The following is a 42,536-nucleotide window of genomic DNA, read 5'->3' on the forward strand; positions in this document are numbered from 1 at the left end:
GAGGACAAACCGGCGCTGGCCAGGTACAACCTCAAGGATTGCGAGCTGGTCACCCGAATTTTCGCCCACACCCAACTGCTGACCTTTTTACTGGAACGGGCCAGTGTCACCGGGTTGCCGGTGGATCGCATGGGCGGCTCAGTGGCGGCGTTCACCCACCTCTACATGCCGTTGATGCACCGCCAGGGCTTCGTCGCGCCAAACCTCGGCGGGCGCCCGCCGCAAGCCAGCCCCGGCGGGTTTGTCATGGACTCGCAACCGGGCCTGTACGAGTCGGTGCTGGTGTTCGACTACAAAAGCCTTTACCCCTCGATCATCCGCACGTTCCTCATCGACCCGGTGGGCTTGATCGAAGGGCTCAAGCATCCCGAGGACAGCGAGTCGGTGCCCGGTTTCCGGGGGGCACGTTTTTCCAGAACCCGGCATTGCCTGCCCGCCATCGTGGCCCGGGTCGCCGAAGGCCGGGAAACCGCCAAGCGCGAGCACAACGCGCCGCTGTCCCAGGCACTGAAGATCATCATGAACGCCTTCTACGGGGTGCTCGGTTCCAGCGGTTGCCGGTTTTTTGATACACGCCTGGCGTCGTCCATCACCCTGCGCGGGCACGAGATCATGCTGCGCACCCGTCAGTTGATCGAAGACCAGGGCCATACGGTGATTTACGGTGATACCGATTCCACCTTCGTCTGGCTGCGCCGCGCCCACGGCCAACAGGAAGCGGCACAGATCGGCGAAGCGCTGGTGGATCACGTCAACCAGTGGTGGCGCGAGCATGTGCGGCAGGCATATGGCCTGGAGAGCGCGCTCGAACTGCAGTTCGAAACCCACTACAAGCGGTTCCTGATGCCGACCATTCGCGGAGCGGAGGAGGGCAGCAAGAAGCGTTATGCGGGGTTGGTGACGCGCGCCGATGGCACGGACGAGATGGTCTACAAAGGCCTGGAAACCGTGCGCACCGACTGGTCGCCGCTGGCCCGCCAGTTCCAGCAGGAGCTGTACCTGCGCATCTTCAATCGCAAACCCTATCAGGATTACGTGCGCGACTATGTGCGCAAGACCCTGGCCGGAGGGTTCGATGAGCGCTTGATCTACCGCAAGCGCCTGCGCCGCACCCTCGATGATTATCAACGTAACGTGCCGCCGCATGTGCGGGCAGCGCGTATCGCCGATGACTACAACGACCGGCAGGGGCGTCCACGCCAGTACCAGAACGGTGGCTGGATCAGTTACGTGATTACCGTCGCCGGCCCTGAACCACTGGAAATCCGCAGCGCGCCCATCGATTACGAGCATTACGTCAGCAAGCAATTGCAGCCTGTGGCCGACGCGATCCTGCCGTTCGTCGACGACGATTTTTCAACCCTGATTGGTGGGCAACTGGGCCTGTTTTGAGTCCATCAGCGACAACGTCCAGTCATCCAGAATGCCGTGGAAGTATTGATTCAGGGCTTGATGGAACAGGCTGTCATCAGGTGCGACCTGGGCGAACAGCGTCATCGACGAATGAAATTTCAGGTCATCGGGATGGCCGAAGATATCCCTCACCGAGCGCTGCTGGATGTTCAGCACCTCTTGGGTGCACGTGCGCAGCCGCGCGCCCAGCAATGGGTGCTCGAGATAGGCTCGGGCTTCTTCGCGCGAACCGATCGCGAAGCGTTTGGACATGTCGCTGCCACCCAGCCCGGCAAACTGCGGAAAGATGAACCACATCCAGTGGCTACGCTTGCGGCCGGCATTCAATTCGGCCTGAGCCCGGTCGAACACCGGGTCCTGCGCCTGAATGAAGCGCTGCAGGTTAAAGGTGTCCAGCCGATCGGTGCTTCTCATGCGCAAGTCCTCTGACAGACTGCGATGGCTCAGACCATGGCCAACCGCTGTTTGCGTTGTGGCGCTCGAAACGCTTGGTCCAGCGCCTTCAGATCCCCAGGTTCAAGCACTAACTGCGCCGCGCGTGCGTTGAGTCGCACATGCTCGGGCCTTACCGCCTTGGGGATGGCAATCACCCCGTCCTGGCGCAAAAGCCATGCCAGCGCCACCTGGGCAGGCGTGGCATCGTGACGGGCGGCCACTTGCCGGAGGGTGGTGTTGCCCAGCATGTTCCCGCCCTGGCCAATGGGGCAGTAGGCCATGACCGGCATCCTGCGCTGCTGACACCAGGGCAGTAAATCAAATTCTATGCCGCGCTCTTCCAGGTTATAGAGCACTTGATTGGTGGCGCAGGCCGGCGCGGCCAGTTCCTGCAAATCATCGACGTCGAAGTTGGACACGCCCCAGCGACCGATCTTGCCCGCCGCGCGCAGTTTCTCGAAGGCCTCGACCGTTTCCTCCAGAGGGTACTGGCCGCGCCAATGCAGCAGGTACAGATCGATATGGTCGGTGTTCAGGCGCCGCAGACTGCGTTCGCAGGCCTGGGGAATGCCTTGGCGGCTGGCGTTGTGCGGGTAGACCTTGCTGACCAGACACACCTCGTCGCGCCGGCCGGCGATGGCTTCGCCCACCACTTTCTCGGCGCCACCCTCGGCGTACATTTCAGCGGTGTCGATCAGGGTCATGCCCAACTCGATCCCCAGGCGCAACGCCGCGACCTCCTCGTTGTGCCGGGAGTGGTCCTCGCCCATTTTCCAGGTGCCCTGACCGATGACCGGTACGTTGACGCCGGCCAATTCGAGAGTACGCATGCAAATCTCCTGTAAACACTCAAGCCATATTGCTATTGGCACTCAGCATAGCTTTCGGGTTCCGCGCTTAGATCAAAAGATCGCAACTTGCCGGTGATCGATTGGTGACGGCATGACTGCACTTTTGCGAAATCAACGGCTCTACTTTTGGGCAGCCTGCGGCGATCCCCTCTGCCGGCCCATGCCCAAGTTCAAGAACCCATGGCTCGAGCGTTACCTTTCAGTATCACCTCAATCCGCCGCCATTGCCTGATGCTGGTTGGCCTGTCGACGTTCCTTGTCAGCGGATGCAGCCACCAGGACGGCAACGACCTCTTGACTCAATTGCGCGAAGGCAAACCCCAGGAATTTCTGCAAACCAGTGTTGACCGCATGGCCACCCTGACCATGCGCGACAACCTCGACAGCCTCTATCTGCTGATGAGCAAGCTGTACCTGCGCAACCCCGACGAGCTGAAAAAATCCGGCTTCCTTGACGCACGCATCGCCGGCAAGCAAGTGCGCATGGCCATCGAACAGCAGCAGCCGCTGCCAACGCTTGGCGGTAAAAAGGACCTCGCGGCGCTACGGTTTGCCATGAGTCCGGAATTTCTGGGCGACCGTGTCGGTGCGTTCATCTATGCCGTCGGCAGCATGCTGGTCACCGCCCACGGCAATCGCCTGGAGTTCTACATGACGGACGCGATCAACCCGACGTTCGTCAGCAACGCTGCACGCAACATCGAGATTGCGACCTGGATCCTGAGTCAGCGGCAAAACAAAAACGGCGAACCCATGCTGTTTTCCAACGAAATCTCGGAAGAGGGCAGCAACCTGAGTTTTGCCGTGGAGTTCGGCAAAATAGTCGCGCGCCTGGATCTGTTGACGCAGATGCTGGACGAGCGCTACCGGCGCATCGGCCTCAATTACGCCCAGAGCCTGTTGTTCCTGAATTTCCTGCCGGTGCAATAGAACGGCATTGACTCTCCAACAAGGGTGATAGTGCATATAGGGAATAAAGATAGATCGCATCGATATAAGTGGTTATAAGAAAAATCGCTATGCTGCGGGCCAGATTTCCCTTGCAGTCTTTGTGGACGTATCGATGGATTTAGTGAATATCGGGTTGGTCGTAGCCGGGCTGGTCGTCGGCTTCATCGTCGGCATGACCGGCGTGGGCGGCGGGTCGTTGATGACGCCCATTTTGCTGTGGTTCGGCATCAACCCGGCAACGGCGGTGGGCACCGACTTGCTGTACGCGGCCATCACCAAATCCAGCGGCGTGCTGGTTCACAAAAAGAACGACAACATTGACTGGGCCATCACCGGCTGGTTGACGCTGGGCAGTGTGCCGGCAGTGGCGTTGACCCTGTGGTTCCTCAGCAGTCTGCACAGCGCCCCCGAGGCGATGAACGCCATCATCAAGCAGGCGTTGGGTTTTGTCCTGTTCGCCACGGCGCTGGCGATCCTGTTCAAGAAGCGCCTGCTCGATTTCGCCCACAAGCGTGCCGGCGGCAACTACAACCCCAGCGGTACTCGGTTGAATGTCCTGACGGTCGTTACCGGCCTGGTGCTCGGCACCATGGTCGCGCTGACCTCCATCGGCGCTGGCGCGCTGGGCACCGTGGCGCTGTTCATTCTCTATCCGTTGCTGCCGACCCGCCGCCTGGTCGGCACGGAAATCGCTCACGCCGTGCCACTGACCCTGGTCGCCGGTCTTGGCCATGCGAGCATGGGCAACATGGACTGGCATGTACTGGGTTACTTGCTGGTGGGTTCGCTGCCGGGGATTTACCTGGGCAGCCATTTGACTGGTCGCATCTCCGATGAAGTGCTGCGTCCTTGCCTGGCGACGATGCTGGTGCTGATCGGTTACAAACTGGTGTTCTAAAATGCCGCACCGACAAAAAGCCCCTGATGGTCAGGGGCTTTTTCGTTTCTACTGAATAGCTGGTTTTCGTAAAGGAAGCTTCCTTCCGGCTTTAAAGACGCTTCCTACATTCATCTGTTTTTTGCCTTGCTAGTGTGCCCGCCAGTTTTCGCGAGCACGAACCAGGGACGGTTTGGACATCGCGCTCTTTTCCTCCTTTGCTTAAGGATAAGCGTATGTTCCGGTCGGCCAATGCAGCGCATTTCGTGTTGCAGATTCCTGCTATCCGTCACGACTTCAAGGTGCTGGCCTTCAAGGGCACTGAAGCCATCAGCACGCTTTACAGCCTCCACATTGAACTGGTCAGCGAGTACCCGGACTTCGATCTGGAAAGCTTGCTCGGCCAACCCGCGTTTCTGCAATTCGGCCTTGATGGCGAAGGCATACATGGGCATATCGAAGATGTGCTGATGGGCGAGTCGGGTAAACGCCTGACTCGCTATCACCTGACCCTGGTACCGGCGCTGCACTATTTGCAGTTCAGCCACGACCAGCGGATTTTTCAGGGCATGAACGTGCCGCAGATCATCACCCAGGTGCTCAAGGGCCATGGCATTCAGGCCGATGCCTTTACCTTCCATGTCAGCACCAGCGCGCCGCGCGAGTATTGCACTCAATACGGGGAGGACAATTTTACGTTCCTCCAGCGCCTGTGCGCCGAGGACGGCATCGCCTGGCATCACCAGCACTCGGCGGACGGTCATTTGCTGGTGTTCACCGATGATCAGGTGTTCCTGCCCAAACTCGGGGCCACGTCTTATCAGCAGGACTGCGGCATGGTGGCCGAGCATCCGGTGGTCAGCCGCTTCAGCGTGCGTACCGGCACGCGCACCAGTACCGTCACCCGGCGTGACTACGACCTGAAACGCCCGAGCCTGTTGCTCGAAAGCCGTTTCAGCGCCGAATCCACCCCGGAACTGGAGGATTATCGTTACCCGTTGTTGCTGGGGAACGAAAAGCGCGGCGACCACCTTGCCCGTCAGGCGCTGGAGCGGCATCGCAGTGACTATGAATTGGGCGAGGGTGAGAGCGATCAGCCACACCTGCGTTGCGGCCATCTGTTCGACCTGACGGACCACCCCCGGAAAAAGTGCAACGACTTGTGGCTGTTGCTCAGTGTTTCCCATGATGGCCGACAACCCAATGTGCTCGAGGAGGCAGTCACCCCTGACGTCAAGGCCGCCGACGGTTTCACCCAAGGCTATCGCAACACGTTCCGCGTGATCCCCGCGCAGGTGGTTTTCCGTCCACCGCTGCCGCCGCGCCGCCCTCCATTGGTCAGCCAGACGGCGCGAGTGACCGGGCCTGAACACGAAGAAATCTACTGCGATGAGTTCGGCCGGGTGAAGTGCGAGTTCCCGTGGGATCGTGCCGAACTCAACAGCGAACGCAGCAGCTGCTGGATCCGCGTTTCATCGAGTTGGGCCGGGGAAAACTTCGGTTCGGTGACCCTGCCGCGCATCGGCATGGAAGTCGTGGTGACTTTTCTGGAGGGCGATCCGGATCAACCGCTGATCACCGGCTGCGTGGCCAACAAGGTCATGCCCGCGCCTTATCCCTTGCCCGAGCACAAGACTCGAACCGTGCTGCGCAGCCACAGTTCGCCGCACACCGGTGGGTACAACGAACTGATGATCGAAGACCGCGCCGGTCAGGAAAAAATCTACCTGCGGGCCGAGCGTGATGTCGAACAACTGATCCTCAATGACAGCCACAGCCTGATCCGCCGCAACCGCGTCGAGCAGGTTGACGCCAACAGCACCAGCCTGATCAAGGCGGATGAACGGCACACCACCGACGGGATGCGCAGCACCGTCATCGGCACCCACGACCTGCTCAACGTCGGCAGCAACAGCAGTACCACGGTTGAAGGCACCTGGGTGATCCAGGCCGGTCCACAGGCGCGAGTCACCGCCAGCCAAGTGGTGATCGATGCCGAGGCGAGCCTGACGCTGTCGGCCGGCGGCCATCACCTCGTGATCCATTCGGGCGGGATCTTCAGCAGTGTGGCCATTGTCGAGGGCGGTGTGCCGATGGCGGGTGTGGCGGCGCAGGCCGCGCTGTCGGCCGCTGCCGAAGATGTGGTTGTTGAACCAATTCCGATGGAAGCCCTGCTCAAACAAGCCATCGTTTTTCGCGAGGCCGATACCGGCATTTGCCCTATATGCGATGCCGCCCGGAGGGCTGAGGCATGAACCCGGATAACTCGCACAAAGGGCTACTCCTGCTCGACGGAGGCCGTTATGCGGACGCGATGAGTTGGCTGCACGAGCACTACGGCGCGGACAATCCCCAGTCGCTGTTCAACGGCACCGCTTACGCGCCGATTAGCGCCACCGGGACTTTTTTGCTTAACGCTTCACTCGGCAGTGCAGCGCATAACGCATGGTGGAGCGGTGCCGATCTGCAGCATGGCGTGTGGCTCGCTTCGCAAAAAAACGCCCAGCAATTGCTTCCGATGCTGCGACGCCGGATACGGATTTTTGATGAGCAGCGACAGGAATTCTGGTTGCGTCTGGCGGATGGCCCGGCATTGACCCGGGCCTGGCTGGCAGGTGCGCAATGGCCGAAAGGTTTTTGGTGCGGCGTCGAAAGCGTCTGGTTACGACACGGCAACGGGGCTGTCTGCGCTTGGGAAAACCGGCATCCGGAACACGATTTGGCGCCACAGCCCAAAGGGCTGGTCGCGCAAATAACCCTGTCTGAGTCACTGCTGCTGGCGCTCAGTCTGCCAGCCCATCCGGAGACAAACCGATGAGCGCCCGCGACAATAACCGCTTTGGCACTTGCCCGCTGCTCGCTGCCGTTCTGCCCCTGCGTTACGCCGTTGGCCCGACAATGGCTGTTACTACGGATGCTTATGGTTTGCCTGTGCTGAATGGGCAGTTCCCCGAGCTTGGGCCGCGCCATCCCGACCTGACGGAACATCCCCTCAACTACACCTCTCGTTTGCTGCGTGACGGCTGGCTCTACGTCTGGGAAAGCAGGCCATCCCGACTGGTGGAGTATCAAGTCGAAAATGCTTTGCTCACGCAAACCCCGCGCGCGGGCAAAGTCATCGACACCCGGGTCAAACCGCATTTGCTGCTTCGGGCCGGTGACCCTGCCGGGCTGGTGTGGTCCCCCGTGCGTTGGAGCGAGCCGCAATACGTCGCAGCCAGGACCGATGCCGCCGTGCGTCAGCGCATCATGCGCAGTGTTGTCCCAGGCGTGGCACCGTTCAGCGGTCCGGTCGAAACCGTCGCCCGGCAAATTGGCGAGTACGCCGATGCCACACGCTACGGTTGGAGCGCCCAACCCGAAACGGAGCACGCACCTGATTGGCTGAAAATGCAACGGCAGATGAACGCGTGCGAACAACAGACCTTCGCGATGATTGATGATGCGTGGGGCGTGCTGCTCGACCTCGCCGCGCTGATCCGTGCCCGCAAGACCTCGTTCGACAGCCATCAGGAGCATCACGCCGACGATTGGGCGCTGGCCGGTGTTCTCAAGTCCCTGAGCGAAAGCGACCATCAGTTGCATGCACAACTGCCTTCCATCACCCGCTACGACGAACTCCAGCGAACATGGAAGGATCAAGAGGCGCAGAACGAGCGATACACCGCCGACATGCGGCGCCTGGCTCAATTTTGGGTGGCGTGGTTCAACACTCAGCGAGTGAGCGGCCCGTCGACTATGGACACGGCTTGCGGCCATTTCGACATTACCCAGGGGATTGCCCGTGAAGCCTTGGAGCTGCATTTCGCCGCGGCCTGCCTGGGGCCGGCGAATACCAGTATCGGGGCTGAGGCCATCACCCTAAGCCTGCAAGGCGACAGCGCCGGCAAGCCATGGCTGCTTTGGGCGTTGCTCGGGCTAACGTCACGATTGGGCATTGGCGAAATCAAATACCTTGTGGATTTCAGCGATCTGGCGCGCGACAACAAGGCAGCGGTGCAAGAGGGCGCCGACAGACTGGCCAGGGCCTTTGCTCATGCTGATGGGCTGAACAAAGCCGCCGACAAACTCAAGCAGCACAATCCGGCAGCCAGTATTGAAGCACTGTTCCTGGCCGTCGCCCCCGTCGCCGCTCTGCAACTGCACCAGACGGACAATGCCACCGGCAACGCCGGTCCACTCTACATGGCGGCGGCGCTGGCCCGCAGCGATCAGCGCATCCAGACATTGAGCGTCACGTCGCGCCAACTGGGTGAGTGGTACAGCGATCTGATGGGCACTCGCCAGACCCCGCCCGCTCATTTGAACGTCGCCTCGCTGGCCAGCGGCGTGGCTGCGGGTATCCCGTTCATGCATCTGGTGCCGGTCAGTACAAGACTACCGCCGCTGCCGGTGAATCTCGCAGCGGGAACGGATCTGAGCAGTGTGTTTGATTTGAAAGGGGCGCTGAGTAAGGCGCCGATCAAGGTTTTGGTGACGTTGGTGGCGGGGGGGAATTTTGTTTGGGCGGCGGGGCAGTTAGTTGAGAGCGGAACAACCGATAAGTGGTTGGGAACATTTGGTGCAGCGTTTGGTGTTGCTGCCGCAGGTACAGCGGTTCTTCAGCGGGTAGCAGAAGTCGATTGGGCTTCAGCTGTTCGACAAAGTCGCAATACCTCAATTTCATCGCGCCTGCTTTTAGCAAAAGCCTTAGGGCGTGCAGCCGCTGCTGCAGGGTTGCAGATTGCTGTGCTCTCCATAGACGTCATGTTCTATGGAATGGAAGCCTTTGAGTCGTACCAGAAAGGAGATTTCAATTCCATGGTTACGAATCTGGCAATCGTCGGCGCCGAAGTGTCCAGCGTTGTGCTCTATGTAAAGCTCTTTCGGGCTTACCGTGCCGCTCAGGTGGCTGTATTGCTAGGCGAGGCGTCGGCCATTGCGGCGGGGATGAATGTTGCACCGCATATAGCCATAAAAATACTGGGCTTCACCGTTGTAATTGTCACGGGCGTCATTGGCCGGCTCTACACAGCAGACTCACCCTTGGAGCAGTGGGTAAAACGCGGTCGTTTCGGCATCCGCCCGGACGATACCTGGTCGAGCAGCTACACCCTGTCCATGGATAGGCTCTACCCCATTCTTTTCCCCATCAGTTTTGAAGCTTGGCGATTATCGGAAATGCACCCGTATCAGGGCCAAGTCACTTCCACCTATCTGATGCTGAAACTGCCCGGGGAAGATGTATCGCTGACCGAGGAGATGATTCACTTCAAGGGCATTGAAGTCTGGGGCGATACCATTGGCTACCATCCCGACAAGATCAAAAAGGTCGAATGGACAGGCAAAGACTTTGCTCGACATAGCGGAAGCCGCATTCCCGTTTCAAAAGGCATTACCCCTTATCGCCGTGTGTACCACGAAGATGGAGTACGAGACTTGAGGCGTATCGAGGGTGAGTTGATCTATTCCCCACAAGAAGGTCTGACGCTGCCAGCAGTTACTATCGTTGAACGAGCATGGATATGAACAATCTGGAGCAACCAGGAAGCATTAATCCATCCACTGTGATTTTGGAAGCCGGAAAGCCCTCGGGCGAGCAGCCAATGGAGCTGTTTATTACCGATGAGCACACCGAGCATTATTTGACGCTGCAATCAGGAGGTGATTCGGGTCGGGGGTTATGGACTGGAATATTAGGGGGAGTGGGTGGAGTCGCCGGTATAGGTCTGGCCGTATTGCTGATGCTTATCGGGAAATGGGAGGGAGTACCTACTGGTCTGATTATGTCAGCGGCATTTTTCCTTGTTCCCTTCCTGTGGGAAACATTACGGCCCTTACCTCTCCCCATCCTGTTCAACCGCCGTACCCGCGAAGTGTATTTCGATCACGACGGCGAACTGTTCCACACCCCATGGGATGGCATCTCAGCTGTAGCCAACGAATTTCAACTCGTCGGCACTCATATCGGTGGCATGCAAAGCGCTTCGCTGGAAATTCGGGTGTGGAAATTCGAAGAACCGCAAACAGCGCTGATGGTCAGCCTCGGTGCACCCTTTGGTAAAAGCCTGGAGATGCAAAAAGGCTTTTGGGAGTACATCCGCTCGTATATGAACAACGGCCCATATTTCGATGAGCAGGGAAATCACAGTGAGTCGGATGCTTTTGTAAAAAGCCAGTTGGACGTTCGTTTCAAAATGAGCGACAGCTTCAAACAAACGTTGGCGCAGTTGAAACAAGCAAAAAAAGACGCTGGAGGGAGAAATTATCTAACCGGTAGTGATGTAGCAAAATTGATATTCGAGCCAATGCTTTACCCCCAAGACCGAATTCAAGAGTTCACCTACAGCGTTGCCAAACGCCGCTCCCGCAACCGGTGGCCCAAAGTCGTCTCTGAGCGCCTGAAAGCCGAAGGCCCTGTCACACGCCTGGTCGACCTGGAACAAATGCAAGGGTTTGGCGTAGCGAGCACCAGTTGAGTCATTCCCAAGCAAAAGGGCTGACGCTACCAGCAGTCGTCCCCATGGAGCGAGCGTGGAAATGAGCAAATTGGAGCAACCCCGAAGCAGTGTTTCATCCACCGTTATCCTCGAAGCCAGTAAGCCCTCGGGCGAGCAGCCAATGGAGCTGTTTATTACCGATGAGCACACGGAACATTATTTGGCGCTGCAATCAGGAGGTGATTCGGGTCGGGGGTTATGGACTGGAATATTAGGGGGAGTGGGTGGAGTCGCCGGTATAGGTCTGGCCGTATTGCTGATGCTTATCGGGAAATGGGAGGGAGTACCTACTGGTCTGATTATGTCAGCGGCATTTTTCCTTTTTCCCTTCCTGTGGGAAACATTACGGCCCTTACCTCTCCCCATCCTGTTCAACCGCCGTACCCGCGAAGTGTATTTCGATCATGACGGCGAACTGTTCCACACCCCATGGGATGGCATCTCAGCTGTAGCCAACGAATTTCAACTCGTCGGCACCCATATCGGTGGCATGCAAAACGCTTCGCTGGAAATTCGGGTGTGGAAATTCGAAGAGCCGCAAACAGCGCTGATGGTCAGCCTCGGTGCACCCTTTGGTAAAAGCCTGGAAATGCAAAAAGGCTTTTGGGAGTACATCCGCTCGTATATGAACAACGGCCCATATTTCGATGAGCAGGGAAATCACAGTGAGTCGGATGCTTTTGTAAAAAGCCAGCTGGACGTGAAGCCCAATATGAGCGGCTGGTTCAAGGACACCCTCGATGGCATCAAAAAGACCAGGGACGAAAATGCTGGAAAAAACTACTTGGGTGGCACTGATGTAGTGATGGCTATGTGTACATTTCTTCTTTACCCCTGTTTTCGAATCCAGGAACTCACCTATAGCGTTGCCAAACGCCGCTCCCGCAACCGGTGGCCCAAAGTCGTCTCTGAGCGCCTGAAAGCCGAAGGCCCTGTCACACGCCTGGTCGACCTGGAACAAATGCAAGGGTTTGGCGTAGCGAGCGCCAGTTGATTCATTCCCAAAGAGAAGGGCTGACGCTGCCAGCAGCCACAGTCATGGAAAGAGCATGGATATGAACAGACCAGAACAACTCCGAAACAGTGCTTCATCCACCGTTATCCTCGAAGCCGGTAAGCCCACGGGTGAGCAGCCAATGGAGCTGTTTATTACTGATGAGCACACCGAACATTACTTGGCGCTGCAATCAGGAGGTGATTCATATCGAGGGTTGTGGACTGGGATATTAGGTGGAATGGCTGGCTGCGGATCTCTGGGGTTAACTTTAATGCTCGCGATGCAAGGAATCTTTGACTACATAATGTTGGTTCTTGCACTTTCTTTTTTTCTAGTGCCCTTCCTTTGGGAAACACTCTGTCCATTACGCCTACCTATTCTGTTCAACCGCCGCACCCGCGAAGTGTATTTCGATCACGACGGCGAACTGTTCCACACCCCATGGGATGGCATCTCAGCTGTAGCCAACGAATTTCAACTCGTCGGCACCCATATCGGTGGCATGCAAAACGCTTCGCTGGAAATTCGGGTGTGGAAATTCGAAGAGCCGCAAACAGCGCTGATGGTCAGCCTCGGTGCACCCTTTGGTAAAAGCCTGGAGATGCAAAAAGGCTTTTGGGAGTACATCCGCTCCTATATGAACAATGGCCCTTATTTCGACGAGCAGGGTAATCACAGTGAGTCGGATGCTTTTGTAAAAAGCCAGTTGGACGTGAAGCCCAATATGAGCGGCTGGTTCAAGGACACCCTCGATGGCATCAAAAAAACCAGGGACGAAAATGCTAGAAAAAACTACTTGGGTGGCACTGATGTAGTGATGGCTGTGTGTACGTTTCTTCTTTACCCCTGTTTTCGAATCCAGGAATTCACCTACAGCGTTGCCAAACGCCGCTCCAGAAATCTCTGGCCCAAACTTGTCACTGATCGACTGAAAGCCAACGGATGTACCACGCGCCTGGTCGACCTGGAACAAATGCAAGGGTTTGGCGTAGCGAGCGCCAGTTGATTCATTCCCAAGAGGAAGGGTTGATGCTGCCTCGTTGTCATTGATTCATCAGCGCCCAACTGTCGTGTTCGGTTCTTTCCATGACCACCCGTTAAATCGAGAAGACTGCAGTCCGACGCGCCTCGATACGTTCTGGCTTCAGGACTGCTGGCCGGGGGAGCCTGAAGAGGAATGAGTTTAGCCCGGCCTGTTGCGCTTCGACCGCCCTGACCTAAGCTTTGGACAAGGCGAACAACATTTGCGGAGCGTCACCCGGAACGATCGCCGCGATGCGCAATCATTAGAGCGTGGATATCAAAAGGAGATGCGCATGCTCATCAGGTCACTGACCCTGGCTACCCTGCTGGCAGTTGCCGGTCCCTTGTTCGCCGCTGATGGCGACTCACCGCTGGACATGGACAAGGGCAGGTCCCGGCCACTGATTGTCATCGCTCCCAGTACGGTCGACCCGACGTGGGTGAGCCTGAAAAAGTCGCTGGAAGAGCCGGATAACAAAAAGGGGTTCACCGAGCGAAACCTGGTGTTGTACACGGTGCTCAATCTGATGGGCCAACGTGATGGCAAAGACCTGGGGCCACAAGACACGGCAGCGTTGATTCGGTCACTCAAACTGGGTGCCGGGGCCAAGACCAAGGTGATTCTGGTGGGCAAGGACGGCGAAAAGAAGCTTGAACAGTCCGGGCCCGTCGAGCTGAAAGAAGTCTTTGCTGCTGTCGATCAGTTGCCGGCGGCCGAGAAGGAAACGCCAGCACCCACGGTAGCGCCGGCAGCCGAACCGGAGCCGACCGCCAAGGGCGCAAAAGGCACAAAATCCGGTAAGCCGGCCAAACCAGCCAAGCCCGCCAAGCCGCCAGAAATGCCGGATGATTGACTTTCCCCCACTCGGTGGCGAGTGAGCAGGCCCCCTCGCCACAGGTAAGCTATGTGGGGATTACTGGCTCATCGCACTCAATATTTGGTGAGCGATCTTGACCCGTTCCGCGATCGGGTAGTTTTTGTTGGCCAGGATCACGATGCCAATGTCTTTCGACGGCACAAACAGGGCATAGGCGCCGAAGCCACCGGTCGACCCGGTTTTGTTCAGCAGCAGGTTTTCCTGCTGCGGTTGAGGCGGGTTGAGCCACTGGACCTTGTGCGCCTCCATGGCCATCTGCGACGAGTTGCCGGCCAGCAATTGATCCAGGGTGACCGGGTACTGATAGAGCTCCCATCCCAGGCCCTGGGTCATCTCGCCGACGCGGTAGTAGGCGGTGTGGGTGAGGGCGATTGCCTGTTGCAATGGCTTTTCCAGCGAGGCGGGATGCAGGTTCGCTTGCACATAGCCGATCAAGTCCGAGGCGCTGGTTTTCACCCCGTAAGCCTCGGAGTCCAACGCGCCAGGCCCCACGCGTACGGGTTTGTCGTCCTTGTTGTAGCCCTGGGCGTAAAGGCTCATTTGTGCCTGGGGCACGTTGAGGTAGGTGTGCTTGAGGCCGAGTTTGGGCAGCAGCGTGTTGTCCATCAGTTCATCGAATGGCTGGCCCATGCTTTGGGCCGCGAGGTAGCCGAATAAACCGAGGCTCGGATTCGAATACAGCCGGTGGGTGCCAGCGGCGTAGGTCGGTTGCCATTGTTTGAAATAGCCGAGCATCTTGTCCGCCGAGTCCGCTGCGTCGGGGAATTGCAGGGGCAGACCGCCTGCGGTGTAGGTGCCCAGTTGCAGCACGCTAATGTGATCGAACGCACTGCCGCGCAATGCGGGCCACACCTGGCTGGCCTTGTCGGACAGCGACAACTTGCCGCTGGCCTGGGCGTAGGCGGCGAGGGTGGCGGTGAAGGTTTTGCTCAGGGAGCCGATTTCGAACAGGGTGTTTTCAGTGACCGGTTGCGCGCTTTCTTTCGATGCTACCCCGTAGTTGAAGTAGTGCGGCTTGCCGTTGACGGTCACCGCCACAGCCATTCCGGGAATGCCCTGGGCTTGCATGACCGGGCGCACCGCGGCATTCACCAACGTCGCCATTTGATCCTGTGCGAGGCATTGGCCAGCCGCGAGCGCCGCCACGCAAACCGCGAAAGCTTTCAGTCTGTCCATGTGGGTGTCGTCCGTCATCGATTCAGTTGCGCGTCATGTTAGGGGGTTAATTGCTCCGTTCCGAATGGTTTTTGGGCCCTGCCGACCATAGGCGGCAGGGCGGGTCGTTGGAGGGCATGCACCCGCTAAATCAACGCATCAGGCACGGCCGCTTGTTATCGAATGTCCACCCTGGAATCAGAAACTGCATCGCCACGCTGTCATCCCGCGCACCCAGCCCCATGCCCTTGTAGAGTTCATGGGCCTTGGCCACCTGATCCATATCCAGCTCGATGCCCAGCCCCGGTTTCTGCGGCACCTGCACGCAGCCCTCGACGATTTGCAGTGGGGCTTTGGTCAGGCGCTGGCCGTCCTGCCAGATCCAGTGGGTGTCGATCGCCGTGATTTCACCCGGTGCGGCCGCCGCGACATGGGTGAACATTGCCAGGGAAATATCGAAGTGGTTGTTGGAGTGCGAGCCCCAGGTCAGGCCCCATTCATGGCACATCTGGGCCACGCGAACCGAGCCTTGCAGGGTCCAGAAATGCGGGTCCGCCAACGGGATGTCCACCGATTGCAACTGGATCGCGTGGCCCATTTCCCGCCAATCGGTGGCAATCATGTTGGTCGCGGTCTTCAGGCCCGTGGCGCGGCGGAACTCAGCCATGACTTCGCGTCCCGAGTAGCCGTTTTCCGCGCCGCAGGGGTCTTCGGCATAAGCCAGTACCCGGTGCTGGTCGCGGCACAATCGAATGGCCTCTTTGAGGGACCAGGCACCATTCGGATCGAGGGTGATGCGTGCGTCAGGGAAGCGTTCTGCCAGGGCCGTCACCGCTTCGATTTCGGCATCGCCGCTGAGCACGCCGCCCTTGAGCTTGAAATCCTTGAAGCCGTACTTCGAATGAGCTGCTTCGGCCAGGCGCACCACGGCGTCGGTGGTCATGGCTTTTTCGTGACGCACCCGGAACCAGTCATTGTCGGCATCCGGCTCGCTACGGTAGGCAAGATCGGTTTGCTGGCGGTCGCCGACATAAAACAGATAGCCGAGCATTTTCACTTCATCACGCTGCTGGCCTTCGCCGAGCAGGGCGGCGACGGGTACGTCCAGATGCTGACCGAGCAGATCGAGCAGCGCCGCCTCCAGCCCCGTGACGGCGTGGATGGTAATGCGCAGGTCGAAGGTCTGCAGGCCACGACCGCCGGCGTCGCGGTCGGCGAAGGTCTGGCGAACTTGATTGAGCATCTTCTGGTAGGTGCCGATCGGGCTGCCGACCACCAGGCTGCGGGCGTCTTCGAGGGTCTGGCGAATGCGCTCGCCACCCGGTACTTCGCCGACGCCGGTGTGGCCGGCGTTGTCCTTGAGGATGACGATGTTGCGGGTAAAAAACGGCCCGTGGGCGCCGCTCAGGTTGAGCAGCATGCCATCGTGGCCAGCCACCGGAACAACTTGCATGCTGGTGATGATCGGGGCTTTGGCGGTTTCTTGTTGGGTCATGTTCTTATCCTTTTAAGCCGTGTTCTTGAAAAGTCATCAGGCGTGGTGGGGCGCCGGTTTGGCCGTTGTGGTGATGGAAACGGCCTTGGGTGTGTTGCGTGCGGCAAAGACGATGATCGCGGCGATGATCGAAGTCGCGGCCAGGCCGTACAGGCCGCCCTGAATGGAGCCGGTGCGTTCTTCCAGCAGGCCGAAGGTAGTGGGCGCAACGAACCCGCCGAGGTTGCCCACCGAGTTGATCAACGCGATGACGCCAGCGGCGATACGGGCATCCAGATAGGCCTGGGGGATCGGCCAGAACAGCGATGACGCCGATTTGAAACCCAGTGCGGCGAAGCAGATTGCGACAAAGGCGAAGACCGGCCCGCCGGTGGTGGACATGAACATCCCGGCGGCGGCGATCAACAGCGCGGCGGCGACCCATGCTTGCTGGTGTTTCCATTTGGCCGACAGCGAGGCAAAGGCGTACATGCCGACAATCGACAGCAGCCACGGAATCGAGTTGAACATCCCGACCTGGACGTCGCTCAAGTCGCCCATTTTTTTGATGATGCTCGGCAGCCAGAAAGTGGCGGCGTAGATGGTCAGCTGGATAAAGAAGTAGATCAGGCAGAACAGGATGATCTGGCGGTCCTTGAGCAATTTGCCCAGTGACGGCTTGATCGGCGTCGCGGCTTCTCGGGCCAGTTGCTCATCATCGATGGCCTGGACCAGTGCGTCCTGCTCTTCGCGACTCAGCCATTTCGCGTCGTGGGGCCTGGAATCAAGCCAGAACCAGACAAATACGCACAGCCCGACCGAAAACATTCCTTCAATGAAATACATCCACTGCCAGCCGTGCATTCCGAAGCCGGTGATTTGCAGGAGCAAACCGGACAGCGGGCCGGAAATCAGCGACGCAACGGCCGAGCCACTGAGGAAAATGGCGATGGCCTTGCCGCGTTCCACACCGGGCAACCAGCGAGTGAAGTAGTAGATCACGCCAGGGAAAAACCCGGCTTCGGCCACACCCAACAGAAAACGCAGGACGTAGAAGTGGGTTTCGTTCTGGATGAAGGCCATGCCTGCGGCGACCAGGCCCCAGGTCAGCATGATGCGGGTCAGCCAGAGGCGAGCGCCGACTTTCTGCAGAAGGATGTTGGAGGGCACCTCGAACAGTGCGTAGCCGATGAAGAACAGACCGGCGCCCAGGCCGTAGGCGGCAGCGCCGATGCCCAGGTCGTGTTCCATGTGGGCACGGACGAAGCCGATGTTCACGCGGTCAATGTAATTGACGATGAACATGATCACGAACAGCGGCAAGACGTGACGTTTGACTTTCGAGATGGCGGACTTCAGCACCGAATCGGCGCCATCGTCCATGGCTGATATGGATGTTTTCACTGCGTTTTCTCCCACTCGTTATTTTTATGCGGGGTGCGGCTGGATGCTGCGTTGTTGATAGACATCATACAACTGCATTTTTTCATGCTGCAATAGGTTTTTCCGAATAAAGCGGCGCTATAACGCCTATTTTTATTCCTTGGTGGGTGGTTTTTGGCGAATTGATTGGAGGATTTTCGACGTGTTGTTGAGTGTTGTCATACAAGTAAGGCGGTGTTTTTTGAGTTTTAGGGTGAGGGCAGTGCTACGATTGCGCTAGTTCTGCTTTTGGATGATCGCCATGCAAGAAGATCTCGATGCACCTGCCCGCAAGCGCAGCCACAACCTGGCCCATGACCTGGTGGCCAAGCTGACCCAGAGCATCCTGCTCGGTCAGATGTTGCCTGGCGCAAAGCTGCCGTCGGAGAACACGATTGTTCAGGAGCACGGTGTCAGTCGTACCGTGGTGCGGGAGGCGATTTCGAAGTTGCAGGCATCCGGCCTGGTGGAGACCCGGCACGGCATCGGCACCTTTGTGCTGGAGCGTGCGCCCGAACAGGGCCTGCGACTGAATGTCGATACGGCGCTGGGGGTGCGCAGCATTCTGGAATTGCGCATGGGCCTGGAAACCCAGGCCGCCGCACTGGCTGCCACTCGGCGTAGCGATCAACAGTTGGCGCAAATGCGCGAGGCGCTCGACGACTATCAGCGTCTGCTGGCCAACAATGACAGCTGTGTCGAAGCGGATCGGCGCTTCCACCTGCTGATCGCCGAAGCCACGGGCAATGTGTGCTTCACCGAGATCATGCAGCATTTGGGTAACGCCATGATTCCGCGAACCCGGGTCAACGCCGCCGAGCGCGGTGCAGTGGACCTGAGCAAACTCGGCGAACTGGCCAACCTCGAGCATGAGGCAATTCTCAACGCCATCAAGCGCCAGGACCCGGATGCGGCGCGGGCAGCGATGTGGCTGCATTTGACCAACAGTCGCGACCGGTTTTCTGCCAGTTGATTTCTCAAATCGCTGATCAAGCGCGAGCCGCCTGAACCATCGGCCTGCGCTCCAGATTCAACGCCAGCACACTGATCAACACCACAACCGCTCCAACCCCGACCATCAACGTCGGCCTTTCACCCAGCGCAAACGACGCAATGGCCATTGCCATCGGCGGTACCAGATACAGCGTCATCGTCGCCCGACTCAAATCCACATGTGCCAGCACATAGGCCCAGGCCAGATACGCCAAGGCACTGGGGAATATCCCCAGGGCAAGCACCGCCAGCTGCACGCGCAGCGGCGCCAGGGCGACCTGCTCCACAAGGCCGGGCAGAAAAACCAGTAACAGTAACGTCCCGGACCAGACCGTGTAACAGACCAGGGTCAACCCGTCATAACGCCCGGTGTGATGCTTTTGCAGGGCGAAATACAGACTCCAGGACAGCGCCGCCAGCAGGATCAGCAAGCCGTGGGCGTCGATGCTGCCCAGGCCATGATCGCCCGCCACCACAATCACCACGCCGAGCAGGCCCAATAAAACGCAGCCCCAGCGCCAGAGACTGACCCGGTCCTTGAACGCGAAGCGCGCGAGCAAGGTGCTGAACAACGGCGTGGTTTGTGCCAGCACACTGGAAGCGCCGGCGCTGACGCCTTGCTGGCCGAAGTTGATCGCCACGTGATGCAGGCTGACCGCAAAGAAACCCAGCCCGAACAGCAATGGAACATCGCGCAACCCGGGCAGGCGAATGCCCCTGCACAACGCAACCACGACCATGAACACCGATGCCAGCAGGAAACGCAAAAGCGCCAGATGCACGGGGTCGTAGCCGAGCAGGCCGATATGGATGCCGGTCGGGGAATACCCCCAGCAGGTCACGACAAACGCCATGGCCAGGATGATCTTCAAGGGCGAAACGGGGGCGTGTGTGAGCGGCTTCATGGTCGTGCACCGGTAGGCAGGTGCTCTGAGTATCTGAACCTGAACCATTCGCCACAACTGACTTATAATGCGTTAACCGTTCACTTTAGGTGATGTATGGAGCTGGCACAGATTCGCATGTTCAAGACCGTTGCCGAACTGGGCAGCATCGCCCGTGCGGCAGAAGTGCTGCATTGCGTGCCGTCGAACATCACGGCGCGGATCAAGTCGCTGGAGGCGGAGTTGGGTGTCGCGTTGTTTTTGCGCGAGGGTCGCGGGCTGCGCATCAGTCCGTCGGGGCAGACCTTTCTGGCCTACGCCTCGAAAATCCTGGCGCTGACCGCAGAGGCGAAACGGGCGGTGGACCCCGCGGCCGAGCCTTCCGGGCCGTTGCGCATCGGCGCCATCGAGTCCTCGGCCACCGGTCGCTTGCCGCGACTGCTGGCCAAATTCCACAAGCGCTTCCCGCAAGTGGCGCTGGAACTGACCACAGGCACCTGGGGCCAGTTGCTGGATGACACCCTCAATCATCGGCTTGACGGTGCGATCGTCGCGGTGGATGTCGAGCGTTCGCACCTCAAGCGCACGCCGATGTACCGCGAAGACCTGTTGCTGATTGCCTCGACATCGCTGGGGCCGGTGCGTGACATGGCGGATCTGCATGACAAGACCGTCTTCATGTGGCCCCAGGGTTGTCCGTATCGGGCGGCGCTGGAACATTGGTTGTTGCGCCAGGGGCAGGCGTTGCCGATTGTCAGCCTGGCCAGTTACGGCGCGATTGTCGGGTGCGTCAGCGCCGGGGCCGGCGTGGCGCTGGTGCCCAAAGGCGTGTTCGATCAATACGCCAAGGGCGCGGGGTGCGTGGGTTACGAGTTTCCCGAGCTGACGGCGATCGAGAACTTGTTCTACTGGCATGAAAACGCCGGGGTGCACCCGGCGCGAGAGGCGTTCGTGGCAATGTTGCGCGAGGAATTTGCTTAAGCGAACTGGTAGCCGTGAACGCGGATTGATCAGCTCGTGCGCACATCCCGCATCAACAACCCGAAACTCAAATCCACCGCATCCGGAATCGGCAGGTACACCGTATGCCCATCCCCCGGCGCGACCTCGATCGCTTCACCCCGGATGTTGTGCAATTGATGCAGATCGAAGTGGAAGTTGCCCTTGGGCGTCATCAACTCCATGTGATCGCCCAGGCCAAACCGATTCTTCACCTTCACTTCCGCTAACCGCTCACGTCGCTCGCCGGTCAGTTCACCGACGAACTGTTGCTGCTCCGACACCGAGCTGCCGTTCTGGTAGTTCTGGTACTCGTCATGCACATGCCGACGCAGAAAGCCTTCGGTGTAGCCGCGCTGAGCAAGGGATTCGAGGTCGGTCATCAGGCTGCGGTCGAAATCGCGGCCGGCCACGGCATCATCGATGGCCCGTCGGTAGACCTGGGTGGTCCGCGCACAATAGAAATGCGATTTGGTCCGGCCTTCGATTTTCAATGAGTGCACACCCATCTGCGTCAGGCGCTCGACATGCTGTACGGCGCGCAGGTCCTTGGCATTCATGATGTAAGTGCCATGCTCGTCTTCGAAGGCCGGCATCAGTTCGTCGGGGCGATTGGCCTCTTGCAGCAGGAACACCTGCTCGGTGGGGGCGCCGAGACCCAGGGTCGGTTCCGGCTGAAACTGCTGGACGATCTCGCCCAGCGTGTTTTCGGTGGCCTCCTGCGCCGAGTACTTCCAGCGGCAGGCGTTGGTGCAGCTGCCCTGGTTGGCGTCGCGCTTGTTCAGGTAGCCCGACAGCAGGCAGCGGCCCGAATAGGCCATGCACAGCGCACCGTGCACGAATACCTCCAGTTCCATGGCGGGAACCTGTTGGCGGATTTCGGCGATTTCTTCCAGAGACAGTTCCCGCGAGAGGATGATCCGGCTCAAGCCCTGCTGTTGCCAGAACTCGACACTGGCCCAGTTCACTGTATTGGCTTGTACCGAGAGGTGAATCGGCATCTGTGGGAAGTGCCGGCGCACCAGCATGATCAGGCCGGGGTCGGACATGATCAACGCGTCCGGCGCCATGGCGATCACGGGTTCCAGATCCTTGAGGAACGTCTTGAGCTTGGCGTTGTGCGGCGCGATGTTCACCACCACGTAAAAGCGCTTGCCCTGGGCCTGCGCTTCACGAATGCCGAGGGCCAGGTTGGCGTGATCGAATTCGTTATTGCGCACGCGCAAGCTGTAGCGTGGCTGGCCCGCGTACACGGCATCGGCGCCGTAGGCGAAGGCATAACGCATGTTTTTCAACGTGCCGGCGGGGGCGAGCAGTTCCGGAGCAATCTGGTTCATGGTGGGATCGATCGCAAAAGCCGCCGAGCGTATACGCCTCGCTCCGAGGGTTTATTGATCTGGATCTATGCTTGATGAAAAAACGATGGCACTCGCGCGAGCCATGGTGGCCTAAGCATCAGGGCGCAACATTGCGTTCCGGCGGACTGACATGGATCGGACATGAACGAAGAGACATTACAAGACAAGTCACTGACGGTGTTGCTGGGGTTGGTGAGCATCGCCTTCATCTGGATTCTGTTGCCGTTCTACGGCGCGGTGTTCTGGGCAGTGATCCTCGGCATCCTGTTTGCGCCATTGCAGCGTCGGTTGCAATTGAAGTTCGGCTGGCAGCGCAACGTCACGTCGTTGCTGACGCTGAGCGTTTGTCTGGTGATCGCGATCCTGCCGGTGATCATCCTTGGTGCCTTGCTGGTTCAGGAGGGGGCGGCGCTCTACAACAGAATCGAAAGCGGCGAGTTGGACATTGCAGGCTATGTGACGCACTTCAAACACAGCCTGCCGCCGTACTTTCAGCACTTGCTCGATCGGTTCGGGGTCGGCGAGCTGAACGGCCTGCGGGAGAAAATCATCAAGAGTGCGGTGACGGGCAATGAGTTTGTCGCCACGCAGGTCTTCAGTTTTGGTCAGGGCACTTTCGATTTTGTGGTGAGTTTTTTCATCATGCTCTACTTGCTGTTCTTCTTTCTGCGGGACGGTGCCGAACTGGCGCGCAAGGTTCGCTCCGCCGTACCGCTGCAGGAACACCAGAAACGTCGTCTGCAACTCAAATTCAACCGTGTGGTGCGGGCCACGGTGAAAGGCAATCTGCTGGTGGCGATCACACAAGGTGCATTGGGTGGTTTGATTTTCTGGTTTCTGGACATCCCGAGCGCGTTGCTCTGGGCCGTGTTGATGGCGTTTCTGTCCCTGTTGCCAGCGGTGGGGGCGGGTATTGTCTGGGCGCCGGTGGCGGCATTTTTCCTGTTCACCGGGGCGATCTGGCAGGGCGTGGTACTGGGGGTGTTCGGGGTTTTTGTGATCGGACTGGTGGACAACGTGCTGCGACCGATCCTGGTGGGCAAGGATACCAAGATGCCGGACTATCTGATTCTGATCTCGACCCTGGGCGGCCTGGCGATTTTCGGCCTCAACGGTTTTGTGATCGGTCCACTGATTGCCGCGCTGTTCATGTCGAGCTGGGCGATCTTCATCGAAACCAAACCGCGGGTTCAGCTGCCTTAAGCGCTGAAATTGCCCGTCTGGCCAGTGCCGATACGCTCAGACAATGCCTGGGCGGCCGGCAGCGAAGTGAGCGGGCCGCTGATCTGTTCGCCGTCCTGTACCAGGTACCAGCAGGCGAGCAGTCCCAGCTCCCTGAGAGGGGCGGGAACGGCGCTGCCGATAACGGACATAATCTGAACCTGAGACATCATCAGTACCTCCATCGATCTATGGAGATACCTTACGGGGCGGGCGCTTTTGCGGACAATCACCGTTTTCGATAGTGGTCATTGACGCCAGTGGGTGCAAATGACCGTTTGTCGGTCACCGCACCCATCAATGTTCCTGCTGGCCGGCCGGCGATAGCGTTTTTGAACGCGTCATCGCCAGCAAGCGGGTCCCTGCGGACTGTGTCAGTAGTGACCGTAACGCGGGCCATAGTAGCCATGCGGAGGGCCATAGTAACCACGCGGAGGGCCGTAATAACCACGGGGAGGCCCGTAGTAGACCGGTGCCGGACGGTAGTAGATCGGTTGCTGCACATAGACCGGAGCCGGCTGGTAGTAAACCGGTGGCGGTGGTGCGGCATACACCGGTGCGGGTTGGGCGTAGACCGGCTGTGCATAAACCGGTTGCGGCTCGACATACACCGGCCGGTTGGCGTTGATCAGGGCCGAGCCGACAATGGCCGTACCGACGATTGCTCCAAATACCGCCGCGTCATTACCACCACCATGGGCTTGCGCCTGTCCTGCGATAGCGAGCGCGCCGATCAGCAAGGCTACTGTGGGGATTTTACGGATCATGATAATTCCTCGGTTCTTCGCCCCGGCGCTTGCGTCTGCAATAGACCCAAGGATCGTCGCGGGGATACTTCTAAGACAGCGTTTTTTTGAAAATCAGCACAGCCGTTAGGTAAATTTTGTGTAAGGTCTGTGCCGGCTTGCTTACGGTCGCCCGATGCCGGACGCAGGCCCTGGAATATGATTGATCAGAACGCCCCGGACTGACTAAGCCCATCCATCTGAAAGTGCACTGGAAGGATATTCACATGCAGATGAACCCCAACAGAGACACCCAGCTGTGCATGTCCCTCTCCGGACGCCCCGGCAACTTTGGCCTGCGATTTCACAACCATCTGTATGAACAACTGGGGCTGAATTTCTACTACAAAGCCTTCAGCAGTCACGACTTGCCGGGCGCTGTCGGCGGTATTCGTGCCTTGGGCATTCGCGGCTGTGGCGTGTCGATGCCGTTCAAGGAAGCCTGCATTGCGCTGGTCGATGAGTTGGACGCGTCCGCCGCCGCCATTCAATCGATCAACACCATCGTCAATACCGACGGTCATCTCAAGGCCTATAACACCGATTACATGGCGGTTGCCCAACTGCTGGAAACCCACGCAGTGCCCAAGGACACCACCTTTGCCCTGCGCGGCAGCGGCGGAATGGCCAAGGCGGTGGCCAGTGCCTTGCGCGATGGCGGTTACACAAACGGCCTGATCGTGGCCCGCAACGAGCGCGCCGGCCGTGCCCTGGCTGAGTCCCTGGGTTATCCGTGGCAAGCGGAACTGGGGGAGAGGCGGCCGCAAATGCTGATCAATGTCACGCCGGTCGGTATGGATGGCGGCCCGGAGGCCGGGCAGTTGGCGTACGATACCGAGGTCATTGCGGCTGCTGATATCGTCTTCGATGTGGTGGCGATTCCCTCGGAAACGCCGCTGATCGTGCGTGGTCGTGCCGAGGGCAAACAAGTGATCACCGGACTGGAGGTGATCGCGCTCCAGGCGTTGGAGCAATTCGTCCTTTATACCGGTGTGCGCCCGACGGATGAGCAATTTCAGCAAGCGGTGGCGTTTGCGCGCAGTTGAAGGTCTTTTGCCTGCCTTAAAACCAGATCAAGGAGGTATCCATGCATCCCCCCATTCTCAACCTGAATCAGGTCGAACTCGAGCCCTTGCCCGAAGCCTTGGCGCCCACCGGTGAAACCGCCGGCCGCTATCGGCAACGCATGGCCCGCGTGGGTCAGCAACTGGGAGCTCAAAAGCTCGGTTATCGCCTGTACGTGCTGGAACCGGGGATGCGTGGCAGTCCGTTTCACAGTCATCGGGTCAATGAGGAGATGTTTTACGTCGTGGCCGGGGAGGGGGAGATCCGCCTTGGCGCCGAACGTTTCCCCATTCGCGCTGGCGACGTGATCGCCTGTCCGCCGGGCGGTCCTGAAGCGGCGCACCAGATCATCAATACCAGCCTTGCAGAATTGCGTTACCTGGCGGTCAGCACCCAGCAATCACCGGAAATTTGCGAATATCCGGACTCCGGCAAGTATGCGGTGATGGATGACTTCAAGGTCGATGCCCAGGGTAATGCTTCGGGGTTTGTCGCGGTTGCCCGGCAGGCGGATGGGGTGGATTACTGGGACGGGGAGTGAACGACTCCTGGATCAAGTCGGCAAAGGTGAATTTGTCGCGAGGGAGCAAGCTCCCTCGCCACAGGGTGTTTGTTCAAGTTATCAATGACGCTCACTCAAGGCGTGCCAAACGCTCTTCCAGTGCCGCAATCCGCGCCTCGAGCTCTTCGATCCGCTCAACCGAAACAGCGCTGCCACCACCACGTTCGACCGGGTTCTGCCGCGCCGCGAGAGTCGCGTCGATGTCCGCCGGGTCGCCCAAGGCATGCATATACCGGTCTTCCCGCTGTCCGGCCTGGCGCGGAATCAGCAGGGCCAGGCCACGGGCAATCAAGCGTTCAAGCTGATGCACCACCTGCTCGGTATCTTCGAAGTCATGCATGCGGCCGCTGCGGGTCAGCAGCTCATTGACCGTTTGCGGGCCGCGCAGGAACAACAGTCCCGCCAGCACCACCTGAGCCGGCACCAGTTCCAGTGCCTTGTCGACCCTGTGCTCCCAGCGATCCGCACGGCTGCCCATCACCAGTTTGGTGAAGCCGCGTGCCTCAAGGGCGCGCAAGCTTTGACCGACCTGGCCCTGGGTCAGGTTCATCACCGGTTCACGGCTGGTCTTCTGGTTGCAGGCGATCATCAACGCATTGAGGGTAAGCGGGTAGGTTTCCGGGCTGGTGGCCTGTTTTTCGATCAGAGAGCCCAGAATACGGATTTCCGTACTGTTGAGTCGCGGCTCGTCATGGGTCGTCTCTTGCTCGGTGATCATGGTTCTGCGTCCTTACCCGGTTCAGGTTTTCACTTGCGTGGATGCACTTTAGATTGGTGTGCGTCAATGGCAATAGTATTTGCGAACTATCTGGGCTATTTAATGAGGCTTTAACGCAATACTAACGATTTTTTTACAATTGGATGGGCACCGTATGCGGGGCCATGGACAGGATGTCCTTGAAGTGGGAGATTTACACGTTTCTTGCATCGACAATGTCACCGGCCTTAAGCAATGGAAGATGGAGCAAGGCATGAAGTTGATGTTGGTATCAGCCAAACAAGATGTGCTCAATAGCACACGATTCGCATGACTATTTTGATTACCGGCGCTGCCGGATTCATTGGGTTTCACACCGCCCGGCGTCTATGTCTGGACGGCCATGAAGTGGTTGGCATCGACAACCTCAATGACTATTACGACGTCACGCTCAAGCGCGCACGACTCAAGGAACTGGAGTGCTTGCCGGGCTTTCGTTTCGAGAAAATGGACATTGTCGACAAGCCGGCGTTGATGGCGTTGTTTCGCGATCATCCGTTTACCGAAGTGGTGCATCTGGCCGCCCAGGCGGGTGTGCGCTACTCCCTGGACAATCCCGACGTCTATGCGCAATCGAATCTGGTGGGTTTCCTCAATGTGCTGGAAGCCTGCCGACACCACAATCCCGCGCATTTGATCTACGCTTCCAGCAGCTCGGTGTACGGCAGTAACAGCAAAATGCCGTTCAGTGTCGAGGACGCGGTCGATCATCCCATTTCCTTGTATGCCGCGACCAAGCGTGCCAATGAGCTGCTCGCCGAGAGCTATTGCCATCTATACGGATTGAAGGCCAGTGGGCTGCGTTTCTTTACGGTTTACGGACCGTGGGGGCGGCCGGACATGGCGCTGTTCAAGTTTACCGAGGCGATGCTCAAAGGCCGGCCGATCGATATCTACAATCAGGGCCAGATGGCACGGGACTTCACGTACATCGACGACATCGTCGAAAGCGTCGCCCGATTGCGCACACGACCACCGGTATCGACCGGGGCGGGAGAAGGCGTCAACCGGTTGTTCAATATCGGTCGCGGCCAGCCAGTGGCGCTGCTGGAGTTCATTGACTGCCTGGAAGCGGCGCTGGGGATGCAGGCGCAACGTAACTATCTACCGCTGCAGGCTGGCGATGTGGTCAAGACCTGGGCCGACGTGTCGGCCCTGGCAGAGTGGGTCGATTTCAGTCCGCAGGTGCCGGTTGGCACTGGCGTCGGGGAGTTTGTGAAGTGGTATCGCCAGTTCTATCAGTTATGAACCATTCTCCTGTGAAAATAAAAGAGCAAGGCAAAAGAGCGCCTCTATGAGCAATGACATTTTTGTATCGGTACTGATCCCTGCGAAGAACGAAGCGAACAATCTCAAGCCCTTGCTTGAAGAAGTCCGCGTGGCGCTGGCGGATGAGTCTTATGAAATCATCGTCGTCGACGATGGCAGTACCGATGCCACCTTGCACGAACTGCAGCAGGCCAAAAACAATGGTCTGAGCCAGTTACGCATCCTGCATCATGATCGCTCGCTGGGCCAAAGCACGTCGCTGTACCACGCGGCACAGGCGGCTCGCGGGCAGTGGCTGGCCACGCTCGATGGCGACGGGCAGAACGACCCGGCAGACATCCCGGGCATGTTGGCACTGGTGCGTAACCCGCGTGGCAGTGGCGACTTGCAGCTGGTGGCGGGGCACCGGGTCAACCGCCGCGACACCGCGAGCAAGCGCTGGGCCTCGCGTTTCGCCAATGGCCTGCGCAGCCGCCTGCTCAAGGACGCCACGCCCGACACTGGCTGTGGCTTGAAACTGATTCAACGCGCGGCGTTTTTGCGCCTGCCGTACTTCGATCATATGCATCGGTACATTCCAGCGCTGATCCAGCGCCACAATGGCCGAATGGTCGTCCATCCCGTCAACCACCGGCACCGCACCGCCGGCGTATCCAAGTACGGCAATATCGACCGCGCCCTTGTCGGCATTCTCGACCTCTTCGGGGTGTGGTGGTTGATCAAGCGTACTCGCCTGAATACTCAGGCTCGGGAGGTTCAGGAATGAACCTTTCCCGCGAATCCTTGTGGTTGGTGGTCGGCTTTGCCGGCCAGCTCGCGTTCACCGGCCGTTTCGTCCTGCAGTGGCTGTACAGCGAATACAAAAAACGCAGCGTGATCCCGACCAGCTTCTGGTACCTGAGTATCGTCGGCAGTGCCCTGCTGCTGATGTATGCCATTTACCGGCAGGACCCGGTGTTCATTGCCGGCCAGGCTTTTGGCTTTATTGTTTATCTGCGCAACCTGCAACTGATTGCAAAAAGCAAAAACCTCAAGGAGTAAGTCATGCGCAGATCGTTGTCGCCCAGGGTCGAATGCCTGGGGTTGATGTTGCTCGCCCTGCTTTTGGTCGGTGCCGGTCTGGGCCTGCGTCAAGTGCAGAACGTCGATGAAGAACGTTTCCTCGGCGTGGCCCTGGAAATGCTGCACAACGGTTCTTGGCTGATTCCCCATCGCGCCGGGGAGATCTATGGCGATAAACCACCGATCTTCATGTGGACGGTGGCGTTCTTCGCCTGGCTGACCGGCAAACCCAACCTTGCCCTGTTCATACCCGGGCTTTTTTCCGCGGTGACCGTCACGGCGATGGTCTATGACCTCGGGCGACGGCTGTGGAACCAGCGCATCGGACGCATTGCCGCGCTGTTGTACCTGGCGACCTACCAGACTTACAGCATCCTGCGTACCGGGCAGATCGACAGCTTTCTGATTCTGTTCACTTCCCTGGGCCTGTACGGCCTGGCCCGTCATCTGTTGCTGGGGCCGGCATGGCGCTGGTTCTACGTAGGCTGTGCGGGCATGGGCATCGGCGTGATCACCAAAGGCGTGGGCTTTCTGCCGGCGCTGATGCTGATCCCTTATGCCTATGCGGTACGCAAGGATTGGTCGGGCGTGGTGGCCATGCCGGGCCAGGCGCGCAAATGGTGGCTCGGGTTGCTGGTAATGCTGGCAGCGATTGCGGTCTGGCTGTTACCCCTGACCTTGTCCATCGTATTCAATGGTTCCGCTGACGAGGTGGCCTATGCCCGGGAAATCCTCCTGCGCCAGACCGCCGGACGCTACGCCGCTTCGTGGGACCACCGGGAACCGTTCTGGTACTTCTTCACCAATGTCATTCCGCAATACTGGCTGCCTTTGGTTCTGGCCTTGCCATGGCTGGTGCCGGCCTGGCGCCGTCAGCTGCAAAAGCGTGACGGTCGGGTGCTGGTGCTGCTCGGTTGGGTCACGCTGGTGGTGCTGTTCTTTTGCATCAGTGCCGGCAAACGCAAGTTGTACATCTACCCGGCGCTACCGGGACTGGTACTGGCGGCGGCGCCGCTGATTCCCTGGCTGCTGCAACGCTGGTTCAAGCAGCGCCCGCGCCTGCGCCGGGCATTTCCGGCCCTGGTGGCAGGCTGGTTCGTGTTGTGGTTCGCCCGTGGGTTTATCGAGCCGATCACGGACGGCGCCAATCCACACGTCGCCATCATGGAGCAAGCCGCTTCAATGACTCACGGTGCTGACCTGGTACTGGTCAACTGGCGCGAGGGACATTGGTTGTACGCCCGTCAGCCGATCGTGCATTTCGGTATGGCCGAGTCGACGGTCGAGCAGGCTGCACAATGGCTGCGCGATCACCCCAACGCTTATGCATTGGTCCCGGACGAGTTGCTCGGCCAGTGCTTCGCCCCTGAGGCTGCCCATGAACTGGGCGAAACGTCCCGTGCCGAGTGGTCGATCGTCGGCGCCGATGCCGATAACGGCAAATGCCATCCGGAGCAGCCTGGGCATGTCTATCGTTTCACTTGGGACTGAGAAAAATAATAATGAGCAAGGCAAGGAAAGCGGGACTGTTGGTTGTCGTTGTCGCGTTGGCACTGGTTATCACTACAGGAGTGCGTTATGCCTGGTTTTCGCAGTTGTACGGACACTGGCACAACCAGTGGTACGGCAATCAGGCACCCGACAAAAATATCTGGCTGCCTGACTATAAGGCGGTGATCCAGGCCAAACCTGTGGAGGGTGTCACCAATTTGTCCGGCGTCGCTTACGATTACGATCGTGATCGCCTGCTGGGAATCACCAATGGCGCGCCCATGGAAATCGTGGTGTTGAGCCGCGACGGCGACTTGCTCGGGCGCTACCCGCTGATCGGCTTCGAAGACACCGAAGGCATCGCTTACATCGGCGGTGGACGGGTGGTGATCGCCGATGAAAGATTGCAGCAACTGGACATTGTCACCTTGCCCGACACCCCTGCGCCGATCCATGTCGAGCAAGCACGATTTGTTGCCATCGGCGTCAACCTGAGCCCGCACAACAAAGGGTTTGAAGGTGTGACGTACGACCGCGCCAATGATCGTGTCTTCGCCATCAAGGAGCGTGATCCGCGGCAGCTGTATTCGGTGACAGGCATGCTCGCTTCAATGGGCGGCCCTCTACAGATCCGCATCAAGGACCTGACGTCCTGGGTCAACCGCAGTGTCTTCAGTCGAGACCTCTCCGAGGGCTACTTCGATCCGAAGAGCGGGCACCTTTTGTTGCTCAGTGATGAGTCCGCCAATATCACCGAGCTGGACGGCGAGGGGAACTTCGTCAGCATTCTCTCCCTGCGCAGCCAGGCGGGCGATCTTAAGCATTCGGTGCCGCAAGCCGAGGGTATGACAATGGACGCCGATGGCGACCTCTACGTCGTCAGCGAGCCTAACCTTTTCTATCGCTTCAGCAAGACCAAAAACGCTCAAGTAACTGCTGCGGAGTAACCTAGATGGGGTTGAGCCTGTCGCGTTTGTCGAACCGCAACATCGCCTTGCTTGCGGCCATAGCCATTGCGCTGCTGTTTTTCTGGGGCCTGGGCAGCGTACCGTTTTTGAGTGTCAACGAAGCTCGGCGCGCGGTCACCGTCCGCGAAATGCGCGAAGCGGGGAGTTGGTTGCTGCCTTATATGAACGGCGATCTGTACCTGTCCAAGCCGCCGTTTTTCTATTGGGTCGGTCTCGTTTCGACCGCCATGGTGGGCAGCTTGTCCGAGTGGAGCATGCGCCTGCCTTCGGCGCTGGCCGCGACCTTGTGCTGTGTCGGCACTTATCTGTACGGCCTCAGGCAGGCGGGGCGCCAGGCGGGGCTGTTTGCGGTGGTGTTCCTGGCCGCGAACGGGGCATTCAGCCTGTTCGCCCGCCGCTCTGAAATCGAGATGCTGCTGACCCTGCTGTGTTTCGGCGCGCTGCTGGCAGCCTGGCAATTCATATTCCAGCAGGGCCGGGCCGTTTGGAGTCGACTCAGCTACGTTCTCTTAGGCTGCGCGTTGTTGACCAAGGGGCCGGTGTGCCTTCTGTGGGTGACGGCGCCGATTCTGGCTTATGCCTTGATCTATCGCGATGCCCGGGCCAAAGCCTATCTGTGTGACGGTTGGGGCTGGCTCCTTGCAGTGGTTCTGGGCGGTTCCTGGTATCTGGCCGTGTCCATCAATCAGGGTTGGGGTGTCTGGGCGTCGATCATCAGCGAAGACATCGTGAAGAAGATCGACGGGCAAGGCGCCGAAGCCTGGTTCGCCTATCTGTTGTACCTGGCCGGTGACTTCTTCCCGTTCTGGCTGATTGTCTTCGTGCAGCCGCGAAAGTTCTGGGCAATGATCCGTTCGCGCCGCGAGGCGGCCATGTTGCTGTGTTGCAGTCTGCTGCCACTGCTGGTGTTCTCTTTTTTCACCGAAAAACACGGCAAGTATTTGCTGCCGGTTTACCCGTCCATGGCGCTGCTGCTGGCCATGCACTGGACGGCCGTGCTGGACGACGCGAAGGGTCGCTGGCGTGCCTGCCTGGCCACGGTTCCCTACGTGATGCTGGCCGGGTTCGTGGTGTTTTATGCGTTCGTCGAGGCGCGGGTGCTGTCTCACCGCGTCGGTGGCCTTGAGCAGGTCGCCGCGCTGGCGGCAGGGCAACCGGGCCAGAAGGCCTACACAATCGGTGAGCCGGATATCCGCCTGGTCTACTACATGGGCCGACCGGTCGCGCCGCTGACGATTGATCAGTTGCAAGGGGACGACCGACCAGCGGGGCTGCTATTCGTGCCGGAGCCACTGAATCCACAATTGCAAAACCTGGCATCGTGCAAGGTCGGAGAAGTCGATGCGTATCTGAAACCGGGCCGCTCGGCGCTGTTGGTCCGCATGGGCGGCGATTGCCACTGATCGGCAAGGCGAGTTGCCGATCGTAACGCAACAAAAGACAAGCCGCTGAGCGGGCGGTCATGGCTATAATCGGCGCACGTTTCTCTCCGTCATCACACGAGACTGCCATGACCATTTCCCTGTACGACGCTTCCGTTCCTGTTTTCAAACAAATGCTCAACGCTTTGAGTGACGTGCTGAAGAAGGCCGAAGCCCACGCGACTGAAAAGAACATCGACCCGAATGCGTTCCTGCAAGCGCGCCTGTACCCGGACATGTTCCCGCTGGTGCGTCAGGTGCAGATCGCCGTTGACTTCGCCAAGGGCGTTTCTTCGCGTCTGGCCGAAGTTGAAGTTCCGAAATACGAAGACACCGAAACCACCTTCGCCGAACTGCAAGCGTTGCTGACCAAGGTTCTGGCTTACATCGGCGAGATCAAGCCGGAGCAGATCAACGGCAAGGAAGGCATCGAAATCGTCACGCGTCCAGGCACCCCTAAAGAGAAGCGCTTCAGTGGCCAGGCATACCTGCTGAGCTATGGCTTGCCGCAGTTCTTCTTCCACGTGACCACCGCTTACGCCTTGTTGCGTCATAACGGCGTGGAAGTGGGCAAGCGCGACTACATGGGCGCGTTCTAAACCGTCCAGATACAAAAAAGCCCCCGCAGCCTTGGGTTGCGGGGGCTTTTTCATGTGCGCGCATGTACTCGCTACACCACGAACCCCGTGGGAGCGAGCTTGCTCCCACGGGGATTTTTATCAGGCCAAACGCTCGGCTTTCTGCTCTTCACCCAGGCAAGCCGCCGCCGTGAACAGCACATCAGTGGATGAATTCAAAGCCGTCTCCGCCGAGTCCTGCAATACGCCGATGATGAAACCGACCGCTACCACCTGCATCGCGATTTCACTCGGGATGCCGAACAAGCTGCACGCCAGTGGAATCAACAGCAAGGAGCCACCGGCCACGCCCGAGGCGCCACACGCGCAGATCGCCGCGACAACGCTGAGCAGGATGGCGGTCGGGATGTCCACGGCAATGTTCAGGGTATGCACCGCCGCCAGCGCCAGTACGGTAATGGTGATGGCCGCACCGGCCATGTTGATGGTGGCGCCGAGCGGGATCGACACCGAGTAGGTGTCTTCGTGCAGGCCCAGGCGCTTGCTCAATTCCAGGTTGACCGGGATGTTCGCTGCCGAGCTGCGGGTGAAGAAGGCAGTGATGCCGCTTTCACGCAGGCACATAAACACCAGTGGATACGGATTGCGACGCAGTTTCCAGAACACGATGGCGGGGTTCATCACCAGCGCCACGAACAGCATGCAGCCGAGCAACACGGCCAGCAGATGTGCGTACCCGATCAGGGCACCGAAACCGGAGGTGGCCAGGGTCGAGGCCACCAGGCCGAAGATCCCCAGCGGTGCGAAGCGAATCACCACTCGCACGATCACGGTGACGCCATTGGACAGGTCGCCCAGCACTTCGCGGGTGGTGTCGCCGGCGTGGCGAATGGCGATGCCCATGCCGATGGCCCAGGCCAGAATACCGATGAAATTGGCGTTCATCAGTGCGCTGATCGGGTTGTCGACCACGCTCAGCAGCAGGCTTTGCAGGACCTCGCCGATACCACCGGGCGCGGTCACCGCGACGTCATGGGTCGATAGCACCAGGCTGGAGGGGAACATCATGCTCGCCACTACTGCGACCACAGCGGCGGCGAAGGTGCCCAGCAGATACAAGAACAGAATCGGCCGGATATGGGTTTCCTGGCCGTGCTTGTGGTTGGCGATGGACGCCATGACCAGCACGAACACCAGAATCGGCGCGACCGCTTTCAGCGCGCTGACGAAGACCTTGCCGATAAACGCCGTGGACTTTGCCGCTTCCGGCGCGAACAGGGCCAGGGCAATCCCGGCGATCAAGCCGATGATGATTTGCGTGACCAGGCTGGTGCGTTTGAGGTGTTGCCATAGAGAAGGGGATGAAGCGGTCATAAAACGGCATCTCTGATTTTTTGTAAGTGCATGGTTTCGCGGGTTTGCAGCAACAAGCCGGGCAGGCCGCAGGCAGGAAACCGTAAGGAGAAACGCGGGGGTGTAATGTCATTCAACGTGTAGAAACCTTGTGGGAGCTCGCTCCCACAGGTTTTGTCACTTGAATGAACAGCATCGACCACAGGGTGTACGTTTTTCAGGGCGCGGACTTTATCACAGCGCAGGGCCGATCCTTCAGGCCTGTGACGAACTGACGCCCTGGCGTTCAACGCGATTTGCAGGTTCGTGCAACCGCATCCGGAAACACTCTGTTAAGATTCACCATCCTCTTTTTCATGTCTGCCAGTGGGCCTTCGGGCTATCGCTGGTGTTGTCGTTTTTTTGGAGTTTTGCATGCGGTTGTTGCCCATCCTTCTGTTGTCCGCCGCCGGTTTCACGGTGCTGACCACGGAGTTCATCATTGTCGGCCTGCTGCCGGCCATCGCCCGCGACCTCGAGGTCAGCATCCCGCAAGCGGGCTTGCTGGTGACCCTGTTCGCTTTCACCGTGGCCGCCTTCGGGCCATTCCTCACCGCGTATTTCGCCCGGTTCGAGCGCCGCAAGCTGTTCATCAGCGTGCTGATCATGTTCGGCCTGGCCAACACCCTCGCGGCGTTGGCGCCCAATATCTGGGTCATGGCGGTTGCTCGCTTGATTCCGGCGTTGGGCTTACCGGTGTTCTGGGCGCTGGCCAGTGAGACGGCCGTGGACATTGTCGGGCCGGATTACGCCGGACGCGCTATCGCCAAAATCGGCTTCGGCATTGTCTGCGCCACCGTGTTCGGTATTCCGGTGGGCACCCTGATCTCCGATGCATTTGGCTGGCGCAGTGCTTTCGGCATCCTCGCGGTCATCGCGTTTGCCAAGGCGCTGCTGCTGTTTATCTATCTGCCGAAAACCAGTCTGCATCAGCATCAGGTCAGTTTCCGTTCACAGTTTAAGATTCTGCGCAGCCCCGTGATGGTCGGCCACGTACTGCTGTCGATCATTGTGTTCAGCGGCATGTTCACCGCTTACACCTATCTGGCGGACATCCTCGAACGTTTGGCCGGATTCGATGGCACGGTGGTTGGCTGGTGTCTGATGGGCTTTGGCGCGGTCGGGTTGATCGGTAACTCACTGGGGGGGGCGTGCGGTGGATCGGCATCCGCTGATCGCGTCGATGATGTTTTGCGCGTTCATGATTGCCGGGCTGGTGGCGCTGGTGCCGAACATCCATTCGCCTGTCGGTCTGGCGGCGGCGATGGGTATCTGGGGCATCACTCAGGCAGCACTGTTTCTGGTCAGTCATGTGCGTTTGATGAAAGCCGCGCCCGAGGCGCCAGCGTTTGCCGCCTCGCTGAACATCGCCGGGGCCAACCTGGGGATTGGCCTGGGCGCCATGATCGGCGGCCGGGTGATCGACAGCGTCGGCCTGCAAGGCCTGGGGTTTGCGGCTGCCGCTTTTATTATGGCGTCGATCCTGTTGGCGCTTGCCCTGATGACTTTCAAACCCCGCGAAGTCTTCGCCTAAGGCTTCACAGTTCGGTAAACAACTCGCGGCGGGCACCTTCGGTAATGGCGACAATGCCGGGGTGCTTGACCTTGCGCTCCACCGAAATGGCATAGAACGACTCGCTCACCGCGTCGGTCTGGCCAATCACCTCCACGCCGTATTGGCGCCGCACTTCGTCGGCGATCACGCTCGGGCCGATGAAAATCCCGCTACCGGACTGCCCGAAGGCTTGCATCAAGGCGCTGTCGTCGAATTCGCCAACGATACGCGGCTGGATCTGTTGCTCGGCGAACCAGCGTTGCAAGCGACTGCGCACCACGGTTTCCGGTCCGGGGATCAGCAGCGGAGCGCCGTTGAGGCTAAGGGGGAAGTCCCCACCGTAAAGCGCTGCCAGCTCAGCGGTCGCGAAAAAACTGATCCCGCATTCACCGAGTTTCTGGCTGTAGCCCTTGATGTCCAGGTGCGACGGCATCGGGCTGTCGGAGATCACCAGATCCAGACGCTGGATCGCCAAATCGGCGAGCAGGCGTTCCAGCTTGTCCTCGCGACAGCTGATGCGCAGGGGGTCGCTCAATTCCATGGTGGGCGCGATCAGGCGGTAGACGATGGATTTGGGGACCACATCGGCCACACCGACCCGGAACAGAATCTGCTGTTCATTGGGCTGCGCTCGCAGCATCAATTCCAACTCTCCACCCAGCTGAAACATCTGTTCAGCGTAGGGCAGGGTTTGCCGGCCAGCCTCGGTCAGCTCCAGTTGCCGACCGACCCTGCGAAACAACTCGATGCCGTAGGTTTGTTCCAGCAGGGAGATCTGCCCGCTGATGGTCTGGGGCGTCAGGTTCAGTTGCTCGCAGGCGCGCACGATGCTGCCGGTCTTGGCCACGACCCAGAAGTAATGCAGCTGTCGATAGTTGAGCATGGGAACCTACAGTTCGTAAAAACCGAAGTATATACGCTGAAAATACGAATTTTCCTGAAGTGTTCATCTCCCTAGAATGCGTCGCTATCAACGGGCCATCGTCTCGGCGCCGTTTGTTCTATTGAAGGAGGCAACATGAAGCTTAAGACCATGGCATTGCTGATCACGTCTTTACTGGTATTGGCCGGCTGTGACCAGGCCGAAAAAAGTGCCCAGCAACTGATGGGCAAAGCCGCCGAAAGCGCCAAACAGGCCATCGACGACACCCATAAAGCCGCCGAACAAGCGCTGAGCGATGCGACTGGCGGGTTGATCAGCAAAAAAGAATCAACGGAAAAAGACGCGGAAAAAACCGAATCTTCCTCCCAGGAAATCTAAACCGTCTTACAGCGAGTCAGGACTGACCCATGGAATACCTTTTACAACTAGCTGCCAGCCCCACCGCGTGGGTTGCCCTGGCCACCCTGGTGGTGATGGAAATCGTGCTTGGCATCGATAACCTGATCTTTATCTCGATCCTGACCAACAAGCTGCCTGAGCAACATCGACAGAAAGCACGGCGCATCGGTATCGGCATGGCGCTGATTCTGCGACTGGGCTTGCTGAGCACCATTGCGTTCATCGTCCAGTTGACGGCGCCTGTGATTGAAGTGTTTGGCCAGGCCTTCTCCTGGAAAGACATGATCCTGATTGCCGGTGGCCTGTTCCTGTTGTGGAAAGCCACCACCGAGATCCATCACAGCATGGACCCGGCTCCGGAAGATCCGACGTCGGCGACCTCGACCGTGACCCTGGGCTTTGCCGCGGCGATTGGTCAGATTCTGATGCTGGACATGGTGTTCTCCATCGACAGCATCATTACCGCTGTCGGCATGACCGAACATTTGCCGATCATGATCATCGCGGTGGTGGTGTCGGTGCTGGTGATGTTGCTGGCGGCTGATCCCCTGGCCAAGTTCATCAACGACAACCCGACGGTGGTGATGCTGGCCCTGGGCTTCCTGATCATGATCGGCATGACGCTGATCGCCGAAGGCTTCGGCGCCCACGTACCGAAAGGCTACGTCTACGCTGCCATGGCGTTCTCGGCTGCGATCGAGGTGTTGAACATGATGTCCCGCCGCGCCCGGCAGAAGCGGGTCTCCGCGGAAGCTTGATTGGCGCTGAACGAAACGGCCGCCTGCACTCGAAAGAGTCCAGGCGGCCGTTTTTTTGTAGGGCCCCAACGCTTCGGTTAATGGGCAGTGGCGTGGCGCGTGGCCGGTTTTTCGGCTTTCACCAGGGGCGCCGGTTGTGCAGGGTGGTGATGGTGTCGACGAGTAATGCGCAGAACGCCCCATAGCATGGCGGTGGCAACGGCCAGCCAGCCGGAAATCAACATCACGATTGTCATTGTCAGGCTCATCGATGCCTCCTCTTTGCCCTGCGGCGGGCACACACGACTTGCAAGTGACAGTCTAGACGCTGCGGTGTTGCAGGCTATTGACCAAAGGTCGAGCCGGATCAACCAGTTCGCTCTATCGAATGCAATCAACTACCGGTTAAGGCTATACCGCTGTCGCGAGGCATCCTATGATCGACGGCCAAGCCGGGAGTGCGATTGCCTGGCGTCTGAACGAAGAGAGTGATGATGGTGCGGGTAATTTCTCGAATTCTATCGGCGGCACTGATTGTGGGGTGCGTGGCTGGTTTGGCAGGTTGCGCGGGCAGTGTCGCGCCTGAGATCAAGCGTCTGCCGGAGCGCGTCGAACTCGGCGGCCGGTTCTATAAGGGCGTAGCCAATCAAAGCGGGCCGCAAGTGTTGGCGAGCATGCTGTCCCAACAGGGCGTTGTGATTACCCCGGGCTTGCTCGAAAAGCCGTTGCATTTGCCGGGTGCCGAAGCGCAATTGCAACAGAACATGCAAAGCCTCGCCCGTGAATACGGGATGATGGTTTATCCCCTCGACAGCAATCTGCCTGCCTTGCTGACTCAGGTCGCTGCCGGATATCCGGTCATGGTGCGCTTCACTGAGGGTTCTGCGCTGTGGGCCGAGCCGCGTTATGCCATTCTCGCCGGGTACAACCGGCAGAAACAGACGGTGCTGCTGCGCGCCGGCATGAGTCAGAGGACGATGATGAGTTTCAGTTCGTTTGAGTCGTCTTTCAAGGATGCCGGTGGCTGGGCGGTTTTGATTCAGGCGCCGACACAGGTTCCGGCCAGCGTCGATCGGCAGCGCTGGTTAAAGGCTGCGAGTGACCTCGCTCAGGCCGGCCAGGAGCAAGCGGCCGCCAGGGCGAAAAAAGCGTTGGGCGCACAGTAAGCCCGTTCGTCACCCCCATGGCACCACTGCGCATTGCCAGCCTCTGATGATTGAGGCCCGAGTTTCTCGGGCCACGACCAGGAGGCGTTCATGGCTCATTTCAATACTCCCGCCGGTCCGCACTCGTCTGAGCATTCATCCGGCGACGAGTTGGGGTTCGACCCCGACTCTCCGGATCTCGCCGACCCTCAGGTCGATCCCATCGGTCCGGCAAAGGCGCCACGGGATGTAAAGCCGGGCGACAATCCCAAGGCTCCGGCAAAGCCTTACGATCCACTCGGTGATCTGAAACCCTAGGCCCCATTGCCAGGTCTCATTGGAGGTGCGTATGTCTACTGATTCGAGCTTTGACGATAAACGTCCGGAAAACGTCCCGACAACCCCGGAGCAAGATGTGGATCCGGTGATGGATCCGGATAGCCCGATGAGGGATCCTCTGGCTCGGCCAACCGTGGTGTCCACCGAACATCCGAAACCCTGGAGAGACCCGAGTACCGGCGACGGGATTCCGGATGATGACCAGATGCCGCTGCCCAATGATTAAGGCAGAAAGCAAAAGCCCCGAATGATCGGGGCTTTTGCTTTCGACTGTCGTGCAGTTATTTCGACGCTTCAACCACGCCGCTTTGGCGATGCTTGAGGTTTTTTTCGGATTTGTATTGCAGGGCTACAGAGGGTACGTCTGCGCTGTGGCCGGTTTCGACCCAATTGCGGATGCGAGTGGCGTCGGCAAAGTGTGTGTACTTGCCATAGGCATCGAGGATCACCAGTGCTACCGGACGATTAGCCATATGGGTCACCAATACCAGGCAGTGACCCGCTTCGTTGGTGAAACCGGTTTTCGTCAGTTCGATGTTCCAGTTCGGCTTGCCCACCAGATGATCGGTGTTGCGGAAACCCAGGCTGTAGTTGGGTTTGCGGAACGACACGGTTTTTTCCTTGGTGGTGCTCAGTTGTGTCAGCAGCGGGTACTTGTGAGCGGCGACCAGCAGTTTGCTCAGGTCGCGGGCTGTGGACACGTTGCGTGGCGAGAGGCCGGTCGGCTCGACGAAATGGGTATTGGTCATGCCCAGTGCCTTGGCCTTGGCGTTCATGGCGGCGATGAACGCCGCGTAGCCACCCGGATAATGGTGCGCCAGGCTCGCAGCGGCACGGTTTTCCGAAGACATCAAGGCGATCAGCAGCATCTCCCGGCGCGGCATCTCGCTGTTGAGCTTGACCCGGGAGAACACGCCTTTCATTTCCGGCGTGTTGCTGATGTTGATGTTGATGTATTCGTCCATGTTCTGCCGGGCTTCGACCACCACCAGGCCGGTCATCAGTTTGCTCACCGAAGCGATGGGGACAACGACGTCGGGATTGCTGGCGTAAATGACTTTGTTGGACTGCAAGTCGACCAGCAATGCGCTGCCGGAAGCGATCTTCAGGTGTGAGGTGTCTCGAGGCGCGGCGGTGGTTTCGCCAGCGCTGGCGATTGGCGTGATGAAAGTCCCTGTAACTGCAAAAAATAGGCTCAGGATGGAAAGACGGATTTTCACGCTGGCAGACTCATAAAATGTTGATAAGCCGTTTTGTAACGGGCTATTTCGTAAAAAGCGCGACATTCTGGAGTATGGCTGAATAACTGTCGATGGTTGTTCCGGGAAGTGGTTAAAGTCCTTTGAAACATGAAAAAAATGTCATTTTCCGGCAGGTGGTCGGCCTTTATTCGCGGGCAAAAAGAACCCCGCCATGGGCGGGGTTCCTTGAGTTGTTGCCAGCGCCGAAAACGGGACTCAGCTGTGCAGGGTTTCAGCCGCGTACAGTGTGTTTTCCAGCAGGCATGCGCGAGTCATCGGACCGACGCCGCCGGGCACTGGAGTGATCCAGCCGGCGCGGGGCAGGGCGGTTTCGTAAACCACATCGCCGACCAGCTTGCCGTCCTCCTGACGGTTGATGCCGACGTCGATCACGATCGCGCCTTCCTTGATCCATTCACCCTTGACCAGGCCCGGCTTGCCGGCGGCCACCACGACCAGATCCGCGCGACCAATGTGGCCGGCCAGGTCCTTGGTGAAGCGGTGGGTGACGGTCACGGTGCAACCGGCCAGCAACAATTCCATCGCCATCGGGCGACCCACGATGTTTGAAGCGCCGACAATCACGGCATTCATCCCGTACAGATCGGCACCGGTGCTTTCCAGCAAGGTCATGATGCCTTTAGGGGTGCACGGACGCAGCAGCGGTATGCGTTGGGCCAGGCGACCGACGTTATACGGGTGGAAGCCGTCGACGTCTTTATCCGGACGAATGCGCTCCAGCAACTTGGACGCGTCCAGGTGTTCCGGTAGAGGAAGTTGAAGCAGAACACCGTCAATTGCCGGATCGTCATTGAGGCGATCGATCAGATCGGTCAGCGCTTCTTGAGTGGTTTCGGAAGGCAGGTCATAAGCTTGGGAGAGGAAGCCGACCTCTTCACAGTCTTTACGCTTGTGCGAGACATAAACCTGAGAGGCAGGATCGCTGCCGACCAGGATCACCGCGAGTCCGGGCGTGCGCAGGCCTTGCTGGCGACGCTCGTTGACCCGTTGGGCGATCTGCTGGCGCAGGCTGGCGGCGATCGATTTGCCGTCGATTAGTTGTGCAGTCATTGCGCGTGATTAACCATCGAGAGGGGAAAAAAAGAGAGCGCATTCTCGCATGTCATGAGGTGAGGGCAAAGGCGCTTGGTCTGCAAATTCCCCTAACTCCTTTAATTAAATGAATTTTTTTTAAAAAGGATTTGACGACCCTCGGGGGGCTCTATACTATTCGTCGCACTTGTCGGGCACAGCCTAGCACTGGTTAAGAAGGTCGAGCGGAATCTAGGTTTTGCGAGACTGGAAAGCATTTAGTTTGTAGTCCTCCAAGGTTACAGATTAACAAGGCGCCCGTAGCTCAGCTGGATAGAGCATCCGCCTTCTAAGCGGATGGTCGCAGGTTCGAGTCCTGCCGGGTGCGCCATTAGGCAGCTTTGGCACAAGTAGCGCGATATGGTGGGCGTAGCTCAGTTGGTAG

General features: G+C 58.9%; 41 protein-coding genes, 2 tRNA genes and 2 pseudogenes (2 of these 45 cut by a window edge). 30 read left to right on the top strand and 15 right to left on the bottom strand.

All coding sequences use genetic code 11. The annotated features are described in order from the left end of the window. Nucleotides 1-1,392, top strand: partial view of a DNA polymerase II gene (locus AC1Q6D_RS18055; RefSeq protein WP_178083171.1) — the 3' portion only. It extends 969 nt beyond the left edge of the window; only the last 1,392 of its 2,361 coding nucleotides appear in the window; the start codon falls outside the window, past its left edge; its stop codon occupies nt 1,390-1,392. On the opposite strand, the gene AC1Q6D_RS18060 is transcribed toward AC1Q6D_RS18055, so the two are convergent. Together AC1Q6D_RS18060 and AC1Q6D_RS18065 are read right to left on the bottom strand one after the other, a co-directional pair. Further along, entirely contained in the window at nt 1,357-1,827 is a 471-nt protein-coding gene (locus AC1Q6D_RS18060; RefSeq protein ID WP_103406712.1) for a DUF1810 domain-containing protein, read from the bottom strand. The two genes, AC1Q6D_RS18055 and AC1Q6D_RS18060, sit on opposite strands and share 36 nt — an antisense overlap. A 29-nt stretch (nt 1,828-1,856) precedes the next feature. After that, nucleotides 1,857-2,678: an aldo/keto reductase gene (locus AC1Q6D_RS18065; protein WP_103406711.1), complete on the bottom strand. Its 822-nt coding sequence runs from the start codon at nt 2,676-2,678 to the stop codon at nt 1,857-1,859. Nucleotides 2,679-2,879: 201 nt separating this feature from the next. Between AC1Q6D_RS18065 and AC1Q6D_RS18070 the strand changes: the two genes are divergently transcribed. The 9 genes from AC1Q6D_RS18070 (at nt 2,880) to AC1Q6D_RS18110 (ending at nt 13,880) form a co-directional block, all read left to right on the top strand. Next, complete coding sequence (locus AC1Q6D_RS18070; protein WP_103406710.1) at nt 2,880-3,629, top strand: hypothetical protein; 750 nt, start codon at nt 2,880-2,882, stop codon at nt 3,627-3,629. A gap of 133 nt (nt 3,630-3,762) precedes the next feature. Further along, nucleotides 3,763-4,548 carry a sulfite exporter TauE/SafE family protein gene (locus AC1Q6D_RS18075; protein ID WP_047527475.1) on the top strand — a complete coding sequence of 262 codons (786 nt, stop codon included), beginning with the start codon at nt 3,763-3,765 and terminating at the stop codon, nt 4,546-4,548. A 215-nt stretch (nt 4,549-4,763) separates the two neighbouring features. Beyond that, nucleotides 4,764-6,782: a type VI secretion system tip protein TssI/VgrG gene (gene tssI, locus AC1Q6D_RS18080; RefSeq protein WP_207291524.1), complete on the top strand. Its 2,019-nt coding sequence runs from the start codon at nt 4,764-4,766 to the stop codon at nt 6,780-6,782. Then, the gene (locus AC1Q6D_RS18085; protein WP_103406019.1) at nt 6,779-7,345 is read left to right on the top strand and encodes a DUF4123 domain-containing protein; all 567 of its coding nucleotides are present in this window, start codon (nt 6,779-6,781) and stop codon (nt 7,343-7,345) included. Before tssI ends, AC1Q6D_RS18085 begins: the two co-directional genes overlap by 4 nt. Further along, nucleotides 7,342-10,035: a toxin VasX gene (locus tag AC1Q6D_RS18090; protein ID WP_103406018.1), complete on the top strand. Its 2,694-nt coding sequence runs from the start codon at nt 7,342-7,344 to the stop codon at nt 10,033-10,035. The genes AC1Q6D_RS18085 and AC1Q6D_RS18090 overlap by 4 nt, the downstream gene beginning before the upstream one ends. Next, entirely contained in the window at nt 10,032-10,985 is a 954-nt protein-coding gene (locus AC1Q6D_RS18095; protein WP_492618481.1) for a hypothetical protein, read from the top strand. Before AC1Q6D_RS18090 ends, AC1Q6D_RS18095 begins: the two co-directional genes overlap by 4 nt. 61 nt (nt 10,986-11,046) lie before the next feature. Continuing rightward, nucleotides 11,047-12,000 carry a hypothetical protein gene (locus tag AC1Q6D_RS18100; protein WP_492618482.1) on the top strand — a complete coding sequence of 318 codons (954 nt, stop codon included), beginning with the start codon at nt 11,047-11,049 and terminating at the stop codon, nt 11,998-12,000. A gap of 61 nt (nt 12,001-12,061) precedes the next feature. Then, a complete protein-coding gene (locus AC1Q6D_RS18105) occupies nt 12,062-13,009 on the top strand; it encodes a hypothetical protein (RefSeq protein ID WP_256590361.1) in 948 nt (315 codons plus the stop codon). A gap of 310 nt (nt 13,010-13,319) precedes the next feature. Continuing rightward, nucleotides 13,320-13,880, top strand: a complete 561-nt coding sequence (locus AC1Q6D_RS18110; protein WP_103406015.1) for a DUF4174 domain-containing protein — start codon at nt 13,320-13,322, stop codon at nt 13,878-13,880. A 60-nt stretch (nt 13,881-13,940) separates the two neighbouring features. On the opposite strand, the gene ampC is transcribed toward AC1Q6D_RS18110, so the two are convergent. The 3 genes from ampC to AC1Q6D_RS18125 form a co-directional block, all read right to left on the bottom strand. After that, nucleotides 13,941-15,080, bottom strand: coding sequence for a class C beta-lactamase (ampC, locus tag AC1Q6D_RS18115; RefSeq protein ID WP_103406014.1), 1,140 nt, complete (start codon nt 15,078-15,080; stop codon nt 13,941-13,943). A 130-nt stretch (nt 15,081-15,210) separates the two neighbouring features. Beyond that, a complete protein-coding gene (gene gudD / locus AC1Q6D_RS18120; protein ID WP_103406013.1) occupies nt 15,211-16,554 on the bottom strand; it encodes a glucarate dehydratase in 1,344 nt (447 codons plus the stop codon). 36 nt (nt 16,555-16,590) lie between these two features. Continuing rightward, nucleotides 16,591-17,937: an MFS transporter gene (locus AC1Q6D_RS18125; protein WP_103406012.1), complete on the bottom strand. Its 1,347-nt coding sequence runs from the start codon at nt 17,935-17,937 to the stop codon at nt 16,591-16,593. 280 nt (nt 17,938-18,217) lie between these two features. Between AC1Q6D_RS18125 and AC1Q6D_RS18130 the strand changes: the two genes are divergently transcribed. Beyond that, nucleotides 18,218-18,928, top strand: a complete 711-nt coding sequence (locus AC1Q6D_RS18130) for a FadR/GntR family transcriptional regulator (protein ID WP_103406011.1) — start codon at nt 18,218-18,220, stop codon at nt 18,926-18,928. Nucleotides 18,929-18,944: 16 nt separating this feature from the next. Here the strand turns inward: AC1Q6D_RS18130 and AC1Q6D_RS18135 are convergent, their stop codons facing one another. Next, complete coding sequence (locus AC1Q6D_RS18135; protein WP_103406010.1) at nt 18,945-19,853, bottom strand: DMT family transporter; 909 nt, start codon at nt 19,851-19,853, stop codon at nt 18,945-18,947. Between the two features lie 96 nt (nt 19,854-19,949). Here AC1Q6D_RS18135 and AC1Q6D_RS18140 point away from each other — a divergent pair, with 96 nt between their 5' ends. Continuing rightward, the gene (locus AC1Q6D_RS18140; RefSeq protein ID WP_103406009.1) at nt 19,950-20,813 is read left to right on the top strand and encodes a LysR family transcriptional regulator; all 864 of its coding nucleotides are present in this window, start codon (nt 19,950-19,952) and stop codon (nt 20,811-20,813) included. A 29-nt stretch (nt 20,814-20,842) separates the two neighbouring features. On the opposite strand, the gene trhP is transcribed toward AC1Q6D_RS18140, so the two are convergent. Continuing rightward, entirely contained in the window at nt 20,843-22,168 is a 1,326-nt protein-coding gene (gene trhP, locus AC1Q6D_RS18145) for a prephenate-dependent tRNA uridine(34) hydroxylase TrhP (protein ID WP_090468320.1), read from the bottom strand. Nucleotides 22,169-22,330: 162 nt separating this feature from the next. Here trhP and AC1Q6D_RS18150 point away from each other — a divergent pair, with 162 nt between their 5' ends. Further along, nucleotides 22,331-23,392 (top strand): AI-2E family transporter, encoded by a 1,062-nt coding sequence (locus tag AC1Q6D_RS18150; RefSeq protein ID WP_103406008.1) that lies wholly within the window; start codon nt 22,331-22,333, stop codon nt 23,390-23,392. Here AC1Q6D_RS18150 and AC1Q6D_RS18155 read toward each other — a convergent pair. Together AC1Q6D_RS18155 and AC1Q6D_RS18160 are read right to left on the bottom strand one after the other, a co-directional pair. Continuing rightward, the gene (locus tag AC1Q6D_RS18155) at nt 23,389-23,580 is read right to left on the bottom strand and encodes a hypothetical protein (RefSeq protein WP_103406021.1); all 192 of its coding nucleotides are present in this window, start codon (nt 23,578-23,580) and stop codon (nt 23,389-23,391) included. The genes AC1Q6D_RS18150 and AC1Q6D_RS18155 overlap by 4 nt on opposite strands. Nucleotides 23,581-23,784: 204 nt before the next feature. After that, nucleotides 23,785-24,177, bottom strand: a complete 393-nt coding sequence (locus tag AC1Q6D_RS18160; protein ID WP_103406007.1) for a hypothetical protein — start codon at nt 24,175-24,177, stop codon at nt 23,785-23,787. 245 nt (nt 24,178-24,422) lie between these two features. Here AC1Q6D_RS18160 and AC1Q6D_RS18165 point away from each other — a divergent pair, with 245 nt between their 5' ends. Both AC1Q6D_RS18165 and AC1Q6D_RS18170 read left to right on the top strand, forming a co-directional pair. After that, on the top strand, nt 24,423-25,241 hold the full coding sequence (locus AC1Q6D_RS18165) for a shikimate 5-dehydrogenase (RefSeq protein WP_103406006.1): 819 nt from the start codon (nt 24,423-24,425) through the stop codon (nt 25,239-25,241). 41 nt (nt 25,242-25,282) lie between these two features. Continuing rightward, a complete protein-coding gene (locus AC1Q6D_RS18170; RefSeq protein WP_103406005.1) occupies nt 25,283-25,801 on the top strand; it encodes a cupin domain-containing protein in 519 nt (172 codons plus the stop codon). A gap of 91 nt (nt 25,802-25,892) precedes the next feature. On the opposite strand, the gene AC1Q6D_RS18175 is transcribed toward AC1Q6D_RS18170, so the two are convergent. After that, a complete protein-coding gene (locus AC1Q6D_RS18175; protein WP_103406004.1) occupies nt 25,893-26,540 on the bottom strand; it encodes a YceH family protein in 648 nt (215 codons plus the stop codon). 309 nt (nt 26,541-26,849) lie between these two features. Between AC1Q6D_RS18175 and AC1Q6D_RS18180 the strand changes: the two genes are divergently transcribed. The 7 genes from AC1Q6D_RS18180 (at nt 26,850) to AC1Q6D_RS18210 (ending at nt 33,389) form a co-directional block, all read left to right on the top strand. Further along, a complete protein-coding gene (locus tag AC1Q6D_RS18180) occupies nt 26,850-27,827 on the top strand; it encodes an NAD-dependent epimerase/dehydratase family protein (RefSeq protein ID WP_103406003.1) in 978 nt (325 codons plus the stop codon). A 46-nt stretch (nt 27,828-27,873) separates the two neighbouring features. Then, entirely contained in the window at nt 27,874-28,614 is a 741-nt protein-coding gene (locus AC1Q6D_RS18185) for a glycosyltransferase family 2 protein (RefSeq protein ID WP_103406002.1), read from the top strand. After that, the gene (locus tag AC1Q6D_RS18190) at nt 28,611-28,889 is read left to right on the top strand and encodes a lipid-A-disaccharide synthase N-terminal domain-containing protein (RefSeq protein ID WP_103406001.1); all 279 of its coding nucleotides are present in this window, start codon (nt 28,611-28,613) and stop codon (nt 28,887-28,889) included. The genes AC1Q6D_RS18185 and AC1Q6D_RS18190 overlap by 4 nt, the downstream gene beginning before the upstream one ends. Before the next feature lie 3 nt (nt 28,890-28,892). Continuing rightward, the gene (locus AC1Q6D_RS18195; protein WP_103406000.1) at nt 28,893-30,401 is read left to right on the top strand and encodes an ArnT family glycosyltransferase; all 1,509 of its coding nucleotides are present in this window, start codon (nt 28,893-28,895) and stop codon (nt 30,399-30,401) included. An 11-nt stretch (nt 30,402-30,412) separates the two neighbouring features. Continuing rightward, a complete protein-coding gene (locus tag AC1Q6D_RS18200; protein ID WP_103405999.1) occupies nt 30,413-31,348 on the top strand; it encodes an SdiA-regulated domain-containing protein in 936 nt (311 codons plus the stop codon). A gap of 5 nt (nt 31,349-31,353) precedes the next feature. Further along, the gene (locus AC1Q6D_RS18205) at nt 31,354-32,772 is read left to right on the top strand and encodes an ArnT family glycosyltransferase (RefSeq protein ID WP_103405998.1); all 1,419 of its coding nucleotides are present in this window, start codon (nt 31,354-31,356) and stop codon (nt 32,770-32,772) included. A 107-nt stretch (nt 32,773-32,879) separates the two neighbouring features. Next, entirely contained in the window at nt 32,880-33,389 is a 510-nt protein-coding gene (locus AC1Q6D_RS18210; protein WP_047527511.1) for a DUF1993 domain-containing protein, read from the top strand. Between the two features lie 120 nt (nt 33,390-33,509). On the opposite strand, the gene sstT is transcribed toward AC1Q6D_RS18210, so the two are convergent. Further along, a complete protein-coding gene (gene sstT, locus AC1Q6D_RS18215; protein ID WP_103405997.1) occupies nt 33,510-34,742 on the bottom strand; it encodes a serine/threonine transporter SstT in 1,233 nt (410 codons plus the stop codon). A 393-nt stretch (nt 34,743-35,135) separates the two neighbouring features. On the opposite strand from sstT, the pseudogene AC1Q6D_RS18220 reads away from it, so the two are divergent. After that, nucleotides 35,136-36,294: pseudogene (locus AC1Q6D_RS18220) on the top strand (MFS transporter). 4 nt (nt 36,295-36,298) lie between these two features. Here AC1Q6D_RS18220 and nhaR read toward each other — a convergent pair. Further along, nucleotides 36,299-37,198 (bottom strand): transcriptional activator NhaR, encoded by a 900-nt coding sequence (gene nhaR, locus AC1Q6D_RS18225; RefSeq protein WP_103405996.1) that lies wholly within the window; start codon nt 37,196-37,198, stop codon nt 36,299-36,301. Between the two features lie 135 nt (nt 37,199-37,333). Between nhaR and AC1Q6D_RS18230 the strand changes: the two genes are divergently transcribed. Next, entirely contained in the window at nt 37,334-37,576 is a 243-nt protein-coding gene (locus tag AC1Q6D_RS18230; RefSeq protein WP_103405995.1) for a hypothetical protein, read from the top strand. 29 nt (nt 37,577-37,605) lie between these two features. Beyond that, nucleotides 37,606-38,355 (top strand): TerC family protein, encoded by a 750-nt coding sequence (locus tag AC1Q6D_RS18235; protein ID WP_047527520.1) that lies wholly within the window; start codon nt 37,606-37,608, stop codon nt 38,353-38,355. Between the two features lie 77 nt (nt 38,356-38,432). Here AC1Q6D_RS18235 and AC1Q6D_RS18240 read toward each other — a convergent pair whose 3' ends face one another. Next, a complete protein-coding gene (locus AC1Q6D_RS18240) occupies nt 38,433-38,603 on the bottom strand; it encodes a hypothetical protein (protein WP_167361806.1) in 171 nt (56 codons plus the stop codon). Nucleotides 38,604-38,770: 167 nt separating this feature from the next. On the opposite strand from AC1Q6D_RS18240, the pseudogene AC1Q6D_RS18245 reads away from it, so the two are divergent. The 3 genes and pseudogenes from AC1Q6D_RS18245 to AC1Q6D_RS18255 all read left to right on the top strand — a co-directional run bounded on the left by AC1Q6D_RS18245 (nt 38,771) and on the right by AC1Q6D_RS18255 (nt 40,044). Beyond that, nucleotides 38,771-39,500, top strand: a pseudogene (locus AC1Q6D_RS18245) (cysteine peptidase family C39 domain-containing protein). A 90-nt stretch (nt 39,501-39,590) separates the two neighbouring features. Beyond that, complete coding sequence (locus tag AC1Q6D_RS18250; RefSeq protein ID WP_047527521.1) at nt 39,591-39,797, top strand: DUF6021 family protein; 207 nt, start codon at nt 39,591-39,593, stop codon at nt 39,795-39,797. 31 nt (nt 39,798-39,828) lie between these two features. Further along, nucleotides 39,829-40,044, top strand: coding sequence for a hypothetical protein (locus AC1Q6D_RS18255; RefSeq protein WP_047527523.1), 216 nt, complete (start codon nt 39,829-39,831; stop codon nt 40,042-40,044). A 55-nt stretch (nt 40,045-40,099) separates the two neighbouring features. Here AC1Q6D_RS18255 and pbpG read toward each other — a convergent pair whose 3' ends face one another. Then, nucleotides 40,100-41,038 (bottom strand): D-alanyl-D-alanine endopeptidase, encoded by a 939-nt coding sequence (gene pbpG, locus AC1Q6D_RS18260; protein WP_047527524.1) that lies wholly within the window; start codon nt 41,036-41,038, stop codon nt 40,100-40,102. A gap of 237 nt (nt 41,039-41,275) precedes the next feature. After that, nucleotides 41,276-42,130, bottom strand: a complete 855-nt coding sequence (folD, locus tag AC1Q6D_RS18265) for a bifunctional methylenetetrahydrofolate dehydrogenase/methenyltetrahydrofolate cyclohydrolase FolD (RefSeq protein ID WP_047527525.1) — start codon at nt 42,128-42,130, stop codon at nt 41,276-41,278. 275 nt (nt 42,131-42,405) lie between these two features. Here folD and AC1Q6D_RS18270 point away from each other — a divergent pair. Beyond that, nucleotides 42,406-42,482, top strand: a tRNA-Arg gene (locus AC1Q6D_RS18270). A gap of 32 nt (nt 42,483-42,514) precedes the next feature. Beyond that, nucleotides 42,515-42,536: transfer RNA gene (locus tag AC1Q6D_RS18275), tRNA-His, on the top strand; it runs 154 nt beyond the window's last position.

It is taken from the genome of Pseudomonas sp. MT92, from assembly GCF_058792515.1.

What these genes read in the sequence shown, in the direction of transcription:
- AC1Q6D_RS18200 (WP_103405999.1), top strand. Translation starts at nt 30,413, where the DNA reads ATGAGCAAGGCAAGGAAAGCGGGACTGTTGGTTGTCGTTGTCGCGTTG.
- AC1Q6D_RS18130 (WP_103406011.1), top strand. Translation starts at nt 18,218, where the DNA reads ATGCAAGAAGATCTCGATGCACCTGCCCGCAAGCGCAGCCACAACCTG.
- AC1Q6D_RS18250 (WP_047527521.1), top strand. Translation starts at nt 39,591, where the DNA reads ATGGCTCATTTCAATACTCCCGCCGGTCCGCACTCGTCTGAGCATTCA.
- AC1Q6D_RS18105 (WP_256590361.1), top strand. Translation starts at nt 12,062, where the DNA reads ATGAACAGACCAGAACAACTCCGAAACAGTGCTTCATCCACCGTTATC.
- AC1Q6D_RS18160 (WP_103406007.1), bottom strand. Translation starts at nt 24,177, where the DNA reads ATGATCCGTAAAATCCCCACAGTAGCCTTGCTGATCGGCGCGCTCGCT.
- AC1Q6D_RS18190 (WP_103406001.1), top strand. Translation starts at nt 28,611, where the DNA reads ATGAACCTTTCCCGCGAATCCTTGTGGTTGGTGGTCGGCTTTGCCGGC.
- AC1Q6D_RS18240 (WP_167361806.1), bottom strand. Translation starts at nt 38,603, where the DNA reads ATGAGCCTGACAATGACAATCGTGATGTTGATTTCCGGCTGGCTGGCC.
- trhP (WP_090468320.1), bottom strand. Translation starts at nt 22,168, where the DNA reads ATGAACCAGATTGCTCCGGAACTGCTCGCCCCCGCCGGCACGTTGAAA.
- ampC (WP_103406014.1), bottom strand. Translation starts at nt 15,080, where the DNA reads ATGGACAGACTGAAAGCTTTCGCGGTTTGCGTGGCGGCGCTCGCGGCT.
- AC1Q6D_RS18140 (WP_103406009.1), top strand. Translation starts at nt 19,950, where the DNA reads ATGGAGCTGGCACAGATTCGCATGTTCAAGACCGTTGCCGAACTGGGC.
- AC1Q6D_RS18175 (WP_103406004.1), bottom strand. Translation starts at nt 26,540, where the DNA reads ATGATCACCGAGCAAGAGACGACCCATGACGAGCCGCGACTCAACAGT.
- AC1Q6D_RS18150 (WP_103406008.1), top strand. Translation starts at nt 22,331, where the DNA reads ATGAACGAAGAGACATTACAAGACAAGTCACTGACGGTGTTGCTGGGG.
- AC1Q6D_RS18235 (WP_047527520.1), top strand. Translation starts at nt 37,606, where the DNA reads ATGGAATACCTTTTACAACTAGCTGCCAGCCCCACCGCGTGGGTTGCC.
- AC1Q6D_RS18135 (WP_103406010.1), bottom strand. Translation starts at nt 19,853, where the DNA reads ATGAAGCCGCTCACACACGCCCCCGTTTCGCCCTTGAAGATCATCCTG.
- AC1Q6D_RS18205 (WP_103405998.1), top strand. Translation starts at nt 31,354, where the DNA reads ATGGGGTTGAGCCTGTCGCGTTTGTCGAACCGCAACATCGCCTTGCTT.
- AC1Q6D_RS18230 (WP_103405995.1), top strand. Translation starts at nt 37,334, where the DNA reads ATGAAGCTTAAGACCATGGCATTGCTGATCACGTCTTTACTGGTATTG.
- AC1Q6D_RS18155 (WP_103406021.1), bottom strand. Translation starts at nt 23,580, where the DNA reads ATGTCTCAGGTTCAGATTATGTCCGTTATCGGCAGCGCCGTTCCCGCC.
- AC1Q6D_RS18185 (WP_103406002.1), top strand. Translation starts at nt 27,874, where the DNA reads ATGAGCAATGACATTTTTGTATCGGTACTGATCCCTGCGAAGAACGAA.
- AC1Q6D_RS18180 (WP_103406003.1), top strand. Translation starts at nt 26,850, where the DNA reads ATGACTATTTTGATTACCGGCGCTGCCGGATTCATTGGGTTTCACACC.
- AC1Q6D_RS18165 (WP_103406006.1), top strand. Translation starts at nt 24,423, where the DNA reads ATGCAGATGAACCCCAACAGAGACACCCAGCTGTGCATGTCCCTCTCC.
- AC1Q6D_RS18195 (WP_103406000.1), top strand. Translation starts at nt 28,893, where the DNA reads ATGCGCAGATCGTTGTCGCCCAGGGTCGAATGCCTGGGGTTGATGTTG.
- tssI (WP_207291524.1), top strand. Translation starts at nt 4,764, where the DNA reads ATGTTCCGGTCGGCCAATGCAGCGCATTTCGTGTTGCAGATTCCTGCT.
- nhaR (WP_103405996.1), bottom strand. Translation starts at nt 37,198, where the DNA reads ATGCTCAACTATCGACAGCTGCATTACTTCTGGGTCGTGGCCAAGACC.
- gudD (WP_103406013.1), bottom strand. Translation starts at nt 16,554, where the DNA reads ATGACCCAACAAGAAACCGCCAAAGCCCCGATCATCACCAGCATGCAA.
- AC1Q6D_RS18060 (WP_103406712.1), bottom strand. Translation starts at nt 1,827, where the DNA reads ATGAGAAGCACCGATCGGCTGGACACCTTTAACCTGCAGCGCTTCATT.
- AC1Q6D_RS18100 (WP_492618482.1), top strand. Translation starts at nt 11,047, where the DNA reads ATGAGCAAATTGGAGCAACCCCGAAGCAGTGTTTCATCCACCGTTATC.
- AC1Q6D_RS18075 (WP_047527475.1), top strand. Translation starts at nt 3,763, where the DNA reads ATGGATTTAGTGAATATCGGGTTGGTCGTAGCCGGGCTGGTCGTCGGC.
- AC1Q6D_RS18090 (WP_103406018.1), top strand. Translation starts at nt 7,342, where the DNA reads ATGAGCGCCCGCGACAATAACCGCTTTGGCACTTGCCCGCTGCTCGCT.
- AC1Q6D_RS18085 (WP_103406019.1), top strand. Translation starts at nt 6,779, where the DNA reads ATGAACCCGGATAACTCGCACAAAGGGCTACTCCTGCTCGACGGAGGC.
- folD (WP_047527525.1), bottom strand. Translation starts at nt 42,130, where the DNA reads ATGACTGCACAACTAATCGACGGCAAATCGATCGCCGCCAGCCTGCGC.
- AC1Q6D_RS18255 (WP_047527523.1), top strand. Translation starts at nt 39,829, where the DNA reads ATGTCTACTGATTCGAGCTTTGACGATAAACGTCCGGAAAACGTCCCG.
- AC1Q6D_RS18070 (WP_103406710.1), top strand. Translation starts at nt 2,880, where the DNA reads ATGGCTCGAGCGTTACCTTTCAGTATCACCTCAATCCGCCGCCATTGC.
- AC1Q6D_RS18095 (WP_492618481.1), top strand. Translation starts at nt 10,032, where the DNA reads ATGAACAATCTGGAGCAACCAGGAAGCATTAATCCATCCACTGTGATT.
- AC1Q6D_RS18210 (WP_047527511.1), top strand. Translation starts at nt 32,880, where the DNA reads ATGACCATTTCCCTGTACGACGCTTCCGTTCCTGTTTTCAAACAAATG.
- AC1Q6D_RS18170 (WP_103406005.1), top strand. Translation starts at nt 25,283, where the DNA reads ATGCATCCCCCCATTCTCAACCTGAATCAGGTCGAACTCGAGCCCTTG.
- AC1Q6D_RS18110 (WP_103406015.1), top strand. Translation starts at nt 13,320, where the DNA reads ATGCTCATCAGGTCACTGACCCTGGCTACCCTGCTGGCAGTTGCCGGT.
- sstT (WP_103405997.1), bottom strand. Translation starts at nt 34,742, where the DNA reads ATGACCGCTTCATCCCCTTCTCTATGGCAACACCTCAAACGCACCAGC.
- AC1Q6D_RS18065 (WP_103406711.1), bottom strand. Translation starts at nt 2,678, where the DNA reads ATGCGTACTCTCGAATTGGCCGGCGTCAACGTACCGGTCATCGGTCAG.